General features: G+C 53.4%; 48 protein-coding genes and 1 pseudogene. 36 read left to right on the top strand and 13 right to left on the bottom strand.

What is annotated here, in order from left to right; translation table 11 throughout:
- Positions 1–145 precede the first annotated feature (145 nt).
- Complete coding sequence (gene rluF / locus CKO_RS16655) at positions 146–1,021, top strand: 23S rRNA pseudouridine(2604) synthase RluF (RefSeq protein ID WP_012134668.1); 876 nt, start codon at positions 146–148, stop codon at positions 1,019–1,021.
- Here the strand turns inward: rluF and CKO_RS16650 are convergent.
- From CKO_RS16650 to lysC, 3 genes are all read right to left on the bottom strand, one after another.
- A complete protein-coding gene (locus CKO_RS16650; RefSeq protein ID WP_012134667.1) occupies positions 1,018–1,290 on the bottom strand; it encodes a YjbD family protein in 273 nt (90 codons plus the stop codon). The genes rluF and CKO_RS16650 overlap by 4 nt on opposite strands.
- Positions 1,291–1,420: 130 nt before the next feature.
- The gene (panS, locus tag CKO_RS16645; RefSeq protein ID WP_012134665.1) at positions 1,421–2,359 is read right to left on the bottom strand and encodes a ketopantoate/pantoate/pantothenate transporter PanS; all 939 of its coding nucleotides are present in this window, start codon (positions 2,357–2,359) and stop codon (positions 1,421–1,423) included.
- Positions 2,360–2,451: 92 nt separating this feature from the next.
- The gene (lysC, locus tag CKO_RS16640) at positions 2,452–3,813 is read right to left on the bottom strand and encodes a lysine-sensitive aspartokinase 3 (RefSeq protein WP_012134664.1); all 1,362 of its coding nucleotides are present in this window, start codon (positions 3,811–3,813) and stop codon (positions 2,452–2,454) included.
- 430 nt (positions 3,814–4,243) lie between these two features.
- On the opposite strand from lysC, the gene pgi reads away from it, so the two are divergent.
- From pgi to CKO_RS23815, 6 genes and pseudogenes are all read left to right on the top strand, one after another.
- Positions 4,244–5,893: a glucose-6-phosphate isomerase gene (gene pgi, locus CKO_RS16635; protein ID WP_012134663.1), complete on the top strand. Its 1,650-nt coding sequence runs from the start codon at positions 4,244–4,246 to the stop codon at positions 5,891–5,893.
- Positions 5,894–6,352: 459 nt separating this feature from the next.
- Positions 6,353–6,595, top strand: a complete 243-nt coding sequence (gene yjbE / locus CKO_RS16630; RefSeq protein WP_012134661.1) for an exopolysaccharide production protein YjbE — start codon at positions 6,353–6,355, stop codon at positions 6,593–6,595.
- 107 nt (positions 6,596–6,702) lie between these two features.
- Complete coding sequence (locus CKO_RS16625) at positions 6,703–7,341, top strand: YjbF family lipoprotein (protein ID WP_024130840.1); 639 nt, start codon at positions 6,703–6,705, stop codon at positions 7,339–7,341.
- Positions 7,338–8,075, top strand: coding sequence for a capsule biosynthesis GfcC family protein (locus tag CKO_RS16620; RefSeq protein ID WP_012134659.1), 738 nt, complete (start codon positions 7,338–7,340; stop codon positions 8,073–8,075). Before CKO_RS16625 ends, CKO_RS16620 begins: the two co-directional genes overlap by 4 nt.
- On the top strand, positions 8,075–10,171 hold the full coding sequence (locus CKO_RS16615; RefSeq protein ID WP_012134657.1) for a YjbH domain-containing protein: 2,097 nt from the start codon (positions 8,075–8,077) through the stop codon (positions 10,169–10,171). Before CKO_RS16620 ends, CKO_RS16615 begins: the two co-directional genes overlap by 1 nt.
- A gap of 16 nt (positions 10,172–10,187) precedes the next feature.
- Positions 10,188–10,286 (top strand): annotated as a pseudogene (locus CKO_RS23815) (hypothetical protein); the annotation flags it as partial.
- On the opposite strand, the gene CKO_RS16610 reads toward CKO_RS23815, so the two are convergent.
- Positions 10,269–10,721 carry an acyltransferase gene (locus tag CKO_RS16610; RefSeq protein WP_024130839.1) on the bottom strand — a complete coding sequence of 151 codons (453 nt, stop codon included), beginning with the start codon at positions 10,719–10,721 and terminating at the stop codon, positions 10,269–10,271. The pseudogene CKO_RS23815 and the gene CKO_RS16610 overlap by 18 nt on opposite strands.
- 141 nt (positions 10,722–10,862) lie before the next feature.
- On the opposite strand from CKO_RS16610, the gene psiE reads away from it, so the two are divergent.
- Positions 10,863–11,273: a phosphate-starvation-inducible protein PsiE gene (gene psiE / locus CKO_RS16605; RefSeq protein ID WP_012907714.1), complete on the top strand. Its 411-nt coding sequence runs from the start codon at positions 10,863–10,865 to the stop codon at positions 11,271–11,273.
- A gap of 105 nt (positions 11,274–11,378) precedes the next feature.
- On the opposite strand, the gene malG is transcribed toward psiE, so the two are convergent.
- From malG to malE, 3 genes are all read right to left on the bottom strand, one after another.
- On the bottom strand, positions 11,379–12,269 hold the full coding sequence (gene malG, locus CKO_RS16600) for a maltose ABC transporter permease MalG (protein ID WP_012134654.1): 891 nt from the start codon (positions 12,267–12,269) through the stop codon (positions 11,379–11,381).
- A gap of 14 nt (positions 12,270–12,283) precedes the next feature.
- On the bottom strand, positions 12,284–13,828 hold the full coding sequence (gene malF, locus CKO_RS16595) for a maltose ABC transporter permease MalF (RefSeq protein WP_012134653.1): 1,545 nt from the start codon (positions 13,826–13,828) through the stop codon (positions 12,284–12,286).
- 128 nt (positions 13,829–13,956) lie between these two features.
- Positions 13,957–15,147, bottom strand: coding sequence for a maltose/maltodextrin ABC transporter substrate-binding protein MalE (malE, locus tag CKO_RS16590; protein WP_024130838.1), 1,191 nt, complete (start codon positions 15,145–15,147; stop codon positions 13,957–13,959).
- Between the two features lie 371 nt (positions 15,148–15,518).
- Between malE and malK the strand changes: the two genes are divergently transcribed.
- The 5 genes from malK (at position 15,519) to ubiA (ending at position 20,771) form a co-directional block, all read left to right on the top strand.
- The gene (gene malK, locus CKO_RS16585) at positions 15,519–16,628 is read left to right on the top strand and encodes a maltose/maltodextrin ABC transporter ATP-binding protein MalK (protein ID WP_012134650.1); all 1,110 of its coding nucleotides are present in this window, start codon (positions 15,519–15,521) and stop codon (positions 16,626–16,628) included.
- Positions 16,629–16,761: 133 nt separating this feature from the next.
- Positions 16,762–18,114, top strand: a complete 1,353-nt coding sequence (locus CKO_RS16580) for a maltoporin (protein ID WP_024130837.1) — start codon at positions 16,762–16,764, stop codon at positions 18,112–18,114.
- A gap of 154 nt (positions 18,115–18,268) precedes the next feature.
- Entirely contained in the window at positions 18,269–19,210 is a 942-nt protein-coding gene (gene malM, locus CKO_RS16575; RefSeq protein WP_012134648.1) for a maltose operon protein MalM, read from the top strand.
- Positions 19,211–19,391: 181 nt separating this feature from the next.
- Positions 19,392–19,889 carry a chorismate lyase gene (ubiC, locus tag CKO_RS16570; protein ID WP_012134646.1) on the top strand — a complete coding sequence of 166 codons (498 nt, stop codon included), beginning with the start codon at positions 19,392–19,394 and terminating at the stop codon, positions 19,887–19,889.
- A 12-nt stretch (positions 19,890–19,901) separates the two neighbouring features.
- Positions 19,902–20,771, top strand: a complete 870-nt coding sequence (ubiA, locus tag CKO_RS16565) for a 4-hydroxybenzoate octaprenyltransferase (RefSeq protein WP_012134645.1) — start codon at positions 19,902–19,904, stop codon at positions 20,769–20,771.
- A 91-nt stretch (positions 20,772–20,862) separates the two neighbouring features.
- Here the strand turns inward: ubiA and plsB are convergent, their stop codons facing one another.
- On the bottom strand, positions 20,863–23,283 hold the full coding sequence (gene plsB / locus CKO_RS16560; RefSeq protein WP_024130836.1) for a glycerol-3-phosphate 1-O-acyltransferase PlsB: 2,421 nt from the start codon (positions 23,281–23,283) through the stop codon (positions 20,863–20,865).
- Positions 23,284–23,453: 170 nt separating this feature from the next.
- Between plsB and CKO_RS16555 the strand changes: the two genes are divergently transcribed.
- From CKO_RS16555 to CKO_RS16540, 4 genes are all read left to right on the top strand, one after another.
- Complete coding sequence (locus CKO_RS16555) at positions 23,454–23,822, top strand: diacylglycerol kinase (RefSeq protein WP_012134643.1); 369 nt, start codon at positions 23,454–23,456, stop codon at positions 23,820–23,822.
- Between the two features lie 123 nt (positions 23,823–23,945).
- Positions 23,946–24,554: a transcriptional repressor LexA gene (gene lexA / locus CKO_RS16550; RefSeq protein ID WP_012134642.1), complete on the top strand. Its 609-nt coding sequence runs from the start codon at positions 23,946–23,948 to the stop codon at positions 24,552–24,554.
- Positions 24,555–24,849: 295 nt separating this feature from the next.
- Positions 24,850–26,169, top strand: a complete 1,320-nt coding sequence (gene dinF / locus CKO_RS16545) for an MATE family efflux transporter DinF (RefSeq protein ID WP_012134640.1) — start codon at positions 24,850–24,852, stop codon at positions 26,167–26,169.
- A 137-nt stretch (positions 26,170–26,306) separates the two neighbouring features.
- On the top strand, positions 26,307–26,516 hold the full coding sequence (locus CKO_RS16540) for a CsbD family protein (RefSeq protein WP_024130835.1): 210 nt from the start codon (positions 26,307–26,309) through the stop codon (positions 26,514–26,516).
- A gap of 93 nt (positions 26,517–26,609) precedes the next feature.
- Here CKO_RS16540 and zur read toward each other — a convergent pair whose 3' ends face one another.
- Positions 26,610–27,125, bottom strand: coding sequence for a zinc uptake transcriptional repressor Zur (gene zur, locus CKO_RS16535; RefSeq protein WP_012134638.1), 516 nt, complete (start codon positions 27,123–27,125; stop codon positions 26,610–26,612).
- Between the two features lie 516 nt (positions 27,126–27,641).
- Between zur and CKO_RS16530 the strand changes: the two genes are divergently transcribed.
- The 5 genes from CKO_RS16530 to pspG all read left to right on the top strand — a co-directional run bounded on the left by CKO_RS16530 (position 27,642) and on the right by pspG (position 32,673).
- A complete protein-coding gene (locus tag CKO_RS16530) occupies positions 27,642–29,624 on the top strand; it encodes an Hcp family type VI secretion system effector (RefSeq protein ID WP_012134636.1) in 1,983 nt (660 codons plus the stop codon).
- Positions 29,621–30,307, top strand: a complete 687-nt coding sequence (locus CKO_RS16525; RefSeq protein WP_012134635.1) for a DUF2931 family protein — start codon at positions 29,621–29,623, stop codon at positions 30,305–30,307. Before CKO_RS16530 ends, CKO_RS16525 begins: the two co-directional genes overlap by 4 nt.
- Before the next feature lie 18 nt (positions 30,308–30,325).
- Positions 30,326–31,015 carry a DUF2931 family protein gene (locus tag CKO_RS16520; protein ID WP_012134634.1) on the top strand — a complete coding sequence of 230 codons (690 nt, stop codon included), beginning with the start codon at positions 30,326–30,328 and terminating at the stop codon, positions 31,013–31,015.
- Between the two features lie 215 nt (positions 31,016–31,230).
- Entirely contained in the window at positions 31,231–32,268 is a 1,038-nt protein-coding gene (dusA, locus tag CKO_RS16515) for a tRNA dihydrouridine(20/20a) synthase DusA (RefSeq protein ID WP_012134633.1), read from the top strand.
- Between the two features lie 162 nt (positions 32,269–32,430).
- Positions 32,431–32,673 (top strand): envelope stress response protein PspG, encoded by a 243-nt coding sequence (gene pspG / locus CKO_RS16510; RefSeq protein WP_012134631.1) that lies wholly within the window; start codon positions 32,431–32,433, stop codon positions 32,671–32,673.
- Between the two features lie 176 nt (positions 32,674–32,849).
- Here the strand turns inward: pspG and CKO_RS16505 are convergent, their stop codons facing one another.
- Positions 32,850–33,833 carry a quinone oxidoreductase gene (locus tag CKO_RS16505; protein WP_012134630.1) on the bottom strand — a complete coding sequence of 328 codons (984 nt, stop codon included), beginning with the start codon at positions 33,831–33,833 and terminating at the stop codon, positions 32,850–32,852.
- A gap of 81 nt (positions 33,834–33,914) precedes the next feature.
- Between CKO_RS16505 and dnaB the strand changes: the two genes are divergently transcribed.
- The 10 genes from dnaB (at position 33,915) to CKO_RS16455 (ending at position 48,353) form a co-directional block, all read left to right on the top strand.
- Positions 33,915–35,330: a replicative DNA helicase gene (gene dnaB, locus CKO_RS16500; protein WP_012134629.1), complete on the top strand. Its 1,416-nt coding sequence runs from the start codon at positions 33,915–33,917 to the stop codon at positions 35,328–35,330.
- Between the two features lie 144 nt (positions 35,331–35,474).
- On the top strand, positions 35,475–36,554 hold the full coding sequence (gene alr / locus CKO_RS16495) for an alanine racemase (protein ID WP_012134627.1): 1,080 nt from the start codon (positions 35,475–35,477) through the stop codon (positions 36,552–36,554).
- A gap of 148 nt (positions 36,555–36,702) precedes the next feature.
- A complete protein-coding gene (tyrB, locus tag CKO_RS16490) occupies positions 36,703–37,896 on the top strand; it encodes an aromatic amino acid transaminase (RefSeq protein ID WP_012134626.1) in 1,194 nt (397 codons plus the stop codon).
- 175 nt (positions 37,897–38,071) lie between these two features.
- Entirely contained in the window at positions 38,072–40,816 is a 2,745-nt protein-coding gene (locus CKO_RS16485; protein ID WP_012134625.1) for a 2-oxoglutarate dehydrogenase E1 component, read from the top strand.
- Positions 40,817–40,839: 23 nt separating this feature from the next.
- Positions 40,840–42,003, top strand: a complete 1,164-nt coding sequence (gene odhB, locus CKO_RS16480; protein WP_012134624.1) for a 2-oxoglutarate dehydrogenase complex dihydrolipoyllysine-residue succinyltransferase — start codon at positions 40,840–40,842, stop codon at positions 42,001–42,003.
- Between the two features lie 11 nt (positions 42,004–42,014).
- Positions 42,015–43,433 carry a dihydrolipoyl dehydrogenase gene (lpdA, locus tag CKO_RS16475; protein ID WP_012134623.1) on the top strand — a complete coding sequence of 473 codons (1,419 nt, stop codon included), beginning with the start codon at positions 42,015–42,017 and terminating at the stop codon, positions 43,431–43,433.
- A gap of 83 nt (positions 43,434–43,516) precedes the next feature.
- Positions 43,517–44,686 carry an ADP-forming succinate--CoA ligase subunit beta gene (gene sucC, locus CKO_RS16470; protein WP_012134622.1) on the top strand — a complete coding sequence of 390 codons (1,170 nt, stop codon included), beginning with the start codon at positions 43,517–43,519 and terminating at the stop codon, positions 44,684–44,686.
- Positions 44,687–44,698: 12 nt separating this feature from the next.
- Complete coding sequence (gene sucD, locus CKO_RS16465) at positions 44,699–45,571, top strand: succinate--CoA ligase subunit alpha (protein ID WP_012134621.1); 873 nt, start codon at positions 44,699–44,701, stop codon at positions 45,569–45,571.
- 197 nt (positions 45,572–45,768) lie between these two features.
- Positions 45,769–47,268, top strand: a complete 1,500-nt coding sequence (locus CKO_RS16460; protein WP_024130833.1) for a DASS family sodium-coupled anion symporter — start codon at positions 45,769–45,771, stop codon at positions 47,266–47,268.
- Positions 47,269–47,279: 11 nt separating this feature from the next.
- Entirely contained in the window at positions 47,280–48,353 is a 1,074-nt protein-coding gene (locus tag CKO_RS16455; RefSeq protein ID WP_012134619.1) for an Ldh family oxidoreductase, read from the top strand.
- A gap of 1 nt (position 48,354) precedes the next feature.
- Here the strand turns inward: CKO_RS16455 and CKO_RS16450 are convergent, their stop codons facing one another.
- Positions 48,355–49,698 (bottom strand): sigma-54-dependent transcriptional regulator, encoded by a 1,344-nt coding sequence (locus tag CKO_RS16450; protein ID WP_012134618.1) that lies wholly within the window; start codon positions 49,696–49,698, stop codon positions 48,355–48,357.
- The gene (locus CKO_RS16445) at positions 49,688–51,520 is read right to left on the bottom strand and encodes an ATP-binding protein (RefSeq protein WP_012134617.1); all 1,833 of its coding nucleotides are present in this window, start codon (positions 51,518–51,520) and stop codon (positions 49,688–49,690) included. The genes CKO_RS16450 and CKO_RS16445 overlap by 11 nt, the downstream gene beginning before the upstream one ends.
- Before the next feature lie 331 nt (positions 51,521–51,851).
- On the opposite strand from CKO_RS16445, the gene aphA reads away from it, so the two are divergent.
- Positions 51,852–52,565 (top strand): acid phosphatase AphA, encoded by a 714-nt coding sequence (gene aphA, locus CKO_RS16440; RefSeq protein ID WP_012134616.1) that lies wholly within the window; start codon positions 51,852–51,854, stop codon positions 52,563–52,565.
- A 202-nt stretch (positions 52,566–52,767) separates the two neighbouring features.
- Positions 52,768–53,124: an MmcQ/YjbR family DNA-binding protein gene (locus CKO_RS16435; protein WP_012134615.1), complete on the top strand. Its 357-nt coding sequence runs from the start codon at positions 52,768–52,770 to the stop codon at positions 53,122–53,124.
- A 95-nt stretch (positions 53,125–53,219) separates the two neighbouring features.
- Here the strand turns inward: CKO_RS16435 and uvrA are convergent, their stop codons facing one another.
- Positions 53,220–56,042 (bottom strand): excinuclease ABC subunit UvrA, encoded by a 2,823-nt coding sequence (uvrA, locus tag CKO_RS16430; protein ID WP_012134614.1) that lies wholly within the window; start codon positions 56,040–56,042, stop codon positions 53,220–53,222.
- A gap of 250 nt (positions 56,043–56,292) precedes the next feature.
- Here uvrA and ssb1 point away from each other — a divergent pair, with 250 nt between their 5' ends.
- Positions 56,293–56,829, top strand: coding sequence for a single-stranded DNA-binding protein SSB1 (ssb1, locus tag CKO_RS16420; protein WP_012134613.1), 537 nt, complete (start codon positions 56,293–56,295; stop codon positions 56,827–56,829).
- 260 nt (positions 56,830–57,089) lie between these two features.
- Entirely contained in the window at positions 57,090–57,521 is a 432-nt protein-coding gene (locus CKO_RS16415) for a universal stress protein (RefSeq protein ID WP_012134612.1), read from the top strand.
- Positions 57,522–57,671 lie beyond the last annotated feature (150 nt).

Raw genomic sequence — 57,671 nt, 5'->3', positions numbered from 1 at the left:
TGGTTATCGATATTCTGGAACGCGTCTCGCAGGGGGATTTCGTGATGTCATCGACTTTATGAGCAGCGGTGAGCCGCACTCCTGTCATTCGACGCTTTTTCCCTGACCGCAAGGTGCGGTATATTTCGCTTTTACAGGAGAATTTATGCTGCCCGACTCATCTGTCCGATTAAATAAATACATCAGTGAAAGCGGAATTTGCTCGCGTCGCGAGGCGGATCGCTACATTGAACAAGGGAATGTCTTCATTAATGGCAAACGCGCCACCATTGGCGATCAGGTGATGCCTGGCGACGTGGTGAAGGTGAATGGTCGGTTGATTGAGCCGCGCGAAGCGGAAGATCTGGTCTTTATCGCGCTGAACAAGCCAGTAGGGATTGTCAGTACCACGGAAGACAGCGAACGCGATAACATCGTGGATTTCGTGAACCACAGCAAACGTATTTTCCCGATTGGCCGCCTGGATAAAGACTCCCAGGGGCTTATCTTTCTTACCAATCACGGCGATCTGGTTAACAAAATCCTCCGTGCCGGTAACGATCACGAGAAAGAGTATCTGGTCACGGTTGATAAGCCGGTGACGGATGACTTTATTCGCGGTATGGGCGCGGGCGTCCCGATCCTCGGCACGGTGACCAAAAAGTGCAAGGTGAAGAAGGAAGCGCCGTTTGTTTTCCGTATTACCCTGATTCAGGGGCTGAACCGCCAGATCCGCCGCATGTGCGAGCACTTTGGCTATGAAGTGACGAAACTCGAACGCACGCGCATTATGAACGTGAGTTTATCCGGTCTGCCGCCCGGCGAGTGGCGGGATCTGACGGATGACGAACTCATCGCTCTGTTTAAGCTGATCGAAAACTCTTCATCAGAAGCCAAACCGACGTCGAAGGCGAAAGCGAAGCCGAAAACGGCGGGCATTAAGCGTCCGGTGGTGAAAATCGAAAAAACCAACGAGAAAGCGCGCCCGGCGTCAAACGGAAAACGCTTTACCTCGCCGGGGCGGAAGAAGAAAGGGCGTTAACGTCTGCCGCGCGTCGGCGTATTGGCCGACCAGGAAAACGACGCCTCAGTATCTGGTTTATAAGCCTGCTTTTTCTTCAACTGGCGGGCTTTTTTGGCCTCTGCTTCGCGCAGCGCCATTAACTTATCAATGTACTCCTTTTTCACGCTGTTGGTTTCCGCATTCGTGAGTGGGCGGCCATGTGCAATGCGCGCGCGGTCGAGCAGCGTTTTCAGTTCACGCTGCTCGCGCTCGGTCATCTCTTTTTGGGTGATGCGTGGGAGTGCCATAAATGTACCCTCGGTCAGTCAGATAACCCAGTGTACGGCAAAGTGCAGAGGCTGTGTAGGCCGGATAAGGCGTTAGCCACCATCCGGCGACGTGCACGGATTGCGCCTGATGGCGCTACGCTTATCAGGTCTACACCTTCACCCTATCACGCGGCTTCTCGGCAATCGGCTTGCCTGACCAGTAACCGGCCAGCAGTGAGCCGGAGAGGTTATGCCAGACCGAGAACAGCGCGCCGGGGAGCGCGGCCAGCGGAGAGAAGTAAATTTTACCGAGCGCCGCCGCAAGGCCGGAGTTCTGCATTCCAACTTCAATCGCCAGCGTGCGGCAGGTGGACTCATCAAAGCCAAACAGGCGACCGCCCCAGTAACCGCCGAGCAGACCAATGGTGTTGTGCAGGATCACCGCCACAATCACCACAAAACCAACGGATGCGATATGCGAGGCGGAACCGGCCACCACTGCGCTGATGATCGCCAGAATGCACACCATTGAGAACGCAGGCAGATAAGGCTCCACGGTTTTTACCACGCGAGGAAACAGGTGGTGAATGACCAGCCCAAGCGCGATTGGAACCACGACGATCTGTAAAATGCTGAGCAGCATCCCCACCACATCCACCTGAATATGCGCATCCACATACAGGCGCGTCAGTAGCGGTGTCGCGACCACGCCAACCAGCGTGGAAACCGATGAGATAGTAACCGAAAGCGCCACATCCCCTTTCGCCAGATAGATCATGACGTTAGATGCCGTTCCGCTGGCGACGCTGCCCACCAGTACCATCCCGGCTGAGAGGTCCGGCGGCATGTTAAACAGTATCGCCAGTAGCCAGGCGGCGAGCGGCATCACCAGATAATGCAGGAAAATACCGGCAGCGACAGGCGCCGGGCGGGAAAGCACGCGTTTAAAGTCGTCGAGCTTAAGGTGTACGCCCATGCCGAACATAATCAGCATCAGTAGCGTAGTCACCCACGAGCCAATGGGGGTGAAGGTCGATGGCGTGTAATACGCAATAACAGAGAGCAGCAGCGCCCACAACGGGAACAGCCGGGTGATAACGGATAACATAATAAATTCCTTGCAGTATTGTCGTGTTGTTTAGTTATAAAAAAGCCGGGTTCGAGCCCGGCTATAGGTATTATTTATCGCGTGAGGAAATTTTATTCAAACAAATTATGATGAAGCTTCTGCACGACCTGCTCCGCTTCGGTGCCAGGCACCAGGAAACAGAGGTTATGGCTGGATGCGCCATAGCAAATCATGCGGATGTTGAACGGCTCCAGTACGCCGAACACTTCTTTACCGACGCCGCAGGCTTTAGACAGATCGTTGCCAATCAGCGCGACCAGCGCGAGATTTTCTTCCACTTCTACCCGGCATAGCGCGGAAAGCTCCATCAGCAAAGACTGCGTCAGCAGCGTGTCGCCCGTTGAAGTGGAACCGGTGGTATCCAGCGTCAGCGCCACGCTCACTTCCGAGGTGGTGATTAAATCTACGGAGATATTGTGCCGCGCCAGAATGCCGAACACTTCCGCCAGGAAACCACGCGAATGCAGCATATTCAGGCTGTGCAGCGTTAACAGCGTCTGTTTGCGGCGTAGCGCCAGCGCACGGAAGAGCGGTGGGTTTTGGGTTTTATTGCATACCAGCGTCCCGCCCGCTTTTGGATCTTTACTGGAGCCGACGAAAACCGGGATATCGCTGCGTACGGCGGGCAGCAGCGTTGCAGGGTGCAGCACCTTCGCGCCAAAGGTCGCCATTTCCGCCGCTTCTTCAAAGGCGATTTCATCGATACGCTGCGCGGCAGGCACCACGCGCGGGTCGGTGGTGTAGATGCCCGGCACATCCGTCCAGATATCGACGCGCGCCGCGTGCAGCGCTTCTGCAAGCAGCGCCGCCGTGTAGTCGCTGCCGCCGCGTCCCAGCGTCGTTGTGCGGCCTTTGCTTTCGCTGCCGATAAAGCCCTGGGTGATGACCAGACCCTCTGCCAGGCGTGGGGCAAGCTGTAGCGTAGCCAGCTCCGACAGCGCTGCGATATCCGGTTCCGCGCGGCCAAAACGATCGCTGGTGCGCATCACCTTACGCACGTCAAACCACTGCGCCTGAATATTGCGCTCGCGCAGGATCTCCACAAACAGCAGGGTGGACATCAGCTCGCCGTGACTCACCAGCTCGTCGGTCAGGGCCATTGACGTCGCCAGTGAAGCCGCTTCGGCAAGCGTGGTAATGTTTTCCAGCAGACGCTCGATCTCTTCGCGGATAACGTTCGGGTAACGCAGACGCTCCAGAATATCGAACTGAATTTTACGGATGGCGTCGAGTTTTTCGAAGCGCTCTGGCGGTTCCAGCCCTTCTGCCAGCGCTACCAGCAGATTGGTGACGCCCGCAGAGGCGGAAAGCACCACTAAGCGTGCGTTAGCATCGGAAAGCACCACGTCGGCGCTACGGTTCATGGCGTCAAAATCGGCGACGCTGGTTCCGCCAAATTTGGCGACGACGAGCGGGGAAACAGCAGTTGTCATATCAACCTCGTGTCAGGGAATGAAAAAAGCGACCATGGCACAAGGGCAGAACAGAAACCGGTGCAGGCGCAAATACCGTATTTATAAATAAAATGTGTGGCTGGGACTGTCAACGCCGGGATTATGCGGATTTTTTATGCTGTCCTGGCCCTCAGTAACAGTGCTTATAACGACTATACCCGTCATACTTCAAGTTGCAGATGTGTTGGCTGCACTCAGAAACCCCAGTCACATAGTTATCTATGCTCCTGGGGATTTCTTCCCTTGCCGCCTTCCTGCAACTCGAATTATTTAGGGTATATACTTTTCGCTGCTTTTTATCCGCGTTTGATTCGCGTTCGGGCTAACGGCACTAAAACAATCACACTTTTTTGTGACTGGCGTTACAATCGATCTCAGTCACAATTCTCAAATCAGAAGAGTATTGCTAATGAAAAACATCAATCCGACGCAGACTTCTGCCTGGCAGGCACTACAAAAACACTACGACGACATGAAGGACGTTACTATCGCGGATCTTTTCGCGAAAGATAGCGACCGTTTTACCCGATTTTCCGCGACGTTTGACGATTTGATGCTGGTGGATTTCTCCAAAAACCGCATCACCGAAGAGACGCTGGCGAAATTGCAGGATCTGGCGAAAGAGACCGATCTGGCCGGTGCGATTAAGTCCATGTTCTCTGGCGAAAAAATCAACCGTACTGAAGACCGTGCCGTGCTGCACGTTGCGCTGCGTAACCGTAGCAATACCCCGATTATCGTTGACGGCAAAGATGTGATGCCGGAAGTGAATGCGGTGCTGGAGAAGATGAAAGCCTTCTCTGAAGCGATTATTTCAGGTCAATGGAAAGGTTACACTGGTAAAGCGATCACTGACGTGGTCAACATCGGTATCGGTGGTTCCGACCTGGGGCCGTTCATGGTGACTGAAGCGCTGCGCCCGTACAAAAACCATCTGAATATGCACTTTGTGTCTAACGTCGATGGCACCCACATCGCCGAAGTGCTGAAGAAAGTAAACCCGGAAACCACCCTGTTCCTGGTGGCGTCTAAAACCTTCACAACGCAGGAAACCATGACCAACGCCCACAGCGCGCGCGACTGGTTCCTGAGCACCGCGAATGATGAAAAACACGTCGCGAAACACTTTGCGGCGCTTTCCACTAATGCAAAAGCGGTGGGTGAGTTTGGTATCGACACCGCTAACATGTTCGAGTTCTGGGACTGGGTCGGCGGTCGTTACTCTCTGTGGTCGGCGATTGGCTTGTCTATCATCCTGTCCGTCGGCTTTGACAACTTCGTTGAACTGCTGTCCGGCGCGCATGCGATGGATAAACACTTCTCCACAACACCGGCTGAGAAAAACCTGCCGGTGCTGCTGGCGCTGATCGGTATCTGGTACAACAACTTCTTTGGCGCAGAAACCGAAGCGATTCTGCCGTACGACCAGTATATGCACCGTTTTGCGGCCTACTTCCAGCAGGGCAATATGGAGTCCAACGGCAAGTATGTTGACCGTAACGGCAATGCCGTAGACTACCAGACTGGCCCAATCATCTGGGGTGAGCCGGGCACCAACGGCCAGCACGCGTTCTACCAGCTGATTCACCAGGGGACGAAGATGGTGCCTTGCGACTTTATCGCCCCGGCGATAACCCATAACCCGTTGTCCGATCACCATCAGAAACTGCTGTCTAACTTCTTCGCTCAGACCGAAGCGCTGGCGTTCGGCAAATCCCGTGAGGTGGTTGAGCAGGAATATCGCGATCAGGGGAAAGATCCGTCTCAGCTTGAGCATGTGGTGCCGTTCAAAGTGTTCGAAGGCAATCGCCCGACGAACTCCATCCTGCTGCGTGAAATCACGCCGTTTAGCCTGGGGGCGTTGATTGCGCTGTATGAGCACAAAATCTTCACTCAGGGCGCGATCCTGAACATCTTCACCTTCGACCAGTGGGGCGTTGAGCTGGGCAAACAGCTGGCTAACCGTATCCTGCCGGAACTGGGTGATGATAAAGCGATTTCCAGCCATGACAGTTCAACTAACGGTCTGATTAACCGTTATAAAGCATGGCGTGCCTGATGGCGTAACGCCCGGTGGCGCTACGCTTACCGGGCCTACAAATGGTGCGTCCTGTAGGCCGGATAAGGCGTTCCGCCGCCATCCGGCAGAAAAGTGATATATCTGTAATTAGAGCCGATATTATTATCGGCTTTTTTTATAAGATAATTCCGGTTGTCTGTGCTATTCCGCAAAAATTTATATTGAGCTTAATCCTAAAATAATGAATAACCCGTAAGTTACTCGGTGTTATTTTCAGAGTATACGGATAATGAATGTTGAATGATTTTATTTTAACTTGATGTTTTTAAAAGGCATTTAATTATAATGTAAATATCATTCCAGCCAAAAGTTTAATTATCCTAAAACCGTCTCGCTATTTAGACCTGTCGCAATCCACATGCTTTAGTTGTGTATACTCGATCCCGCCTGAAACGTTTTTCGGGTAAATCTCCATTCATTCAATGAAGGGATATTGTGATGAAAAAAGCTCTGTATGGCATTTTTGCCATATCTGCGCTTGCGGCGACTTCTGTCTGGGCCGCCCCCGTTCAGGTGGGTGAAGCAGCAGGGTCGGCGGCGACGTCGGTATCAGCGGGAAGTTCCTCCGCAACCAGCGTCAGCACCGTAAGCTCGGCGGTGGGCGTCGCTCTGGCGGCGACCGGCGGTGGCGATGGTTCTAATACCGGAACCACTACCACCACAACCACCAGTACCCAGTAACACCGGTACGTTTAATCATAACCACACTTCGGTGTGGTTATTTTAGCTTGCCTGAGCCTGTGGGACTTCCTGGCCGGGGCCTCCCGGCAATAATGCGGAGAAGAGTCGTGAAGCGACCTGGAATTATCATCATTTGCCTGCTGTTACAGGCTTGCTCAGCCACCACTAAAGGTCTGGGTAATTCGCTGTGGGACAGTCTGTTCGGTACGCCGGGCGTACAACTGACGGACGATGACATTCAAAACATGCCTTATGCCAGCCAGTACATGCAGCTCAATGGCGGGCCGCAGCTGTTTGTGGTGCTCGCTTTCGCAGAGAACGGGCAGCAGAAATGGGTGACGCAGGATCAGGCCACCATCGTGACCCAGCATGGCCGCCTGATTAAAACCCTGCTCGGCGGCGACAATCTGATCGGTGTGAATAATCTGGCGGCTGACCCATTGGCCAGACCGACACAAATCGTAGATGGTGCAACGTGGACGCGCACGATGGGCTGGACGGAACATAAACAGGTGCGTTACGCCACTGCCCGCTCGGTCTTCAAATGGGATGGCACTGACAGCATTAAGGTCGGTAGCGATGTAACCGCCGTTCGCGTACTGGATGAAGAGGTTACAACCGACCAGGCGCGCTGGCATAACCGCTACTGGATCGACAGCGAAGGGCAAATCCGCCAGTCGGAACAGTATCTGGGGGCGGACTACTTCCCGGTGAAAACCACGCTCATTAAGGCGGCAAAACAATGATGAAACAGACCATTGCAGCGCTGGCCCTGAGTTTGTGCGCTTCCTCATCTTTTGCCGCAGGCACCGTGAAGGTGTTTGCCGCAGGCAGCACTGAACCGAAGACGCTCACCGGCGCGGAACATCTGATCGATCTGGTCGGGCAGCCGAAACTGGCGAACAGCTGGTGGCCTGGCGCGGTTATCAGCGAAGAGCGGGCTACCGCCACGGCGCAGCGCCAGCAGCAGGAATTATTGGGCCGCCTGGCTGCGTTTGGCGCAGAGAAAAGCGGCGATGACGCCGCCGCAATCAATACGCTGCGCCAGCAGGTGCAGACATTAAAAGTGACTGGCAGACAGCTCGTTAACCTTGACCCGGATACCGTGCGCGTCAGCGAACGGGGCAATCCGCCGTTGCAGGGCCATTACACGCTGTGGGTCGGCGGGCAGCCGACGGATATTACGCTGTTTGGATTGGTTAGCCAGCCGGGTAAACGGCCCTTCAGCCCGGGGCGGGACGTAGCCAGCTACCTTGATGAGCAAAGCCTGCTCAGCGGGGCGGATCGCAGCTATGCGTGGGTTGTCTATCCCGACGGACGCACGCAGAAAGCGCCGGTCGCTTACTGGAACAAGCGTCACGTTGAGCCGATGCCAGGCAGCATCATTTTTGTCGGCCTTACGGATTCTCTATGGAGCAACACGCCGGATGCGCTTAACGCCGACATTCTTCGTACTCTGACGCAGCGGATACCCGAATAATGAAAAAAACACATCTGCTCAGCTTACTGGCGCTGGGCATCAGCGCAGCCTGCCATGCCGAAACATATCCGGCCCCCATTGGGCCGTCACAATCTGACTTCGGCGGCGTGGGGCTGCTGCAAACGCCAACGGCGCGAATGGCGCGGGAAGGGGAGATGAGCCTGAACTATCGTGATAACGATCAGTATCGCTACTACTCCGCGTCGATACAGTTGTTCCCGTGGCTGGAAACCACGCTGCGCTATACCGACGTGCGTACCAGACAATACAGCAGCGTGGAGTCGTTTTCCGGCAACCAGACCTACAAAGACAAAGCCTTCGACCTGAAACTGCGGTTATGGGAAGAGAGCTACTGGATGCCGCAGGTGGCGGTCGGCGCAAGGGATATTGGCGGGACGGGGCTGTTCGATGCGGAATACATTGTGGCGAACAAAGCCTGGGGGCCGTTTGATTTCTCGCTCGGTCTTGGCTGGGGTTATCTGGGCACCAGCGGCAACGTGAGCAATCCGTTTTGTTCATACAGCGATAAATTCTGTCACCGCGATAACAGTTATAAACAGGCCGGTTCCGTCAACGGCAGCGATATGTTCCACGGGCCAGCGTCGCTGTTTGGCGGGGTGGAGTATCAAACGCCCTGGCAGCCGCTGCGCCTGAAACTGGAGTATGAAGGCAACAATTATCAGCAGGATTTCGCGGGTAAGCTGGAGCAGAAGAGCAAGTTTAACGTCGGCGCCATTTACCGCGTCACCGATTGGGCCGACGTTAACCTCAGCTATGAACGCGGCAACACCTTCATGTTTGGCGTGACGCTGCGGACAAACTTCAACGATTTGCGCCCATCGTATAACGATAACGCGCGACCGAAATATCAGCCTGAGCCGCAGGACGCCATCCTGCAACACTCGGTCGTCGCTAACCAGTTGACGCTGCTAAAATACAACGCCGGACTGGCGGACCCTAAAATTCAGGTGAAAGGCGATACGCTGTACGTCACTGGCGAGCAAGTGAAATACCGTGACTCGCGGGAAGGGATCGAACGCGCGAATCGGATCGTCATGAACGATCTGCCAGAAGGGATTCGTACGATCCGCGTGACGGAAAACCGTCTCAATATGCCGCAGGTCACTACGGAAACCGATGTCGCCAGCCTGAAACGCCATCTGGAAGGCGAGCCATTAGGACACGAGACCCCACTGGCGCAAAAACGTGTGGAGCCGATCGTGCCGGAAACAACCGAGCAGGGTTGGTATATCGATAAATCGCGCTTTGATTTCCATATCGATCCGGTGTTGAACCAGTCTGTCGGCGGCCCGGAAAATTTCTATATGTACCAGCTTGGCGTGATGGGGACGGCGGATCTGTGGGTAACGGATCATCTGCTTACCACCGGCAGTTTGTTTGCCAATATCGCCAACAACTACGACAAATTTAACTACACCAATCCACCGAACGATTCGCATCTTCCGCGTGTGCGTACCCATGTGCGTGAATATGTGCAGAACGATATCTATGTGAATAACCTGCAAGCCAACTACTTCCAGTACCTCGGCAACGGTTTCTACGGCCAGGTTTACGGCGGTTATCTGGAGACCATGTACGGCGGCGCAGGGGCGGAAGTGCTGTATCGCCCGGTCGACAGCAACTGGGCGTTTGGTCTTGACGCTAACTACGTGAAACAGCGTGACTGGCGTAGCGCGCAGGATATGATGAAATTCACCGATTACAGCGTGAAAACCGGTCACTTGACCGCCTACTGGACGCCGTCGTTCGCGCAGGATGTGCTGGTGAAAGCGAGCGTCGGTCAATATCTGGCTGGCGACAAGGGCGGTACGCTGGAAATCGCGAAACGCTTTGACAGCGGCGTGGTGGTTGGCGGCTATGCCACGATCACCGATGTGTCGCCGGACGAGTACGGGGAAGGGGATTTCACCAAAGGCGTGTACGTGTCGGTGCCGTTGGATCTCTTCTCGTCCAGCCCAACCCGCAGCCGCGCAGCGATTGGCTGGACGCCGCTGACGCGTGACGGCGGTCAGCAGCTTGGCCGGAAGTTTGGTCTGTACGATATGACCAGCGACCGCAACGTGAATTTCCGCTGATCGAGCCGTTTGCCAGCCGGATGGCGCTACGCTTATCCGGCCTACAAACCGCATCCATTGTAGGCCGGATAAGGCGTTTACGCCGCCATCCGGCAATTTACAGGCGACGCAATAATTTTGCCGGGTTTCCGGCATATACGCCTTTCTCGGTGATCGATTTAGTGACCACGCTTCCCGCGCCGATCACTGTGCCGTCGCAAATGCTGACGGCCAGGATGGTCGCGCCGCTGCCGATGGAAACATTGCTGCCGATCTCAATTCGCCCCCAGTTCTGCCTGTTCGGGTCAGGCTTTCCTTCACGAAACATGTCGTTAGCGAACATTACGCCGTGGCCGATAAAGCAATCGCGTCCAATCGTGACATATTCGCAAACAAACGTATGGGACTGAATTTTTGTGTTTGCGCCAATCTGTGTATTGCCCTGTATTTCGACAAAAGGTCCGATGAAAACATTGTCGCCAAGCTGGCAGTCGTACAGGTTTGCGGGCTCATAAATCACCACATTTTCACCGCAGGTGACGTTGCGGACGGTAGCGTGTTTTAACTGCATTTTCCCTTCTCTTTGAAACATGCCATGACAGAGATAATTCTCCGCTGAACTTTACTGCACAAAACATAAACAAAAAATATAGATCTCCGTCACATTTTTGCGTTATACAGGAACCTTGCTACTGAGAAAGAGGGTGCTGCTATGACGTCACTATCTCGTCCACGCGTGGAGTTTATCTCCACGATCCTACAGACCGTGCTGAATCTTGGGCTGTTAAGTCTGGGCCTGATCCTGGTCGTTTTCCTCGGTAAAGAGACCTTACATCTGGCGGATGTGCTGTTCGCGCCGGAGCAAACCAGCAAATACGAGCTGGTGGAAGGGTTGGTGGTCTACTTTCTCTACTTTGAGTTTATTGCGTTGATTGTGAAGTATTTCCAGTCAGGTTTTCATTTCCCGCTGCGCTACTTTGTCTATATCGGGATCACCGCGATTGTGCGGCTGATCATCGTCGATCATAAATCGCCGATGGATGTGCTGATCTACTCTGCGGCGATCCTGTTATTGGTGATCACCCTGTGGTTATGTAATTCGAAACGGTTAAAACGGGAATAAAAAAAGGCGCTCCGAGGAGCGCCGAAGAACAGTCACAAGTTGGGATAATATAAGTTGAGGGTTGCAGTGGCATTGCCCGTTTCCGGGCAGGTACATCAATGAAACTTAGCCTTTCACACCGCCTGCCGTCAGGCCGTTGACCAGCCAACGCTGGGCCAGCAGGAACACCAGCGTGATCGGGATGGCGGACAACACGGCTGCGGCGGCAAAATCGCCCCACAGATAGTTTTGCGGGTTGAGGTACTGCTGCATACCTACCGCCAGGGTATAGCTGTTTACATCACGCAGTAACAGTGAGGCGACAGGAACTTCAGTGATGGCGGCAATGAACGACAGAATAAAGACCACCGCCAGAATCGGCACCGAGAGCGGCAGCAGCACTAGGCGGAAAGCCTGCCACGGCGTCGCGCCATCCAGCGCCGCCGCTTCTTCCAGCGAACCGTCGATGGTTTCGAAATAGCCTTTAATCGTCCAGACGTGCAGCGCAATCCCGCCCAGGTAAGCGAAAATCACCCCGCCGTGGGTATTCAGACCGATAAACGGAATGTACTGGCCGAGACGGTCGAACAACGCGTACAACGCCACCAGTGACAGCACCGCCGGGAACATCTGGAAAATCAGCATCCCTTTGAGCAACGTCGCTTTGCCGGGAAAGCGCATACGGGCAAACGCGTAAGCGCAGGTCGTAGAGAGCGCCACGATGCCAATGGCGGTGATCGCCGCGACTTTGATCGAGTTCCATAGCCATAACAGAACCGGGAAGGGGGGCGGCGTGACACGGCCATCAGCGTGTTCCACGCTGAAGCCCAATGCCAGCCGCCAGTGCTCCCAGGAGATGCGTTCCGGGATCAGACTCCCGGTTGCGAAGTTGCCTTCACGCAGCGAAATGGCGACGACCATCAGCAGCGGGAACATGATTGCCGCGATAAAAATCAGCAGCCCTAAGTGCGTGATGAAGAGACGCAGCTTTTGAGATTTGGGTTGAACCATTGCCATTGTTGTTATCTCCCTTAATCAAACTTCATACGCGTGGCTTTCAGGTTCACGATGGCCAGCGCGCCAACCAGCAGGAAGATCAGCGTGGCGATCGCGGCCGCCAGACCGAAGTCCTGGCCCCCGCCGCCTTCAAAGGCGATGCGGTAGGTATAGCTCACGAGCAGGTCGGTATAACCGGCTGGCGTAGTGGTGCCGAGGCGGTCCGGGCCGCCGTTGGTCAGAAGCTGAATCAGTACGAAGTTGTTAAAGTTAAAGGCAAAGCTGGCGATCATCAGCGGCGTCAGCGGCTTAATCAGCAGCGGGAATGTAATCTTAAAGAAGTTCTGGAACGGACCCGCGCCGTCCATTGCCGACGCTTCGTACAGATCGTCTGGAATCGCTTTCAGCAGGCCCATGCAGAGGATCATCATGTACGGATAGCCCAGCCAGGTGTTGACGATAATGACCATCGTGCGGGCGGTGTTCGGGTCGCTGAACCAGGCCGGTTTGAGGCCAAACAGCGCGCTCAGCATCATGTTGATCTCACCAAAGCTCTGGTTGAACAAACCTTTGAAGATCAGAATCGAGATGAACGACGGCACCGCATACGGCAGAATCAGCAGCACGCGGTAAATCGCTTTACCTTTCAGCGCTTCCCACTGTACGAGGCAGGCCAGCACCATCCCAACCGCCACGGTCAGCAGCACGGTGAGAACGGAGAACACCACGGTCCAGACGAAGATCGCGAAGAACGGTTTCTGGATGCCCTCGTCAGTAAAGACGCGGGAGAAATTGTCCCAGCCGATGGTCACGGTGTAGCCTGGGCTCAGTTTTTCGTCGCCCCAGTTGCCGTCCGCGTTGATGGCTTGATAGTAGCCAATATCATTGTTTGGCCGGTACGCCACGCCGCTCTGGTTATTTGTCAGCGTGCCGTCGCTGGCAAGGGTATAGAGCGGCTGGGTACCGGAAAACTGGCGCAGCGAGCTCATGATGACCTTGCTTTCATCGGGCAAAACGGCGGTAAGCTGGTTCAGCGCCTGACGATTTTGGGTGATGATGCGCAGGTTGGCGCGTTCACCGGTCGGCAGCGCGTCAGCCTCTTTCAGTTGCAGTTTTTGTTCGCCGCCGAATTTAAAGGCGTCGGAGAGATAATTCTTGCCGGTTTCGCCGTCGGTGAGGGCCAGTTGCCACTCGTCACCCGCCGGATACAGGCCAAAGTTATAGGTTTTGCCCGCCTGATAAGAACGATCCATCAGCACCTGCTGGGCGCGTTCAAAGGTGAGCTGGTTGGTGCTGCTGTAGTTGGTAAAGGCGATGGCGATAGTGCAGACCAGCGGGAACAGGACAAACAGCCCCATACCGGCCATGCCCGGATAAACATAGCGCCAGGCATAGGTTTTACGATTCGCGAAAATATACAGGCCAGCAGAGCTTAAAATCAGCGTCATGATGGCAAACAGGTACTCCCCTTGTGCGTACATTAAAACTACAAGGTAACCCACCAGCAGGCCCAGCAGACCAATCGCTGACCACTTCAGCGCGTCGCTTTGCCACCAATGTTTCTTTTTAATGACATCCATGGGGATCTTCCTCTACAACTTTGAAATCCTGTAGGTCAGCGTGCCTGATGGCGCTGCGCTTCTCCGGCCTACCTGTTCTGTAGGCCGGAGAAGGCATTGATGCCGCCATTCGGCACACGACCTGAACATTACTTGGTGATACGGCCCTGCGCGTCTTTCAGCGCGGCGTCGACAGTCTGACGACCGCTGGCAGCGTTGATAACTGCCGTACGAACCGCATACCAGAAGGCTGACATCTGCGGAATGTTCGGCATGATTTCGCCTTTCTGGGCGTTATCCATCGTGGCGGCGATACGCGGATCTTTCGCTAACTGATCCTGGAAGGATTTCAGCGCAACCGCGCCCAGCGGTTTGTCCTTGTTCACGTCGTCCAGACCCTGATCGGTCAGCAGGTAGTTTTCGAGGAACTCTTTCGCCAGCTCTTTGTTCGGGCTGGCGGCGTTAATGCCCGCGCTCAGCACGCCAACGAACGGTTTAGACGGTTTGCCTTTGAATGTCGGCAGCAGTGTCACGCCGTAATTGATTTTGCTCTTGTCGATGTTTGACCACGCCCACGGACCGTTGATGGTCATCGCCGTTTCGCCTTTGTTAAAGGCGGCTTCCGCGATGGAGTAATCGGTATCGGCGTTCATGTGTTTGTTTTTGATCATATCGACCAGGAAGCCCAGACCGGCTTTCGCCCCTGCGCTGTCTACGCCGACATCTTTCACGTCATACTTACCGTTCTCAAACTTGAACGCGTAACCGCCATCGGCAGCAATCAGCGGCCAGGTGAAGTACGGTTCTTGCAGGTTGAACATCAGCGCGCTCTTACCTTTCGCCTTCAGCTCTTTATCCAGCGCCGGGATCTCTTCCCAGGTTTTCGGCGGGTTCGGAACGAGGTCTTTGTTGTAAATCAGGGACAGCGCTTCAACCGCGATCGGGTAGGCGATCAGCTTGCCGTTGTAACGCACCGCATCCCAGGTGAACGGATAGAGCTTGTCCTGGAACGCCTGGTCCGGGGTGATCTCAGCCAGCAGGCCAGACTGTGCGTAGCCGCCAAAACGGTCATGCGCCCAGAAGATGATGTCCGGGCCGTCACCGGTGGCCGCAACCTGAGGGAATTTCTCTTCCAGCTTGTCCGGGTGCTCAACGGTGACTTTAATGCCGGTGTCTTGTTCGAATTTTTTGCCCACTTCAGCGAGGCCGTTGTAGCCTTTGTCGCCGTTAATCCAGATAACCAGCTTACCTTCTTCAATCTTGGCGAGAGCCGAGGCGGAAAACATCATCGTCGTCAGTGCGGACAATGCGAGGATGCGTGCGCCAGTTTTGATTTTCATATCTCCCATCCTTTTTGGTGATGTGCTCGTGGATACACAGAGGTGGCTTAACGGTATCTAGTTTCTTTATACGACAACCTCTTTCCATCCTCCTTACCCCTACGCCCCACCCCTTCTTTATGTGATCTGTGTTGCATAAATGTGAGTAATGCGTGTTGGCGCACATAAAAACACCGCGATTTTTGCAGGTGACATCACGAAATTCCTCGGCGGGGCGCGGCCCGGGTCTCAGACGCTGCTCCCTCATCCTCCCGCCTCCTCCCCCATAAAAAAGCCGGGGGGTGGAGGATTTACGCAATCAAGGGATCACGCATAGTCAGGCCATCATGAATGTTGCTGTCGATGACAGGTTGTAACGAAGGGAGAAGGGCATGGCGAGCGTACAGCTGCGAAATGTAACGAAAGCCTGGGGTGACGTGGTGGTATCGAAAGATATCAATCTCGACATTCACGAAGGGGAATTCGTGGTGTTTGTCGGACCGTCAGGCTGCGGGAAATCGACCTTGCTGCGTATGATCGCCGGACTTGAAACCATCACCAGCGGAGATCTGTTCATTGGGGAAGCCCGTATGAACGACATCCCGCCCGCCGAACGCGGCGTGGGGATGGTTTTCCAGTCCTATGCGCTCTACCCCCACCTGTCCGTGGCAGAAAACATGTCTTTTGGTTTGAAGCTGGCGGGGGCCAAAAAAGAGGTGATGAATCAGCGTGTGAATCAGGTAGCGGAAGTGCTGCAACTGGCGCACCTGCTGGAGCGCAAGCCGAAAGCGCTCTCCGGCGGCCAGCGCCAGCGCGTGGCGATAGGCCGCACGCTGGTGGCGGAACCGCGCGTGTTCCTGCTTGATGAGCCGCTGTCTAACCTTGATGCCGCTCTGCGCGTGCAGATGCGTATCGAAATCTCCCGCCTGCATAAGCGTCTGGGCCGCACGATGATTTACGTCACCCACGATCAGGTCGAAGCGATGACGCTGGCCGACAAAATCGTGGTACTGGATGCCGGCCGCGTGGCGCAGGTCGGTAAGCCGCTGGAGCTGTACCACTATCCGGCGGATCGCTTCGTCGCGGGCTTTATCGGTTCCCCGAAAATGAACTTCCTGCCGGTGAAAGTCACCGCGACCGCTATCGAGCAGGTGCAGGTTGAGCTGCCGAACCGCCAGAACGTCTGGCTGCCGGTAGAAAGCAACGGCGTTCAGGTCGGGGCAAATATGTCGTTAGGTATTCGTCCAGAGCATCTGCTGCCCAGCGACATCGCCGATGTCACCCTGGAAGGCGAGGTTCAGGTCGTCGAACAACTTGGTCACGAAACACAAATTCATATCCAGATCCCCGCCATTCGTCAAAACCTGGTTTACCGCCAGAACGACGTGGTGTTGGTAGAAGAGGGTGCCACATTCGCTATCGGTCTGCCGCCAGAGCGTTGCCATCTGTTCCGTGAAGATGGTTCCGCATGCCGTCGGCTGCATAAGGAGCCGGGCGTTTAAGGTCCCCATTAAAAAAACAAAACGCAAAACCATTCGAGGATGCATCAAGGCGGCAAGTGAAAAAACACCGCCAACAAAGAGGCAGTCCGAAAGGGGACGCGTTTAAAGAAAAGCAATGATCTCAGGAGATAGAATAATGATTACTCTGCGCAAACTTCCTCTGGCGGTTGCCGTCGCAGCAGGCGTTATGTCTGCTCAGGCAATGGCAGTGGATTTTCATGGTTATGCTCGTTCCGGTATCGGCTGGACGGGTAGTGGCGGCGAACAACAATGTTTCCAGGCAACTGGCGCTCAAAGTAAATACCGTCTTGGTAACGAATGTGAAACCTATGCGGAATTGAAACTGGGTCAGGAAGTGTGGAAAGAAGGCGACAAGAGCTTCTATTTCGACACTAACGTGGCCTACTCCGTAGCGCAACAGAATGACTGGGAAGCAACCGATCCGGCGTTCCGTGAAGCCAACGTGCAGGGTAAAAACCTGATTGACTGGCTGCCAGGCTCCACCATCTGGGCGGGTAAGCGCTTCTATCAGCGTCATGACGTTCACATGATCGACTTCTACTACTGGGATATTTCTGGTCCTGGTGCGGGTATCGAAAACATCGACCTGGGCTTCGGTAAACTGTCTCTGGCAGCGACCCGCTCTCAGGAAGCCGGTGGTTCCTACACCTTCAGCAGCCAGGATATTTACAACTCTTCTAAAGACACCGCCAACGACGTCTTCGACGTGCGTTTAGCCGGTCTGGAAACGAACCCGGACGGCGTGCTGGAACTGGGTGTCGACTATGGTCGTGCAAACACCACTGACGATTATCGTCTGGCTGACGGCGCATCTAAAGACGGCTGGATGTTCACTGCTGAACATACCCAGAGCATGCTGAAGGGCTACAACAAGTTTGTGGTTCAGTACGCCACTGACGCGATGACCACGCAGGGTAAAGGTATTCCTCAGGGTTCTTACGGCTCGACTTTTGATATCGGCGAAGGCGACGATCAGCTCCATTATGTCGATCGTTACGTCAATAACAACGGTAAGCTGTGGCGTATTCTGGACCACGGGGCGATCTCTCTGGGCGACCGTTGGGACCTGATGTACGTCGGTATGTTCCAGAAACAGGACCTGGATAACGATCTGGGTACTGACTGGTGGACCGTAGGCGTTCGTCCGATGTTCAAATGGACGCCGATCATGAGCACCCTGCTGGAAGTCGGTTACGACAACGTCAAATCTCAGCAGACTGGCGATCGCAACAACCAGTACAAAATCACCCTGGCGCAACAATGGCAGGCTGGCGACAGCATCTGGTCCCGCCCGGCCATCCGTCTCTTCGCAACCTACGCGAAGTGGGATGAGAAATGGGGCTATATCAAAGATGGCGATAACACATTGCGTTATGCCGCATCGAATAACTCCGGCTTCAACACAACCAGCCGTGGCGACAACGATGAGTGGTCCTTCGGCGCCCAGATGGAAATCTGGTGGTAATACGTGACATAACGAGGGGGGCGCAAGTCCCCCGGTAACGAGATGCAGGCCGGATAAGGCGTAGCCGCTATCCGGCATTATCTGCACCGTTTCTCGCGGTTTAGCGCGCTATTGCCTGGCCACCGCTGAACCCGTGCTATCTGAGGTGATAACAATGAAAATGAAGAAAAGTCTCGTCGCCCTTTGTTTATCGGCGGGGTTGCTGGCAAGCGCACCAGGCATCAGCCTGGCGGATGTAAACTATGTTCCGCAAAACACCAGCGCAGCGCCTGCGATTCCGACCGCCGCACTACAACAACTCACCTGGACGCCTGTCGACCAGTCCAGTACGCAGTCCACACAGCTTTCTACCGGTGGTCAGCGGCTTGACGTCGCCGGTATTACAGGCCCGGTTGCCGCGTATAGCGTACCGGCGAACATCGGTGAGCTCACGCTGACATTGAGCAGCGAAGTTAACAAACAAACCAGCGTATTTGCACCGAACGTGCTGATTCTCGACCAGAACCTGACGCCTTCAGCGTTTTTCCCCAGCAGCTACTTTACCTACCAGGCCCCCGGCGTGATGAGCGCGGATCGTCTGGAAGGGGTGATGCGTCTGACGCCTGCGCTGGGCCAGCAGAAGCTGTACGTTCTGGTGTTTACCACCAATAACGATCTCCAGCAGACCACCACGCTGCTTGACCCGGCAAAAGCGTATGCGAAAGGCGTGGGTAATGCCGTCCCGGATATTCCCGATCCGATCGCGCGCCACACGACTGATGGCCTGCTGAAACTGAAAGTGAAAACCAACAGCAGCTCCAGCGTACTGGTTGGCCCGCTGTTTGGTTCTTCCGGTCCGGGACCGGTCACCGTCGGCAATACTGCGGCACCGGCGACCGCCTATACCGCACCAGCCGTTGCCGCGCCAGCGCCTGCCCCGGCGAAGAAAAGCGAGCCAATGCTGAACGACACGGAAAGCTACTTCAACAATGCGATTAAGGACGCGGTAGCGAAAGGTGACGTTGATAAAGCTCTGAAACTGCTTGATGAAGCCGAACGCCTGGGATCGACATCTGCCCGTTCCACGTTTATCAGCAGTGTAAAAGGCAAGGGGTAAGCGTCTCCCCACATTGCTGATTTTGCAACAACTGGTGCGTCTCCTGGCGCACCTTTTTTTTAGCATTCCATGCGAGTTGTTACACTTCTGTTGCGCAACCGATCACTTAATTATGTTTACGCCTCCCGTAATCTCTTTTCTGCGATACAATGCCTTTACGTTATGAAACGGAGAGTACGGCATGTCACACCCTGCGTTAACGCAACTGCGTGCGCTGCGCTATTTTAAAGAGATTCCTGCGCTGGATTCCCGGTTGCTCGACTGGTTACTTCTGGAAGATTCCATGACCAAACGTTTTGAGCAAGAAGGGAAACGGGTAAGCGTGACATTGCTTCGGGAAGCGTTTGTTGGTCCACATGAAGTGGCTGAAGAGGTGGCGCTGCTACCGGTCGAATCCCGCTACTGGTTACGTGAAATTTTGTTATGTGCAGACGGCGAACCCTGGCTTGCCGGGCGTACCGTCGTGCCTGAATCAACGTTGTGCGGCCCTGAGCTGGCCTTACAAAATCTGGGAAAAACGCCGTTAGGGCGCTACCTGTTTACATCATCAACGTTGACCCGAGATTTTATTGAGATTGGTCGTGATGCCGCACTGTGGGGGCGTCGTTCCCGCCTGCGTCTGAGCGGTAAGCCGCTGATGCTTACCGAGCTGTTTTTGCCCGCATCACCGTTGTATTAAGAGGAAAACAAAATGGAGTGGAGTCTGACGCAGAATAAGCTGTTGGCGTTTCACCGCCTGATGCGTACGGATAAGCCAATCGGCGCCTTACTGCTGCTCTGGCCGACATTATGGGCGCTGTGGGTAGCGACGCCGGGAGTACCGCAACTGTGGATTCTGGCGGTGTTTGTCGCCGGGGTCTGGTTAATGCGCGCCGCCGGTTGCGTGGTCAACGATTATGCCGATCGTAAGTTTGATGGACATGTGAAACGCACGGCCAACCGACCGTTGCCCAGCGGGGCGGTCACGGAGAAAGAGGCGCGCACGCTGTTTGTCGTACTGGTAGCGCTCTCCTTCCTGCTGGTGTTAACGCTGAATACGATGACCATTCTGCTGTCGATTGCGGCGCTGGCGCTGGCGTGGGTCTATCCCTTCATGAAGCGTTACACCCATTTGCCGCAGGTTGTGCTGGGCGCGGCGTTTGGCTGGTCTATTCCTATGGCGTTTGCGGCGGTGAGTGAGTCCGTGCCGCTGAGCTGCTGGCTGATGTTCCTGGCCAATATCCTCTGGGCGGTAGCCTACGACACGCAGTACGCGATGGTTGACCGGGACGACGATCTGAAAATCGGCATTAAATCGACGGCCATTCTGTTCGGGCGACATGACAAACTTATTATCGGGATTTTGCAGATTGCGGTGCTGGCGCTAATGGCGCTGATTGGCTGGCTGAACGGGCTGGGCTGGGGGTATTACTGGTCGGTGCTGGTGGCTGGCGCGCTGTTTGTGTATCAGCAGAAACTGATTGTCGGGCGCGAACGTGAAGCCTGTTTTAAAGCGTTTATGAACAATAACTACGTCGGCCTGGTGCTGTTTTTAGGGCTGGCGATGAGTTACGTTGGTTGAAAAAAAGCCCGGTAGCGCTTACCGGGCCTACATAACATATTGCGCAGAATGTAGGCCGGGTAGGGCGAAGCCGCCACCCGGCTTTTTATTGTCACTCGCCCTGCGTTGCGCTCTCAATGGTCAGACGCACATCCGACGTGATCAAATCGGCCAACATCTGATACACCTTCATCGTCTGCTCAGGCTCGGCGTCTCCGGTATCGCTGATGTATTTCTCATCACGCAGAGTCAGCACCAGAGAACTGAACACCGCTTTATCGAAGAACTCCGGCGCGTTAATGCCGTGCAGAACGGAAAGACGTTGCGCGACCGTGCGGCTCTCTTTTTCCAGCGTACCACGGTTGATCGACGGATTCGCGCTCAACAGCCAGAAGGTGATGGCATAGCGTTGCAGCGTTTCGCGCGCGCCAGCCGCCAGCAGTTGCAGCGTGCGAGAATGTGCCGGATTGATATGCAGCTCATCGTTCTGTACGGCGATCAGCCCCTGACGTTGCATCTCACTGCTCAGCGCGTCAATCACGCTGGCAAGCTCATCGTGTTCCCAACGCAGGAACAGTTCCGCTTTCAGCATCGGATAGAGCACGTCAACATGCTGCATCAGCGCGTCACGCGAGATGTGGCGGTGCTGGGTAATGATGGCCGCCATCAGGGAAGGCAGAACCAGCATATGCGCGATGTTGTTGCGATAGTAGGTCATCAACACGGCCTGCTCGCGCGGCAGAATGATGATATCGCCGATGGTGTCTTTCTCGACCTCAAACTTGTTCATCTGCAAGGCGTGGTCGATCAGTTCACTGGCGCTCTGCGCAGGAACCGTAGAATCCGCCGCGTACGGCACGTTGCGCAGCAGACTCAGATAGCAGTCGAGCTGTTCAGTCAGCTGCTCACGGGTCAGAGAGCGCTGGCGGGAAGCCAGTAGCGCGGTGCAGCACAGGTTCATGGCGTTGGCTGCACCGGCGTTGTTAATGCGCACCATCAGATCGGCGGCAATGTTATTCACCGTCGGTGTCAGCCAGGCCGGGCGGATAGACTCGATAGGATCGATGGATTCACGCCACTCCGGCACATGCTGGTTGAGGTAAGTCATCAATGGCATCGGTTCGCCAAAGTTGACGTAGCCCTGGCCCAGATTACGCAGTTTGCTTAAACCGCGCAGCATCTGCGGCAGGCTCTCTTTCTCTTTCGTCGCGCCACGCAACTCTTTGGCGTAAGTGCCCACTTCCATCACATGCTCATAGCCGATGTAGATCGGCACCAGCGTGATAGGACGCGTGCCGCCGCGCAACATCGCCTGAATGGTCATCGACAGCGTGCCGGTTTTCGGGTCGAGCAGACGACCGGTACGCGATCGACCGCCTTCGACGAAATATTCGACTGAGTAACCACGGCTGAACAGCTCGCCCAGGTATTCACGGAAAACGGTGGAGTAGAGCTTGTTGCCCTTGAAGGTACGACGAATAAAGAACGCGCCCAGACGGCGGAAAATCGGACCCGCCGGCCAGAAGTTCAGGTTGATGCCCGCAGCGATATGCGGCGGCACCAGCCCCTGGTGATACAGCACGTAGGAAAGCAGCATATAGTCCATATGGCTGCGGTGGCAGGGCACATAGACAATTTCATGCCCGTCGTGCGCCAACTGACGAACGCGCTCGGCGTTATGGACGTTAATCCCCTGATAAAGACGGTTCCAGGTAAAGCCCAGAATACGGTCGGTCAGACGGATCATCTCGTAGGAGAAGTTGGCGGCAATCTCTTCCATCAGCGCAATGGCGTTTTGCTGCGCCTTTTCATGGGAGATTTTTTTGCTGCGCGCTTCATCTTCCACGGCGCGAGCGATGGCTTTTGAAGCCAGCAGCTTGTTAAACAGATCCTGACGGGCTGGCAGACGCGGCCCGACCGCCGCCAGACGTTGACGGGCGAAGTGCATACGCGCCACGCGCGCCAGTTTCTGCGCGATTGTCTTGTCAGTGCCGTGTTCGTCAGCCATCCGGCGCAAAGACACGGACGGCGAGAAACGAACAAAGCTGTCGCGTCCCAGCCAGGAGACGGCAAAGAATTTCTGCACGCCGTTCAGCATACGTAAAGGCGGGTTATCTTCTCCTTTTTCGCGCCCCGGAGAGCGGCCAAACATCACCGATACCGGCACCATTTGCACATCCAGATCGGGATTGCTGCGGTGGAGATCGAGATAGTTGTGGAAAAGCTTAATGGACTCTTCTTTTGGCGTGTAATAGGTGAAGACACGCGGCCCGCCGTGAATAAAGACATAACGCGGCAGCAGCGTTCCGTCGATCTCCAGCGGCTCCAGCGGGTCGGGAAGATCGTGCGCCAGACACTGGGCGCGCAGCGTCAGCAGGTCTGCTTTGGAGTTGTACGGCAATACGTACATAATAGGGCGCGATGTATCAAGCCCCAACTCCGGGGCAGGATCTGCCGGAATAGACTTGCTTTTTACCAGCACGCTTAATGGTAAATTCAGTAATTTGTAGTAAATTCGTGGCCAGCCGGACATAAACGATGTAAAGCCTCTGGTTAATAATGCAAATGCGCTGCAAGGATATCAGAAAGTCTGGTGAATTTCTGGTGTATCCCGTCATACTTCGCGCTGCGTTGCCGTCGCCCGAATCATACGGGCCAACGATATAATTTCATTGACGCTAATAATGCAAAAAGGTTCTTTTAATGGCCAATAATACCACTGGATTCACCCGAATCATTAAAGCCGCAGGCTATTCCTGGAAAGGTTTTCGCGCCGCATGGGTCAACGAAGCGGCGTTTCGCCAGGAAAGCATCGCCGTGCTGGCAGGTGTGCTGATTGCCTGCTGGCTGGATGTGGATGCCATTACTCGCGTACTGCTGATTGGTTCTGTGATGCTGGTGATGATTGTTGAAATCCTTAACAGCGCCATTGAAGCTGTTGTTGACCGTATTGGCTCTGAATACCATGAACTCTCCGGTCGCGCGAAGGACATGGGGTCTGCGGCGGTGCTGCTGTCTATTTTCGTCGCGCTGATGACCTGGGGTCTCCTGCTATGGTCACATTTCCGCTAAGGTTTTTTCGATAAAGATTCCATAACGGTATAAAACTCCTGTTTTCTGCGCAGTTTATGGTTCCAAAATCACCTTTAGCTGTATATACTCACAGCATAACTGTATATACACCCAGGGGGCGGAATGAAAGCGTTAACGGCCAGGCAGCAAGAGGTGTTTGATCTCATTCGGGATCACATCAGCCAGACAGGTATGCCACCAACGCGTGCGGAGATCGCGCAGCGTTTGGGGTTCCGTTCCCCAAACGCCGCTGAAGAACACCTGAAAGCGCTGGCGCGTAAAGGGGTGATTGAAATTGTTTCCGGCGCATCGCGCGGTATTCGCCTGCTTCTGGACGAAGAAGAAGGGTTGCCGCTGGTCGGTCGCGTCGCCGCCGGTGAACCGCTGCTGGCGCAGCAGCATATCGAAGGCCATTATCAGGTCGATCCTTCGCTGTTTAAACCCAATGCTGATTTTCTGCTGCGTGTTAGCGGCATGTCGATGAAAGATATCGGAATTATGGACGGCGATCTGCTGGCAGTGCATAAAACCCAGGATGTCCGTAACGGCCAGGTGGTTGTGGCGCGTATTGACGATGAAGTCACGGTAAAACGCCTGAAAAAACAGGGCAATAAAGTTGAACTTTTGCCAGAAAATAGCGAATTTAAACCGATTGTGGTTGACCTGCGTGAGCAGAGCTTCACCATCGAAGGACTGGCGGTAGGCGTTATCCGTAACGGTGAATGGCTGTAATCAGGCGCTGGCACAACGCCTGATGGCGCTGCGCTTATCAGGCCTACAAATATCCCCGTAGGCCGGATAAGGCGTTTATGCCGCCATCTGGCAAATGTGCCCATAGTACCGTAGGCCGGATACGGCGTTTATGCCGCCATCCGGCAAATGTACCCGTAGTACCGTAGGCCGGATAAGGCGTTTACGCCGCCATCCAGCAAATGTACCCATAGTACCGTAGGCCGGATAAGGCATTTATGCCGCCATCCGGCGATTAATCGATTGGTTTATTTGACTTTTTCTCAGGCTCATCTGCATGCCTTTCTTCACATCCTCTGACAAAGCACTCTGGCACCTCGCCTTACCCATGATTTTTTCCAACATCACCGTTCCCTTACTGGGTCTGGTGGATACGGCTGTTATTGGTCATCTCGATAGCCCCGTCTATCTGGGTGGTGTTGCCATTGGCGCAACCGCAACCAGCTTCCTTTTCATGCTGTTGCTCTTCTTACGCATGAGCACTACCGGGTTAACGGCGCAGGCCTTTGGCGCGAAAAATCCGCAAGCGCTGGCGAGAGCGTTGGTGCAACCACTCATCCTGGCGCTGAGCGCGGGGGCGCTGATTGCGCTGCTGCGCACGCCGATTATCGATCTGGCATTGCATATCGTTGGCGGTAGCGAAGCGGTGCTGGAGCAGGCAAGACGCTTTCTGGCGATCCGCTGGCTGAGTGCCCCGGCATCTCTGGCGAATCTGGTTTTGCTTGGTTGGCTGCTTGGCGTTCAGTACGCCCGTGCGCCGGTTATCCTGCTGATTGTCGGGAATATCCTGAACATCGTTCTCGACCTGTGGCTGGTTATGGGGCTGCACATGAACGTGCAGGGGGCTGCGCTGGCGACGGTCATCGCTGAATATGCCACGCTGTTAATTGGTCTGCTGATGGTACGCAAAGTCCTTCGTTTGCGCGGTGTCTCTCCCGGTATGTTGAAACAGGCCTGGCGCGGGAACTTCCGTCGTTTGCTGGCGCTTAATCGCGACATCATGCTGCGTTCGCTGCTGCTGCAACTCTGTTTTGGCGCAATCACGGTACTGGGCGCCCGTATGGGAAGCGATATCATTGCGGTGAATGCCGTTCTTATGACGTTGCTGACCTTTACTGCCTATGCGCTGGACGGCTTTGCCTATGCGGTAGAAGCCCATTCGGGTCAGGCTTATGGCGCGCGGGACGGCAGCCAGCTACTGGACGTATGGCGGGCGGCGTGTCGCCAGTCGGGAATTGTGGCGCTGCTGTTTGCGCTGGTTTATGTGCTGGCGGGTGAGTACATCATCGCACTGCTGACTTCGCTGCCGCAGATTCAGCTTCTGGCCGATCGCTATCTTATCTGGCAGGTGATTCTGCCGTTGGTGGGCGTCTGGTGCTATTTGCTGGACGGTATGTTTATCGGGGCGACGCGGGCGGCTGAAATGCGTAACAGCATGGCTGTCGCCGCAGCCGGGTTTGCGCTCACCCTACTGACGATACCGCTGCTGGGGAACCACGGACTGTGGCTTGCGCTAACCGTTTTTCTGGCGCTTCGTGGGCTTTCTCTGGCATTTATCTGGCGGCGACACTGGCGAAAAGGGACCTGGTTTGCCTGAGTCCGGTGGTTAAAAACTCTGAATTAAAAAACGAAGGCCGAATCACTGACTACAATTAATCTCACGTTCAGCAGAAAACGTAATGCGTTTGAGCGACGTTCTCCCGCTATTCACAACCGAACGATGAGGACTTGATGATGAATAAAGACGAAATCGGCGGCAACTGGAAACAGTTTAAAGGTAAAGTGAAAGAGCAATGGGGCAAACTGACCGATGACGATATGACAGTCATCGAAGGTAAGCGTGATCAACTGGTGGGTAAAGTCCAGGAACGCTATGGTTACGCAAAAGATGAGGCGGAAAAAGAAGTGAAAGAATGGGAAAACCGTAACGACTACCGCTGGTAATCAACTTCTCCTGCCCGTGAGTACAAGGACGTACTCCCCTCTGTTCAACGTACTTGCTTTGGGCGGCGTCTGCGGATTAGCCGCCCGATTTATTTAACGTGGTTTCTTCTTCACCAAAATAGAATGGTCGTGCTGGCACTCGCCGGGGTGGCGACATGCTTCGACTTCCACACACGCCGGGCATAACCCGTGTGCTTCAATCACGTTATGGCGCAGAGCGAACCCCATTTTTGCCGCCAGCGTATGCATAATGTCTTCCACGCCTTCAGCACACTCCTCTTTTACCACACCACAACGGTCGCAGATAAACATGGCCGAGCTATGGGTCGGCTGATCGAACAGGTGACAGAGCACGTAGCTGTTGGTGGATTCGACCTTGTGAACAAAACCCTGCTCAAGCAGAAAATCGAGCGCACGATACACCGTCGGCGGTTTGGCCTGCGGCTCCGTTTCACGCAGCAGATCCAGCAGGTCATAGGCGCTGATCGCGCCTTCCTGCAGACTCATCAGACGCAACACTTCGAGGCGCTGGGGTGTCAGCCGCACATTGCGTTGCGCACAGAGTTTTTCAGCTTGCGCTAAAAGCTCTTGCGTGGTGGTCTTTTCCATGTGGCACCTCGGATTGCGTGAAAGGTCAATCTTCTACTTTACCATGTTCTGCGTAAAACGCCGAGAAGCAGCTCATAACACAGCCCTGGTTGCTACACATAACCGTTTTATGCAAAAAGCAATACCTGCACGGCGGCGCGTCTGTCACTGGTTTCTGTAAGTGGGTAAATTGAACCGGGAGGAATAGCCCATAAAGTCACTGGTTTCACCCGGTGGTATTATTTTCTATCATTGAACGGTTATCTATTAACGCTAATCGTATTATTAAAATCGCTCAGTAAAATTATCATGAAACTTAAGTGAGGGCCTGTTATAAGGGTTTAATGTGATGCTTATGAGAATTTTATGATATTCATGTTCAGTATGCTTTAAGGGTATTTATTGTTCTGCTTTTTATTTGCGACATTATTATTCTTAAATTGTGGTGGCAATACGTTATTTCTTGACGATGCACAAAATATCATTGTCCCCAGAGAATTACTCTCATAAAAGTGGTGTAATAAATCAGGGGCACAAATGGGTGATATTATTTATGTAACCATTGAGGGTGAGCATCAAGGGGATATTTCCTCTGGTTGTGGAACCACAACTTCAGTGGGGAATCGTTGGCAGCAGGGACATGAAGATGAAATTTTCGTTTTTAGCCTTACGCAGGGGATATCAAACACTGGAATGGGGGTGAAGCATCAGGGGCTGTCCTTTAGTAAAGTAATTGACAGGGCGTCACCGTTACTGACAAATGCGATCAATAATAATGAAAATCTTAAAATGCGCTTTGATATTTATCGGATCAATAGATTTGGCCGGTGGGAGAAGTATTATGTCATTAAACTGAGAGGGGCAAGATTAAATCGGCTGGTATCTGAATCACGGCAAAATAGTTTGGATTATGAATATATTTCGCTGGATTATGATTATATTCATTGTCAGCATCTTCTCGCTGGTACTGAGTTCGATTACCTTGTCACGCCTGAACGATATAATCAGCTTTTTCCAGTGGCGCAGGTTATATCTCCTCCCCCGGAGCCGGAGAAACGAAAGGTCACGCTGGTGCTGGGGATCTTCTTCGACGGCACGGGCAATAACGCGGTCAATACGCGAAATATGCTGGCGGCTTGTACCGCGCAGCATTTTGACATTGATAGCCCTGATGCGGAAATAATTCTCCAAAAGAGTGCTTCCGAAAAAATGGGGCTGAGTGGTACAGAGGCAACCAGCTACTACGGGTACTATACAAATATACACTGGCTAAATGAGCTATACCTGAAAAGGTATCCTCCCGATGGGCATTATATTCAGTATGCCGTATATATTGAGGGTATAGGTACGCAAGCTGGTGAAGCGGACAGCATGATCGGCTTAGGGCTTGGCACGTCTGATTACGGTGTAATCGCTAAAACTGACGATGCGGTAGCGCAACTGGCTGAAGCAATAAAGGCCACAATACGTATGTTGAAGGGCAAATTTATTATTGAGAACTTGCTGTTTGATATTTTCGGCTTCAGCCGCGGTGCGGCAGCGGCTCGTCATTTTGCTAATCGCGTACAGTCAGAAGACGGCGCAATTATAAATGCCATTAATGCTGGCATGGTAAAACAGGTCTACACGGGGAAACCTGCAGGAAAGACCCGCTTTATGGGTATTTTTGATACCGTCACGGCCGTTGGAACTCCCTTTAATGGTCTGAATCCACACAGCGCTGATACGGGCGACGTCAATATTCGTTTGCGGCCCGGCGTGGCGCAAAAAGTTTTCCATATCACCGCTCAGCATGAATGTCGCTATAACTTTGCGCTTAACAGCGTGGCGCCTGCCTGGCCGGAGATAACCTTACCCGGAGTGCATTCCGACATCGGCGGCGGTTACCTGCCTAAAACGCGTGAGGATCTGTTTCTTACCCGCCCGCAGGTTGACACTTTACCATCAAATCAACCTGATGAACGTTCCGGTGCTTACCGGAAGACCATGGCACAACTACCGGTTCTGGAAGCCTCTCCTGCTATCGCACCGATTATGCGTACTAATGAAATCACCCCTGAAGTTTGGTCAGACGACTACGCCGCTACCGACCGTTATGGTCAGATGCAAAAGCGCAGCTTTGCCGCACTGACGATGCGCCAGCGCATTGTCCGAAATGACTGGTCGAAGGTAATTCTGCGGGTGATGGTCGATGCGGCGAAGGAGGCGGGGGTGATGTTTAATGAGAACCTGGAAGTGGATGAACTTAAAATTCCTGCTGATCTTTCTCTCTTCCTGGAACGTGCAATTTCAATGGGAAAATCTGCACGCTTGAGACGGCCAACTATCGGGTTCACTAAGCAGGACATTGAAATTATTGCCAAAACCTATATCCACTGTTCAGCAAACTGGAATGCCGTCGCCGTAAGTAAAACGGGTAAACCACAAGGCGGGGCTTCTGCTTCTGAAACGATCGGTTTCGTTAACCGGCCTGATGCGGGATGGCTCAGAACAATTTACAACATGGACGGGAAACAATGATGAATGCACGACGGTTACATATCCTGGCAGTCCTGCTGGCGCTGGCGGGGTGCAGTCACCCGCAGACGTATCCCTTACAGTCGAAGCAGGCTGCCAGCGGCGACTGGACATTGCCCTACGGGAAAGGGAGTTTTTCTTTTATCACCCCTTGGGCATTACCCGCGCGGGTAAGACATGCACGGGTAATTGATACCGACGGGTATCTTTATACCTTTTACACGCTGGACTCAACATCCCGTGACCCAGTTTCCATTGATAAATGGGGCGATATTTTGTATGGCGGAAGCGTTAACTTCAATAAAATCAACAAGCCTCCGCAGTTTATTGTGTTCTGCTGGGATTCATTCATCGATCGCCGGACTTATGAAACCCGCGTGATATTTTCACCCGCAATGTGGCAGCGTATGAAGACACCTGCCGATCATCTGTTTGGTGGGGAGCCTCTGTGGTACAACAATATCCTGTTCGGCCTTGCGCCTGGCGGCAAGGTCAGGATCTGGTTCCCTGATGCAGGAGATTATCCTGCCATTCCTGTAACACCCCGGAAAATCCATACCCTGTCGGGTAATGAACTGACGATCTGTAAGGAGGGGGCAAACAGCGACTTTCTGCGCGAATACCGTTATTCCAGCGACACAGAAGCGTTTATCAAAGGAAAAACCTACCCCTACGGGGAGTGGTAATAACAGGGACAGGAAACAATGATGAACACACGACGGTTATATATTCTGGCAGTCCTGCTGGTGCTGGCGGGGTGCAGTCACCCGCAGATGTATCCCTTACAGTCGAAACAGGCCGCCAGCGGCGACTGGTCTTTACCCTACGGTAAATGGAGTTTTTCTTTTATCACCCCCTGGCAGTTACCTGCAGATGTAACACAAGCGCGGATAATTGATACTGACGGGTATCTCTATACTTTTAACACGGTTGACCATACGGACAGAGATCCGGATTCAGTTAACAAATGGAAGACAAATCTCCATAGGGGAGGGGTGACTTTTAACAAAGTTAATAAACCGCCACAGTATATGATCTTCTGTTGGGATTCGCTCATTGACCATCAGACCTACGAAACCCGCGTGATGTTTTCTCCTGCCATATGGCAGAGGATGAAGACCCCAGCAGACCATACTGATCGTTCAGGAGATCCTTTCTGGTACAACAATATTCTGTTCGGCCTTGCGCCTGGTGGCAAGGTCAGGATCTGGTTCCCTGATGTGGGCGATTATCCTGCCATCCCCGTAACGCCCCGGAAAATCCACACCCTGTCGGGTAATGAACTGACGATCTGTAAGGAGGGGGCAAACAGCGGCTTTCTGCGCGAATACCGTTATTCCAGCGATACAGAAGCGTTTATCAAAGGAAAAACCTACCCCTACGGGGAGTGGTAATAACATGGATGGGAAACAATGATGAACGCACGAACAGTTATGATTCAGGCATTATTTCTCATGGCATCTTTTTAACCTCAATGTGCCATCTGCGTGCGGGTGTTTCTCTATGCTATAGTAGGCCATATCTCATTCCATTCTCCTCTGTAGGCTCCCATTTTTAGGGGGCCTGTCAGGGGTACCGAGAATGCAAAAATACGTTAAAAAGTTTAAAAATGCATCAAAATAAAGAGTCACAAAACACGTTGCAAACCAACGTGATGCCAGAGAAATTAGCCCTGTACCCTGCTCATCGTTTTTCTATCGCGCCGATGCTCGACTGGACGGACAGACATTGCCGCTACTTCCTGCGTCTGCTGTCTCGCCAGACGTTGCTCTATACCGAGATGGTAACAACCGGGGCGATCATTCATGGCAAAGGCGACTATCTGGCATACAGCGAGGAAGAGCATCCGGTGGCGTTGCAGCTTGGCGGCAGCGATCCGGCTGCGCTGGCGCAATGTGCGAAACTGGCGCAGGCGCGAGGATATGACGAAATTAACCTTAACGTAGGCTGCCCGTCTGACCGTGTACAAAACGGCATGTTTGGCGCCTGTCTGATGGGAAATGCGCAACTGGTGGCGGATTGCGTGAAGGCGATGCGGGATGTAGTGTCGATCCCGGTAACGGTCAAAACCCGTATCGGTATTGACGATCAGGATAGCTACGAATTTCTCTGTGACTTCATCAATACGGTCGCCGGTAAAGGCGAATGCGAGATGTTTATTATCCACGCGCGCAAGGCCTGGCTCTCCGGGCTTAGCCCGAAGGAAAACCGCGAGATCCCGCCGCTGGATTACCCGCGCGTTTACCAGTTAAAGCGTGACTTCCCGCATCTGACCATGTCCATCAACGGCGGTATTACGTCGCTGGAAGAGGCGAAAGCGCATCTGGAGCATATGGATGGCGTGATGATCGGGCGCGAAGCCTATCAAAACCCGGGTATTCTGGCCTCCGTTGACCGTGAGATCTTTGGCGCGACCACGGCGGATGCCGATCCTGTGGCTGTCGTTCGCGCCATGTATCCGTACATTGAGCGTGAACTGAGCCAGGGGACATACCTCGGGCATATTACCCGTCATATGCTGGGGCTGTTTCAGGGGATTCCTGGCGCGCGCCAGTGGCGCCGTTATCTGAGCGAAAATGCCCATAAAGCAGGCGCCGACATTGACGTGCTGGAACATGCGCTGAAACGGGTGGCGGATAAGCGTTAAGTTCTCACTAAAAGTTAGTCAATTTCACCACGCCCTGCGCACAGTCGCGGGGCGTTTTGTTTGCAAATCAATAGATTAATTTTGGCATGTTTATTGTAATGGTCTGAATATGTCGGCCCGCAAAGCGCTACGCCACCGGGCATTCCATATTCAGGGGGAATCATGCTGGAACTACTTTTTGTGATGGGCTTTTTTATCATGCTGATGGCCACCGGCGTGTCATTGTTGGGAATTCTGGCCGCGCTGATGGTGGCGACCGCCGTGATGTTCCTGGGCGGGATGTTTGCGTTGGTGATCAAACTGCTGCCGTGGTTGCTGTTGGCTGTTGCCGTGGTGTGGGTCATCAAAGCGGTAAAAACGCCAAAAATCCCACAGTATCAGCGCAATAACCGTCGGTTTTACTAAGGTATTGTGCAGAGGATCACAACCTGTAACTTTCTTCTTAGAAGCAAATAGGAATTGATTATCAAATCTGTCACTATTGCGCGGCTAATGAATTCATCGAGCTGTACCCTACATACAGCCGAACTAAAAAAGAAAGGGCTTCCCATGTGGAAGCCCTAATTCTTTTCCCCGTCATACTACGGAATGAGCAGGCTCGATCCCTGCGTTGCCCGGCTTTCCAGCACCTCATGCGCGCGCTGCGCATCTTTCAACGCGTATTTCTGATTCTCCGCGACCTCGACTTTTATCACGCCGCTGGCAATCAGTGAAAACAGCTCGTTGCTGGCTTCGGTCAATTCATCGCGACTGGTGATATAACCCTGAAGAGAAGGGCGAGTGACGTACAGCGAGCCTTTTTGGTTCAGGATGCCTAAGTTAACGCCGGTCACCGGGCCGGAAGCGTTACCAAAACTCACCATCAGCCCCCGGCGTTGCAGGCAATCCAGCGACGCTTCCCAGGTATCTTTCCCGACTGAATCGTAAACCACCCGTACTTTTTTACCGCCGGTAATCTCTTTCACCCGTTCAGCGATATTTTCTTCACGATAGTTAATCACTTTCCATGCGCCAGCCTGTAAGGCAATTTGCGCTTTCTGCGCGCTGCCTACCGTGCCGATAAGTTTCGCGCCCAGCGCTTTGGCCCACTGGCAGGCTATAAGGCCCACGCCCCCGGCGGCGGCATGGAACAAAAACGGTTCGTCGGGTTTAACCTCATAGGTTTTGCGCAGCAGATAAAAGACCGTTAATCCTTTCAGAAAAGAGGCGGCAGCCTGCTCGAAAGAGATCGCTTTAGGGAGAATGGCGGCCTTATCGGCGGGAACATTGTGTACCGAACTGTAAGCCCCGAGCGCAGACTGGGCATAAACGACGCGGTCGCCCGCTTTAATATGTTTAACGTTGCTGCCGACTTTACTCACCACGCCAGCCGCTTCAGTGCCCAACCCGCTGGGCAGGGATGGCGGTGGATAGAGCCCGCTGCGAATATAGGTATCAATGTAGTTGATGCCAATCGCTTTATTTTCGACCTGGATTTCGTTTTCCGCCGGGTCTACAGGGGTAAAGTCCACTGCTTTCAGGACGTCAGGGCCACCGTGCTTGTGAAATTCAATTCGTGTTGCCATGCTTCCTCCAGAACGTATCGTAAGGGTCCACTTATATGGTAAAGTTTCGACCCATTCTTTATCTCGGTAACTCCATTCACTATGGCAGGAAATAAACCCTTCAACAAACAACAGACTGATGCGCGTGACCGTGATTTGCAGGTTGACGGGCTGAAAGTGCCGCCGCACTCGATTGAAGCGGAACAGTCGGTGTTGGGCGGTTTAATGCTGGATAACGAACGCTGGGACGATGTCGCCGAACGCGTAGTGGCGGATGACTTTTATACCCGGCCGCACCGGCATATTTTTACCGAAATGCACCGTTTGCAGGAGATGGGGAAGCCCATTGACCTGATCACGCTGGCGGAGTCGCTGGAAATTCAGGGGCAACTGGACAGCGTTGGCGGTTTTGCTTACCTGGCGGAGTTATCCAAAAATACGCCAAGTGCGGCGAACATCAGCGCTTATGCGGATATTGTCCGCGAACGTGCCGTTGTTCGCGATATGATTTCCGTCGCCCATGAAATTGCCGATGCGGGTTACGATCCGCAGGGGCGCAACAGCGACGAGCTGCTGGATCTCGCGGAATCTCGCGTTTTCCAGATTGCGGAAAACCGCGCCAATAAAGACGAAGGCCCGAAAAGCATCGATCAAATCCTCGATGCGACCGTGGCGCGCATTGAAACCCTTTTCCAGCAGCCGCATGACGGTGTGACAGGGGTCGATACCGGTTATCAGGACTTAAACAAAAAAACCGCCGGTTTGCAGCGCTCGGATCTGATCATCGTAGCGGCGCGTCCGTCGATGGGTAAAACGACATTTGCGATGAACCTCTGCGAAAACGCCGCGATGTTGCAGGAGAAACCGGTACTGATCTTCAGTCTGGAGATGCCCGGCGAACAGATTATGATGCGTATGCTGGCGTCGCTGTCGCGCGTGGACCAGACGCGCATTCGTACGGGTCAACTGGATGACGAAGACTGGGCGCGTATTTCCGGTACGATGGGCATCCTGCTGGAGAAGCGCAATATGTATATTGACGATTCATCCGGCCTGACGCCGACGGAAGTTCGCTCGCGCGCCCGTCGTATCTACCGTGAACATGGCGGATTAAGTCTGATCATGATCGACTACCTGCAACTGATGCGCGTACCGTCGCTCTCCGATAACCGTACACTGGAAATCGCGGAAATCTCCCGCTCGCTGAAAGCGCTGGCAAAAGAGCTACAGGTGCCGGTGGTGGCGCTGTCGCAGCTTAACCGCTCTCTGGAACAACGCGCCGATAAACGCCCGGTCAACTCGGATCTGCGTGAATCCGGCTCCATCGAGCAGGATGCCGACTTGATCATGTTTATCTATCGTGACGAGGTTTATCACGAAAACAGCGACTTAAAAGGCATCGCAGAAATTATTATTGGTAAACAACGTAACGGCCCAATCGGTACGGTACGTCTGACGTTTAACGGGCAATGGTCGCGTTTCGATAACTATGCGGGACCGCAATACGACGACGAGTAAATCTCCTTCATCATTCACGCCGCAGATGCGTTGACTGCGCCCGCTTATCCCTTCGGGAACAGCGCCGGCGCTGTTCAAAAACGCCAGAGCGTTTTTGTCCTGCAACGCGAATGATTTTGGCGATTCTTTTTATAAGGAATTCAAATGCAAGCGGCAACTGTAGTCATTAACCGCCGCGCTCTGCGACACAATCTGCAACGTCTGCGTGAACTGGCGCCTGCCAGCAAGCTGGTTGCGGTCGTGAAAGCGAACGCTTACGGACACGGTCTTCTGGAGACCGCGCGAACGCTCCCTGATGCCGACGCTTTCGGCGTCGCCCGCCTTGAAGAAGCCCTGCGCCTGCGGGCGGGCGGGATCACGCAGCCCATTCTGTTGCTGGAAGGTTTTTTTGAAGCCACCGATCTGCCAGTCATCTCTGCGCAGCATCTGCATACCGCCGTGCATAACGAAGAACAGCTTGCCGCGCTGGAAGCCGCCGGGCTGGATGAGCCGGTAACGGTGTGGATGAAACTGGATACGGGAATGCATCGTCTGGGCGTGCGTCCTGAAAAAGCCGAAGCGTTTTATCAACGGCTTACGCAGTGTAAAAACGTGCGCCAGCCGGTAAATATCGTCAGCCATTTTGCCCGCGCCGATGAGCCGGAATGCGGCGCGACCGAGCAGCAACTCGATATTTTTAATACCTTCTGCGAAGGTAAACCGGGGCAACGCTCCATCGCCGCTTCCGGCGGCATCCTGCTGTGGCCGCAGTCTCATTTTGACTGGGCGCGACCGGGCATCATCCTCTATGGCGTCTCGCCGCTGGAAAATCAGTCCACTGGCGAAGATTTTGGCTGCCAGCCGGTCATGTCGCTAATCTCCAGCCTCATTGCCGTTCGCGAGCATAAAGCGGGCGAACCGGTGGGTTACGGCGGCACATGGATCAGCGAGCGCGATACGTGTCTGGGCGTGGTTGCTATGGGCTATGGCGACGGTTATCCGCGCGCGGCGCCGTCCGGTACGCCGGTGCTGGTTAATGGTCGGGAAGTGACGATTGTTGGTCGCGTGGCGATGGACATGATCTGCGTCGATTTAGGCCCTCAGGCGCAGGACAAAGCAGGCGATCCGGTCATTTTGTGGGGTGAAGGTCTGCCCGTTGAGCGCATTGCGGAAATGACAAAAGTGAGTGCTTACGAACTTATCACACGCCTGACATCAAGGGTTGCGATGAAGTACATCGATTAAATGCGTGCCGGGTGGCGCATTGATCCCAGGCCGGATAAGGCGGATACCCCGCCATCCGGCGATATTCACATCAACATCCTCTCGATCTTCTCTCGCTTCCGGTTTATTGTGTTTTAACCCCCTGCCTGTAAACCTGGAGAACCACAGCGTGTTTCAAAAAGTTGACGCCTACGCTGGCGACCCGATTCTTTCGCTTATGGAGCGTTTCAAAGAGGATTCGCGTAGCGACAAAGTGAATCTCAGCATCGGTCTGTATTACAACGAAGAGGGCATCATTCCTCAGCTTAAAGCCGTTGCCGAAGCGGAAGCCCGGATTAATGCACAGCCGCACGGAGCGTCGCTGTACCTGCCAATGGAAGGTCTCAATACCTATCGCCATACCATTGCGCCGTTGCTGTTTGGCGCCGATCATCCGGTTCTTCAGCAGCAACGCGTGGCGACAATTCAGACGCTGGGCGGTTCCGGCGCGCTGAAGGTAGGGGCGGATTTCCTGAAGCGTTATTTTCCTGAATCCGCCGTGTGGGTCAGTGACCCGACCTGGGAAAACCACATCGCAATTTTTGAAGGCGCTGGTTTCGAAGTAAGTACTTACCCCTGGTATGACAACGCCACTAACGGCGTGCGTTTCAACGACTTGCTGGCGACCCTCAACACCTTGCCTGCTCGCAGCATTGTGCTGCTGCATCCGTGCTGCCATAACCCGACCGGTGCTGATTTAACCCATTCGCAGTGGGACGCGGTTATTGAGATCCTGAAAGCGCGCGAGTTGATTCCGTTCCTCGACATTGCCTATCAGGGATTTGGCGCCGGTATGGAAGATGATGCCTACGCGATTCGCGCCATTGCCAGCGCCGGATTACCCGCGCTGGTCAGTAACTCTTTCTCGAAGATCTTCTCGCTGTATGGCGAACGTGTGGGCGGGCTTTCGGTGGTCTGTGAAGACGCTGAGGCCGCAGGCCGCGTGTTGGGTCAGCTCAAAGCCACCGTGCGCCGTAACTACTCCAGCCCGCCGAATTTTGGCGCGCAGGTGGTTGCCGCCGTACTGAACGATGAGGCGCTAAAAGCCAGCTGGCTGGCGGAAGTGGAAGCAATGCGTACGCGTATCCTGGCGATGCGTCAGGAACTGGTGAATGTCCTGAACGCCGAGATACCGGGCCGTAACTTTGATTATCTGCTGCAACAGCGCGGCATGTTCAGCTATACCGGCCTGAGCGTTGCACAGGTGGACCGTCTGCGTGATGAGTTCGGCGTCTACCTGATCGCCAGCGGACGCATGTGCGTGGCGGGTCTGAATTCCGGCAATGTCCAGCGCGTGGCGAAGGCGTTTGCTGCGGTGATGTAACACTTCTTATCCTGGATCCGGGTGTGCTTATTGCCAGACATCCGGCTTAAACCTGTCCCTGTTTCCGCTCACCTTTTTTCTTCTGATCTTAGTTAATTAAATTAATATCAATAACTTATGTTGTTGGTATGGATGCTGCATAACATCGACAGGTTATGACCATCAGGAGAATAACATGGAGAACACAACCTCGCCCGATGCATTGCTAAACGCTGACAATGCCAGCTGGCTTGAAGAACACTACCGGACCTGGCTGCGTTCGCCAGAGATGGTTCCTGAAGACTGGCGGCGCTTTTTTCTTACAGAAGAGTTCCTCTCTGACGACAGTGCCGCCACGAGCAACGTGACAGGCACAACGATCAAAAAACAGGCAGCGGTAACGCAGTTGATCCAGGCCTGGCGAAATCTCGGACATTTGCGTGCGAAACTCGATCCGCTGGACATGATGCAACCCCCTGATGTGCCTCAACTGACGCCTGCGTTCTGGGGGTTAACGGCGGAGGATTTAAATCAGGAATTTAGTGCTGCTTTTGGCGGACGCCATACCCAAATGCCGCTCAAACAAATCATCGCCATGCTGGAACAAGCGTGGGCTGGCAGTTGCGCATATGAACTGGCGCATCTGGATAATAGTGACGAGATTGCCTGGTTACTGGAGCGTATTGAGCGCGGCAACGTCCCCGCGCCGGATGCGCAAACTTGCATGCTCCGCTTTGAAAAACTGGTGGCGGCGGAAACTCTGGAACGTTATCTGCACACTCGTTACGTCGGTCAAAAACGTTTCTCGCTTGAAGGCGGCGAAAGTGCGATCTCCGCGCTGAATACGCTGGCGCTGCACGTGCGTGAACAGGGCGTGGACGAACTGGTCATTGGTATGGCGCATCGTGGGCGGCTAAATGTGCTGGTCAATTTACTGGGTAAAGATCCGGCCCAGCTCTTTGCCGAATTTGAAGGTAAACAGGCCATTGGCGAAGGTTCCGGTGACGTAAAGTATCACATGGGCTATTCCTGCAATATGCAAACGCCTGTGGGAGCGCTGCATATCGCGCTGGCCTATAACCCATCTCACCTGGAAATCGTCAACCCGGTGGTGCTTGGGCAGGTTAGGGCGCGACAGAACCGGCGTGGCGAAAAGGGGCAGACAAAGGTGATGGGCGTGCTGATCCACGGTGATTCGGCGCTGGGCGGTCTTGGCGTTAATCAGGCCACCTTTAATCTGTCGCAGACGCGCGGCTATGGCACTGGCGGGACAATTCATCTGGTCATTAATAATCAGGTCGGATTTACCACTTCTCATTTACAGGATATGCGTTCATCCCGTTATTGCACCGACATCGCCAAAATGGCGGCGGCACCGGTAATTCATGTGAACGGTGACGATGTGGACGCCGTCTGCGAGGCGATAACGCTGGCCTGCGACTGGCGCAATATTTTCCACCGCGACATCATTGTTGATCTGGTTTGCTTCCGTAAGCTAGGTCATAACGAAAGCGATGAACCCCGTCTGACCCAACCGCAAATGTATCAGGCAGTGGACTCCCACCCGGGTATGCGTACCCGCTACGGCGACGCGTTGATCCAGCGTGGCGTACTGACCCCCGCGCAGCAGGAGCAAAAAATCAACGAATACCGTGACTGGCTGGATGCCTGCCAGAAACGCGATCCGCTGCCGACACCGGATTCCACACATCCGTTTAGCGCTAATTGGGATGGTTTAACCAATCCGCAGTGGAGCGTACAGCCAGAAACCGGGCTGTCATGTGAAGAATTGTCTTATTACGGCAACATCATTACCACGCTGCCGGACGAGGTGACCGCCCATCCTACGCTCAAACGTCAGCTTGCCTTGCGCAAAGAGATGACCGCAGGCGTACAGCCAGTCGATTGGGGGATGGCGGAGATGCTGGCCTATGCCTCGCTGGTGGATAATGGATTTGGCGTGCGTTTGTCCGGTGAAGATTCGGGGCGCGGCACGTTCAGTCATCGTCATGCCGTTGTGCATAATCAGGCGCAAGCCGGTTGTTGGCTGCCATTGCAACATATCCGCGAGGGGCAAGCGCCTTTCGAGGTCTTTGATTCGGTACTGAATGAAGAGGCGATGCTGGCCTGGGAGTATGGCTATTCCACCTCTGCACCACAGCAACTGGTTATCTGGGAAGCGCAGTTTGGTGATTTTGCCAACGGCGCGCAGGTGGCTATCGACCAGTTTATCTCTTCAGGCGAAACCAAGTGGGGACGCTATAGCGGCTTAACCATTCTGCTGCCTCACGGCTACGATGGACAGGGGCCGGAGCATTCCTCCGCCCGCCCTGAACGTTGGCTACAGCTTTGCGCGGAACACAACATGCACGTTGTTGTACCAGGTGAATCCGCACAAATGTTCCACCTGTTACGCGGGCAGGTTTTACGTTCTGCGCGCAAGCCATTGGTGGTGTTTGTGAGTAAGCGCTTGCTGCGTTTTAAAGGCGCGATGAGCGAACTCTCGCAATTTAGCGCAGGGATGTTCAGGCCTGTGATTACCGATGCTTATCCACACGATCCGGCACTGGTCAAACAGGTCATTCTGTGTAGCGGCCAGGTCTATTACGACGCATTAGACGCCCGCAAGCAGCGTGGCCTCGAAGACAGTGTGGCAATTGTGCGTGTGGAACAACTTTATCCATTCCCGACTGACGAGCTGAACGCAGCGCTGGCGCAGTGGCGGCACTGCCCGCACTGGGTCTGGCTGCAGGAGGAACCTGAAAATCAGGGCGCATGGCGGCAAATTCGTCACGAACTGGCGTCGCTGACGCTGGAGAACCCGGACTGGCGTTACGCGGGGCGTCCGGCGGCTGCCGCGCCAGCGACAGGCTATGGGCGCGTGCATAAACAACAAATTGACGATTTTCTTGCGGATGCGTTCGCTCCCGTCCAGCCATAAAAAAATAACAAGGAAAAGATCTGATGATTGAAATTACTGTCCCTCAACTACCGGAATCAGTGACGGAAGGCACGCTGACGGCATGGTGTAAAAACGAAGGTGATTTCGTGCGTCGCGACGAGGTGGTGGCGGAACTGGAAACCGATAAAGTGATCCTCGAAATCCCCGCGCCGCAGGACGGCTTGCTGGCAAAGATTATGGTCAGCGAAGGCAGTTCCGTAGTTTCCGCGCAGCGACTGGCGCAACTGACGCCGCAGGCGGCGGGTACGGAATCAGCCGCTACATCTGTCGAACCGCCCGCCGCCATGCCTGCCGCTCGGCTTGAAGCGCAACGCAGCGATGTGGATCTTGCTGCTGTGACCGGAAGCGGACGTCAGGGACGTATTCTGAAAGAGGATGTATTGCAACATGCGCAATCTGTTGCCCCGGCAACCGCGCCAGTGGTTCCAGCCCCGGTGATGCCACGTCGGCCCACGTCAATGGGGGCTCGCGAGGAGCGCCGTGAGCCGATGTCTCGTTTACGCTTGCGTATCGCTGAGCGTTTGCTGGCTTCACAGCGGGATAATGCCATTCTGACGACCTTCAACGAAGTCAACATGCAGAATGTGATGGATCTGCGTGCTCGCTGGAAGGATCGTTTTGCGGAAAAACATGGCGTGAAGCTGGGCTTTATGTCGTTCTTTGTCAAAGCTGTCACCCGCGCGCTTGAGCGTTTCCCGATAGTCAATGCCAGCGTAGACGGCAACGATATTCTCTGGCACGACTACTGCGATATTGGCATTGCGGTGAGCAGCAATCGCGGCCTGGTTGTGCCGGTACTGCGCGATGCGCAAACTTTATCACTGGTTGAAATCGAACGGCAAATCGCTGATTACGCCGCGCTGGCGCGTGCCGGAAAACTGCCGCTGGAAGCGTTACAGGGCGGTACGTTTTCTGTCACCAACGGCGGTACGTTTGGCTCAATGATGTCCACGCCCATCATCAACCCACCGCAGTCCGCCATTCTCGGTATGCACGCCATTACACCGCGTCCGGTAGTGGAAAAGGGTCAGGTGGTGATCCGCCCAATGATGTATCTCGCGCTGAGTTACGACCATCGCATTATTGATGGCCAAGAAGCGGTACAGACGCTGGTTGCAATCCGCGAACTGCTGGAAGCACCGGAACAGCTGTTGCTGGACCTGTAAGGAGAATGCCAATGAAAACTCTTTTTGACGTCGCGGTAATGGGCGGCGGTCCTGGCGGATATGTGGCGGCGCTACGGGCGGCTCAGCGTGGGCTGACGGTGGTCTGTATTGATGATGGCGTTAATGCCCTGGGCGAGCCATCGCCGGGCGGCACCTGCCTGAACGTCGGCTGTATTCCATCAAAGTCGCTGCTGCAATCATCAGAACTGTTTGTGCAAATTCAGCATGAGGCAGGGATTCACGGCGTGAAAGTCGCGGATGTTTCGTTTGATGCTGCGGCGATGATCCAGCGTAAGGACGCTATCGTACGCCGTTTGACACAGGGGATTCGTCTGCTGTTTGACAAAAATAAGGTAATGCATGTTTCCGGTCTGGCGACGTTACAGGGACAGCAGGACGATTGCTGGCAGTTAACGGTCAACGAGCAGACGATTAGCGCGAAAAACGTGGTGATCGCCACCGGTTCACAGCCGCGCCAGCTTGCGGGCGTGACGGTAGACAACACGCACATTCTGGATAATGGCGGGGCGCTGGCGTTAACCGATTGTCCGGTGCGTCTGGGGGTGATTGGCGCAGGTGTGATTGGTCTTGAACTCGGTTCCGTCTGGAACCGGGTCGGCGCACAAGTTACGCTGCTGGAGATGGCGGAAACCTTCCTGCCAGCGCTGGAGCCGAGGTTGGCTGGCGATGTGCGTAAAGCACTGGCGGCCAGCGGTCTGGAGATGCGATTCGGCGTCAGTATTGATGCTATCGAACGGCAGAATGATGAGGTTGTGATTCGCTGGCGGCAGGGCGATAACGCCCAGGAGACGCGCGTCGATAAACTGATTGTCGCAATTGGCCGTGAACCGCGCCTGTCAGGCGTCGATCTGGCTGCACTCGGGCTTGTGCCGGATACGCGTGGCGGCATTGACGTTGATGCGCTATGCCGCACCGGAAAACCAGGTTTGTGGGCGATTGGCGATGTTGTGCGTGGACCTATGCTGGCGCACAAAGCGATGGAAGAAGGGCTGGTTGTCGCTGACCAAATTGCGGGTCTGCCCGTCGAACCGGTCAACTTCTTGCTGATTCCATCCGTGATTTATACCCAGCCGGAAGTGGCGTGGATCGGCGAGAACGAAGTGACGCTGAAAGCCATCGGTATACCGTTCACTAAAGGTCATTCACTGTTTGCGGGCAATGGGCGCGCGCTGGCGCTAGGGCAGGACGGAGGACGTTGCACACTGTACGCGGACAAACGTACTGACCGTGTGCTGGGCGGAGCGATTGTCGGCCCGCAGGCTTCTGAATTAATTAATGAAATTGCGCTGGCGATGGCGTTTAGCGCTTCAGGAGAGGATATCGCCTGTACGGTACATGCGCATCCGACGCTCAGCGAAGTCATACATGAAGCGGCAATGGCGCTGAATAAGCAGGCGCTCCACGGATAACGTTCTATCCCCGTCATACTTCGAGTGATGTACATGTTGACTGTGACTCGAATTATTCAGGGAACATATCACTGAGGGACATTATGAATTTACATGAGTATCAGGCTAAATCATTACTGGCCGGTATGGGTATGCCATGCCCGAAAGAGATAGCGATTCAACATATTACTGAGTTGCCGGAAGCCTGGCGCACTATTTCCAGTGAAAACAAAGGCGCGGTGCTGAAAGCCCAGGTACATGCTGGTGGACGTGGGAAAGCTGGCGGCGTGAAGGTGCTCACGCAGTTTTCGCAGGCGGAAACGTTCGCCGTACAGATGCTGGGTTCGCAACTGGTGACCTACCAGACCGGGTCGGAAGGTCAGTATGTCAGCCGCATTCTGGTGTGCGAAAACATCTATCCGGTACGTCAGGAACTCTATTTTGGCGTAGTGGTTGATCGCGAAAGCCAGCGCGTCACGTTTATTGTCAGTTCTGAAGGCGGTGTGGAGATTGAAAAGGTCGCACATGACACGCCGGAAAAGATCGATAAAGTGAGCGTCGATCCGCTTACTGGCATTCAGCCTTGCCATGTGCGTGAGTTGTTTGCGGTGCTGGGACTGGAGAAAACGTTGTATTCCGGGTTCAGCCAATTGGTGAATCAGGCATGGAAGGCGTTTAACGAACTCGATTTTGCGCTGCTGGAGATTAATCCGCTGGTGATCTGTGAAAATGGCGAGTTTATGTGCGCCGACGCAAAAGTTACCCTGGATGATAACGCATTGTATCGTCACCCTGAATTACAGGCGTTACGCGATGAAACGCAGGAAGATGAGCGGGAAAACCAGGCGGCGAAACTCGACCTTAACTATGTTGCGTTGGATGGCGCTATCGGCTGTATGGTTAATGGTGCCGGGCTGGCGATGGCGACAATGGACATTATAAAACTCTATGGCGCGCAACCCGCCAACTTTCTTGACGTTGGTGGTGGTGCGACGCAGGAACGGGTCAGTGAAGCATTTCGCCTGATTGTCTCCGATAAAAAAGTACAGGGAATTCTGGTCAATATTTTCGGCGGCATCGTGCGTTGCGACATGATTGCTCGCGCCATTATCCACGCGCTGCATGAAGAACAAATTACCCTGCCGGTAGTGGTGCGTCTGTCCGGCAACCATGCGACTGAAGGGCAGCGTTTGTTGGCGGAAAGTGGTCTCGCGGTAGAAGCCGTTGATTCTCTCGATGATGCCGCGAAGCGCATCATCGCATTGCTGAAATGACAGGAGGTTAACGTGAGCGTTTTAATCGACAAATATACCCGCGTGTTGGTACAAGGTATCACCGGCAAGAATGGCACCTTTCATACTGAGCAGGCGATTGCCTACGGCACGCAAATTGTCGGCGGTATTACGCCAGGCAAGGGAGGGCAGCGGCATTTGGACCGACCGGTATTTAATTCAATGAAAGAGGCCATGCGCCAGACGCAGGCCGATGCCAGCGTGATTTATGTCCCGGCGCCGTTCGTCCTGGACTCCGTTGTGGAAGCCGTTGAAGCGGGCGTTAAATTGATTGTGGTGATCACCGAAGGCGTACCGACACTGGACATGGTTAAGGTGCGCCGCCTGCTGGATTGCCATCCGGAGGTGCGTTTAATTGGGCCTAATTGTCCGGGAATTATCACTCCCGGAGCCTGCAAAATCGGCATTATGCCGGGTGATATTCATCGTCCGGGACGCATTGGCATTATTTCCCGTTCCGGCACATTAACGTATGAAGCGGTTGCGCAAACTACCGCGCTGGGTCTCGGTCAATCGACCTGTATCGGTATCGGCGGAGATCCTATTCCCGGAACGAATTTTATTGATGCGCTGCGTTTATTTGCTGACGATCCGCAAACCGATGCGGTCATTATGATCGGTGAAATTGGCGGCAATGCGGAGGAACATGCTGCAGAGTTTATTCGCCATGAAATGAATAAACCGGTAATTGGCTATATTGCTGGCGTTACCGCACCGAAGGGAAAACGTATGGGGCATGCCGGAGCCATTATTTCCGGCAGCAGCGGTAGCGCAGAAGATAAATTCCGCGCTTTCGATAAAGCGGGGATGACCTGGACACGAAACCCGGCACAAATTGGTGAAACGTTGTGGAATGCGATTAAGTAAGTAACGGGGGCAATAAGCCCCCGTTTTTTATGTGTGGTTTTATATTCATATTTTTACCCCTGTGTGGAATTTCGCTCACCTGTTATTGAGCTAAAAACTAAAAATTCATTATATATCATAGTATTAATTTGTTTTTGGTACTGGCATGACACCTGCATTAGAGAGACAGGTCTTTTATCTTTCACAGTGAGGTGATTATGTCATCAGTTCCTAATGGTGCTATGCAAAAGCGTAGCATTATTCCTAATTCTGGTTTATGTCTGGCCGTTCTTGCCGGTCTTATTATTATGTTTCTGCCGCTGGGCGACACTCTGCCGGTCGCCGGACAAAATATGATTGCCGTATTAGTATTTGCGATTATCGTCTGGATCAGTGAAGCGATGGATTACACCGCCAGCGCAATCGTGATATCCGCGTTAATCATCTTTATGGTCGGTTTCGCGCCGGATATGAATAATCCAGATACGATTCTCGGCACGACAAAAGCGCTGAAGTTAACGTTATCGGGATTTTCCAACTCTGCACTGGCGCTGGTGGCGGCGGCGATGTTTATTGCGGCGGCAATGACTATCACCGGACTGGATAAGCGCATTGCGCTATTTACGATGTCGAAAATCGGGGCCAGCAGTCGCAGTATTTTGATTGGCGCGATTGTGGTCACCATTGTTCTGAGCTTGGTTGTTCCCAGTGCTACCGCACGTACTGCCTGCGTCGTGCCGATTATGATGGGGGTTATTGCGGCGTTTAAAGTCGATAAACATTCCCGCCTGGCAGCCTCAATGATGATTGTTATCGCCCAGGCGACCAGTATCTGGAATGTCGGTATCCAGACGTCTGCTGCGCAAAACCTGCTTTCTCTGGGCTTCATTAATAAAACGTTTGGCGCAGGCCACAACGTCAGTTGGCTAGACTGGCTGCTGGCTGGCGCGCCGTGGAGTCTGGCGATGTCGGTTATTCTCTATTTTCTCGTGCGCAAACTCTTGCCGCCAGAGACGGAAACCGTGGAAGGCGGTAGCAGCGCTATCAAAAAAGCGCTGGTAGAGCTGGGGCCGACGACGGGCAAAGAAAAACGCCTGATTGTTATCTCTCTGTTGCTGCTGGTGTTCTGGTCAACGGGGGGGAAACTGCACAGCATTGACACCACCTCTGTAACCTTAGCAGGACTGGCGATAATGCTGATGCCGGGCATTGGCGTGATGCACTGGAAAGAGGTAGAGAAACGCGTTCAGTGGGGCACATTGCTGATGTTTGGTATCGGGATCAGCCTCGGTTCGACGCTGCTTGATACCCAGGCCGCTTCCTGGATGGCGAACTATGTCGTGCAAGGTTTTGGTCTTGATGCGCTGCCGCCTCTGGCGATCTTCGCCATTCTCTCTGCGTTTTTAATTGTCATCCATCTCGGATTCGCCAGCGCCACTGCGTTAACCGCCGCATTGTTGCCTATTTTGATCAGCCTGTTAAGCAGCCTGCCGCCGGAACTGGGCGTTAATCCAATCGGTATGACTATCCTGTTGGCCTTTAGCGTCAGTTTCGGTTTTATTTTGCCTATTAACGCGCCGCAAAACATGGTTTGTCTGGGAACCGATACCTTCACGCCGCGCCAGTTCACTCGCGTAGGGATTTGGCTTTCTCTGGTTGGTTATGTGCTGTTGCTGGTGTTTGCCGCCACCTGGTGGAAAGTTCTGGGTCTGATGTAAGGAGATAGGCTATGTCATTGCAAATCGCACTGGAAAAGGCGCGTTGGTTAACTGCTGGATTGCTGGAGCTGAATGGTTGTGATGCAGATATCGCTCAGGATGTTGCTGAACACATGATTGAGGCCGAGCGTTATGGCTTTCCAAGTCATGGTGTCACGCTGTTGCCCAAATATCTGGAAAACATCGCCAGAGGTGATGTAACGGTTAATGCCCGACCGGAAGTGTTGGTCAGCGAAGATCATTTGTTGTGTTTTCACGCTCACAACGGTTTTGGACAGCATGCGGCGAAAGTCGCAATAAATGCGGCAATTGAGCGTGCGAAGGCGAAAGGATTTTGCCTGTTGACGCTGCGTCATGCACATCATTTAGGGCGTATGGGGCACTTTGGCCAAATGGCGAGCGATAAAGGCCTGGTGATGCTGGCGATGAGTAACGTCACTGGTCGCCCGGCGCTGGTTGCGCCATGGGGAGGAGCAGAGGCGCGTATGACTACCAACCCGTTCTGTTTTGCCTGGCCTTTCAAAGGTGGACGCCCGGCAATGCTGGTTGATTTTGCCACCAGTAGCATGGCGCTGAACAAAGCGCGCGTAATGTCGGTTGAAGGTAAACAAGCTGCACCGGGTCAACTGATTGATGCCGATGGCTACCCCAGTGTAGACCCGGGCGTACTGTTTACATCGCCTGCGGGGGCGTTACTGCCATTTGGCGAACACAAAGGCTTTGGTTTGTCGCTGATGATTGAGATGATGGCGGGGATTTTATCCGGCGGCGACACAATAGCGGAAGATCACCAGGCTGGCGGTTCTGCACACAATCATCTGTTTGCATTACTGATTGATCCCGATAAGTTTTCTGATCGCGCAGACGAGAAAGGACGCTTCTTCGCCGATTATCTGTTGGCGACGCGCCCGCAGTCAGGTGGACGGCCCGTGATCTATCCTGGAATACCGGAAGCGGCAACGGGGGCGCGTAATGAGAAAACCATCACCATCCCTGCATCGTTCTGGTCGTGGGTAGTGGAGCGCTACGCTGGAAAAGGAATTGATTTGGGGCTGAATAACCAGCTTTCAGCATTAGCCAGTTGATCTACTCCGTAAACCGGTAGGTCTGCGGCAGAATCTGGTGTTTATTCAGCTTGTCATATAACGTCTTGCGCGGTAATTGTAACAGCCGCGCAGTCAAACTGACCTGACCGCCGGTTTGCCGCAGCATATCTTCAATCAGTTTTTTTTCAAAGGCGTCGATACAGGCCGTCAGGCCACGTTCCTCTTGTTGCGTCATAGGAACGGGCTGGTGCTGAATCATTAATCCCAGAACAAAACGCTCGGCGGTGTGTTTTAGTTCCCGCACGTTGCCGGGCCAGCTTTGTGATTGCAGCCAGGCGAGGAGCATAGGGGAGATATCCGGCAACGCCCGGTTATATTTTTGCGCCGCCTGACTGGCAAACCAGTAAAAAAGTTCGGGAATGTCTTCGCGTCGCTGGCGCAGTGGCGGAATGGCCAGATTAACAACGTTGAGACGGTAATAAAGATCGGAACGGAAGTGATTTTCCTCGCTATGGCGTAACAAATCCTCTTTTGTGGCGGCAATCACGCGGCAATTGACGGGAATCAACTGATTTGAACCCAGTCTTTCAATTATGCGCTCTTGTAAAACGCGAAGCAGTTTTACCTGCATTCCCAGAGGCATACCTTCAATTTCATCAAGAAATAGCGTACCGCCGCTGGCATGTTCGATTTTTCCAATCCGTCGTTTCATTGCGCCGGTGAACGCGCCGGGTTCATGGCCGAATATCTCGCTTTCAAACAGGGTTTCGGGCAAGCCTGCACAGTTAAGCGCCACGAACTGACCATTGCTACGAGTGCTACCGTGGTGCAGCATTCTGGCAACCACTTCCTTCCCGCTGCCGGTTTCACCACAAATTAAAACATCGGCATCAGTATCCGCCACGTTGATAACCATCTGGCGCAATTTCTGCATTTGCGGGCTACGACCAATCAACAGCGGCCCCTTTTCCTGTTGCAAACGGCTCAGAAGCTGTTTGTTTTCTACCACCAGACGACGTTTTTCTGCCGCGCGGGCGATAATCGAGAGTAGTTTTTCCGAGCTACAGGGTTTTTCGATAAAATCCCATGCGCCGTTACGCATAGCTTCCACTGCCATTTCAACATCGCCATGACCGGTAATTAAAATTACCGGAATTTCGGCATCGATCTTAATAATTTGATTGAGTAAATCCAGTCCAGATAATCCCGGCAGACGCAAATCAGTGAGAACAATAATATTGGTCTGATGCTGAATTGTTGGTAAACTTTGCTCCGCATCGGGGAACGAAATAACATGATATCCCGCCAGTATTAGCGTCTGTTCGCAGGCGAAACGTACGTCGTCGCTGTCCTCAATATAAATAATGGTGATGTTATTGCTCATTTTCGTTATGATCTCCTCGCCACTCTTTCCATGTTAATGTAATCATTGCGCCACCTTCCGGGTGGTTATCTGCACGGATTGTTCCATTGGAATTCCTGACAATTTCACTTACGATTGCCAGACCTAACCCCATTCCTCTGCGTTTAGTCGTGAAAAAGGGTTCAAATATACGGTCTATTGCTTGTGGAGAAAAACCGGGCCCCGTATCTTTAAGTGTGATAATAATCTGCTGATCCACGCGACACAGAGCAATGTCCAGTCGTTTATTCGCCCCGTTCTCCATTGCATCAAGCGCGTTAGAAATAAGATTGCTAAATATTTGTTCGAGACCCAGTTCATCACAACCAACAAAAAGCGGCGTCGAGGAGGCTTTGATTCGCCGCTCAACATGATTTTTTTCCATACTATGATTAAGCAGCTCAATCGCTCGGTACATAACTTTGATAACATCGGCTGATCCTTTTGGTACCCGATGACGGGAAGCAAATGCTTTAAGTTCGGAAATTAGCTGCGTCATTCTTTCAATTACAGAGATTGTATATTTAAGGTTCTGATCAACCTGGGAATACATTCCCTTGGTCAGCATAATACGCGCATTGTCAGTTAAGGCATGGAGTGCAGCCAGCGGTTGGTTCTGCTCATGAGCGATCTCAGTCGCCATTTGCCCCAGAGCGGCAAGTTTACTGGATTCTGCAAGTTCGCTACGGGTCAGCTGCAGAACTTGTTCCGCCTGACTGCGCTCTTTCATTTCCTGGACCAGTTTTTTGTTGATTGACTCTAATTCCAGGGTACGTTCTTTGACCTGTTTTTCCAGCGTTTCATTTGTTTGCGCCAGCAATTTCTGGGTTTTTAAACGCATACGCCAGTAATTTATAAATGTTAACACCAGCAAATAGATCACAATGGCGATTGTGAAGGTTACACTCAGCGTCCAGTAAATATTCTCTAGTGGCATAATAATTATCATTTCCCAGTTAAATTCAGGGATGGTGACGCTTTGAGAATAAAATCCAGGGATAAGACAAGACTGATGTGTGTCATTTATTAGAAAAATAAAACGGCCTAATTTAAAACAAGGATAGTAATCGGCGGGTTTAAGGTTATTGATACTGTATTGTCGTGTAGATTGTAATTTTTTCATTATGTCGATGGGAAGTGGTTGCAGTGACTTCATCTTCCATTGGGTTCTGGAACTTAAAAATATAATACTGTGTTCATCGGTTACAATAATATTTTCCGGTCCTTCCGACCAGGCTTTTTCAATCTCATTCAGACTGATTTTTACAACCACAACGCCGATAATTTTATTGTTTTCCTTTATCCCGGTAGAGAGAAAAAATCCAGGTGTGTTAGTCGTGCTACCGATGCCATAGAATTTTCCATTCTGTCCTGCCATAGCTTGTTTAAAATAAGGACGATAACTGTAATTTTGCCCGACGTAACTGCCGACCTCTTTCCAGTTGCTTGATGCAATCGCTTTACCCTGGGCATCAAGAATGAATATGGCCGCAGTTTTTAGATTGCGGTTAAGATGTTCTATTTTTTCATTAATAGAATATTTTTGCGCGCCATTTTCATCAATTAAGGAGCGTCTTATTATGTTATCTGTCGATAGCATATAAGGTAAAATATTATATTGTTCGATGGTTGAATTAAGTGTTGACTTATACATATCAAGACGCATTTTATCAGTGCCTGATAATCCGATAAATCGTTCATGCAAAAAGAAGCCAGAAACAGTTAATAAGAAAACTAACAGAAAAATATTCGCAATTCTGTAACGCCACCTACCCTCAATGCAATATATGTTTGAAATTACCATTCTACACCCAATTGGCTGCAAAAATTAACAGTAGTATATTATCAACACTGAAAGTACGGAAAGCGGTAGACTACAATATTGTGAATGCGTGTACAGAACAGACTCCGGTGTGTGTGGTTTATCACACATTCACCAGACAGGTGTAATATGACAAAATGTAAAATAATAGTTATTAGGGACTGAATAATCCGAACTCTAAATGTGATCATGGTTCTTTTATTTGATAAATTTTCAAGAAAAGATTTGTTCAACGTTCTGTGCGGAGTACAGTCTGTGTTGCATTTGATTTTCTGCCTAATTGATTACAAAAACTGACTATTTAGGGAAAAATATGCGCAAGATAACCCTGGCCTTGAGCGCCTTTTGTTTACTTTTCACGTTAAATAATTCAGCAATCGCCCTGGCGTCCTCGCCGTCGCCGCTAAATCCTGGCACCAATGTTGCGAAACTCGCCGAGCAGTCTCCCATCCACTGGGTTTCTGTCGCGCAGATCGAAAATAGCCTGGCGGGTCGTCCTCCCATTGCTGTCGGGTTTGATATTGATGACACCGTGCTGTTTTCCAGCCCTGGCTTCTGGCGCGGCAAAAAAGTCTATTCGCCAGAAAGCGAGGATTATCTGAAAAATCCGGCATTCTGGGAGAAGATGAACAACGGCTGGGATGAGTTCAGCATTCCGAAAGAGGTGGCGCGCCTGCTCATCGATATGCACGTCCGGCGTGGCGACAGCATCTTTTTTGTCACGGGGCGGAGCCAGACGAAAACCGAAACCGTCTCGAAAACGCTGGCTGATGATTTCCACATTCCCGCAGCCAATATGAATCCTGTGATTTTTGCAGGCGACAAGCCGGGCCAGAACACCAAAACGCAGTGGCTACAGGAGAAAAATATCCGCATCTTCTACGGCGACTCCGACAATGACATTACGGCAGCCCGTGACGCGGGCATTCGTGGCATCCGCATCCTGCGCGCCTCCAACTCTACCTATAAACCGTTGCCGCAGGCCGGCGCGTTTGGGGAAGAGGTGATTGTGAACTCGGAATATTAAAACCGGCAGAACCTTTTGCCCCAGGACTGATAAAACGCATTAGCGTCGCCATCCGGCCTACAGTGGCATCATCCGGCAAGATTCTCAATCGCTGTTTTTTTGAACAAAATTGAGCTGCTGGCTTTTACCTTTGGCGGACTTGCTGCAAACTGAGTAAGAGATGTTCTCAGTGGGGCAATATGCTTAAAAGGGGAATAAGAAGATGACCAATTCGGAGTTACTGCAATATTGCATGGCAAAAACAGGCGCGGAACAGAGCGTTCACAGTGACTGGAAAGCCACACAAATCAAGGTTGAAGATGTGCTTTTTGCCATGGTGAAAGAAGTGGAAAATCGCCCGGCGGTATCTTTGAAAACCAGCCCTGAACTGGCGGAGTTGCTGCGCCAGCAACACAGCGATGTGCGACCAAGCCGACATCTTAATAAAGCGCACTGGAGCACCGTCTACCTGGACGGTTCGCTACCGGATTCGCAAATCTATTATCTGGTGGATGCCTCTTATCAACTGGCGGTAAGTACTCTGCCGGAGGACAAGCGTAAGCTGTTGGTGCAGCCGTGAGCCGTTTTGCCGGATGTGGCGCAAGCGCCTTATCGAGCCTACAAACTATTACGCATATTCTGTAGGCCCGATAAGCGCAGCGCCATCGGGCATTATTACAGCATTGGCTTGAGGAAACGGGCAGTATGTGACGCTTCACACTCTGCGACCGTCTCCGGCGTCCCGGAAACAAGAATTTCGCCGCCGCCGCTGCCGCCTTCCGGGCCGAGATCGACAATCCAGTCCGCCGTCTTAATGACGTCCAGGTTGTGCTCAATCACCACAATGGTGTTGCCTTGGTCGCGCAACTGGTGCAGCACGTCCAGCAGTTGCTGAATATCGGCAAAATGCAGACCAGTGGTCGGTTCATCCAGAATGTACAGCGTCTGCCCGGTGCCGCGTTTCGACAATTCACGCGCCAGCTTCACGCGCTGTGCTTCACCGCCGGAGAGCGTGGTGGCGGACTGACCGAGACGGATGTAGGTCAGACCCACGTCCATCAACGTTTGCAGCTTACGCGCCAGCGCCGGAACGGCGTCAAAAAATTCGCGCGCTTCTTCGATGGTCATATCCAGCACTTCGTGGATAGTCTTGCCCTTGTACTTAATCTCCAGCGTTTCGCGGTTATAGCGCTTGCCTTTGCACTGGTCGCACGGTACGTAAATATCCGGCAGGAAGTGCATTTCAACCTTGATGACGCCGTCGCCCTGACAGGCTTCGCAACGCCCGCCGCGCACGTTAAAGCTGAAACGTCCCGGCGTATAGCCGCGTGAGCGTGATTCCGGCACGCCAGCGAACAGCTCACGTACGGGCGTAAACACGCCGGTATACGTTGCCGGGTTAGAGCGCGGCGTACGGCCAATCGGACTCTGGTCGATGTCGATGACTTTGTCGAAATGCTCCAGCCCCTGAATATCACGATACGGCGCAGGTTCCGCAATGGTCGCCCCGTTTAACTGGCGCTGGGCAATCGGGAACAGTGTGTCGTTGATAAGCGTAGACTTACCCGACCCGGATACGCCGGTGATACAGGTAAACAGGCCAACCGGCAGCGTCAGGGTGACGTCTTTCAGGTTGTTGCCGCGCGCGCCGGTCAGCTTCAGCACTTTCTCCGGGTTCGCGGGAACGCGCTGTTTCGGCACTTCAATCTTGCGTTTGCCGCTCATGTACTGGCCGGTGAGGGATTCCGGCACCGCCATAATCGCCTCCAGCGGCCCTTCGGCCACGACCTGACCGCCGTGTACGCCAGCGCCGGGGCCGATATCGATCACATGGTCGGCGGCGCGGATGGCGTCTTCGTCATGCTCCACCACAATCACGGTATTGCCGAGATTACGCAGGTGAATCAGCGTTCCCAGCAAACGTTCGTTATCGCGCTGATGGAGACCGATAGACGGCTCATCCAGCACATACATCACGCCTACCAGCCCCGCGCCAATCTGGCTGGCCAGACGGATACGCTGGGCTTCGCCGCCGGACAAGGTCTCTGCCGAACGGGACAGCGTCAGGTAGTTGAGGCCGACGTTTACCAGGAACTTGAGGCGGTCGCCAATCTCCTTGAGGATCTTCTCCGCAATCTTTGCACGCTGGCCTGCGAGCTTGAGATTGTTGAAGAAGTCCATCGCATGGCCGATGCTCATGTCGGAGATCGCAGGCAGCGGAGTATTCTCGACGAAGACATGACGTGCTTCACGGCGCAGACGCGTGCCTTCACAACTGGCGCACGGACGGTTGCTGATGAATTTAGCTAACTCTTCACGTACCGCGCTGGACTCCGTCTCTTTGTAACGGCGCTCCATGTTGTGCAGCACGCCTTCGAACGGATGGCGACGCACGGAGGTGTCGCCACGATCGTTGATGTATTTGAACTCGATGCTCTCTTTGCCGGAACCGTACAGAACGACTTTATGCACATTCTGACTCAGACTTCCCCACGGAGCTTCCACGTCGAACTTATAGTGTTCCGCCAGCGATTTCAGCATCTGGAAGTAATAGAAGTTACGGCGATCCCAGCCGCGAATCGCGCCGCCAGCCAGAGAAAGCTCCGGGTTCTGGATCACGCGATCGGGATCGAAATATTGCTGTACGCCGAGGCCGTCGCAGGTCGGGCAGGCTCCCGCCGGGTTGTTGAACGAGAACAGACGCGGTTCCAGCTCGCGCATACTGTAGCCGCAAATTGGGCAGGCGAAGTTGGCGGAGAAGAGCAGCTCTTCCGCTTTCGTATCGTCCATATCCGCGACGATCGCGGTGCCGCCGGAGAGTTCCAGCGCGGTTTCAAAAGATTCCGCCAGGCGCTGGGACAGATCGCTACGGACTTTGAAACGATCGATCACGACCTCAATGGTGTGTTTCTTTTGCAGCTCCAGCTTCGGCGGATCGGAGAGATCGCAGACCTCGCCATCAATACGGGCGCGGATGTAGCCTTGGCTGGCCAGGTTTTCCAGCGTTTTGGCGTGCTCGCCTTTGCGCTCTTTAATAATGGGCGCCAGCAGCATCAGGCGTTTGCCTTCCGGCTGAGACAGCACGTTATCCACCATCTGGCTGACGGTTTGCGCCGCCAGCGGGACGTCATGATCCGGGCAGCGCGGTTCACCCACGCGGGCGAACAGCAGACGCAGATAGTCATGTATTTCGGTAATTGTACCTACCGTAGAGCGCGGGTTATGGGATGTCGATTTCTGCTCAATTGAGATAGCGGGCGACAGCCCCTCAATATGGTCGACATCTGGTTTTTCCATCAAAGACAGAAACTGACGCGCATATGCGGAAAGGGATTCAACGTAACGACGCTGCCCTTCGGCATACAAGGTGTCAAAAGCGAGCGAGGATTTGCCAGAACCCGAAAGCCCGGTGACGACAATCAGTTTGTCGCGCGGGATGACGAGGTTGATGTTTTTGAGATTATGGGTGCGGGCGCCCCGAACTTCGATCTTATCCATTCACCTTTCCCGGATTAAAACGCTTTTTCCCGGCCGCATGGCGCTACCGGCGATCACAAACGGTTAATTATGACACAACTCAACCTGAATGGATATACAGTATTGGAATGCAAAACACAGGCTACTGTGTAACAATGTCCGCCCAAGGTTGTTTACTGGAATCAGCCTCGCATCGTAGTAAAAACGCTATTGGTAATGCTACAATCGCGCGTTTACACTTATTCAGAAACGTTTTTCAGGAGACTCGATCATGGCCAGCAGAGGCGTAAACAAGGTGATTCTCGTCGGTAATCTGGGCCAGGACCCGGAAGTACGCTACATGCCAAATGGTGGCGCAGTTGCCAACATTACGCTGGCTACTTCCGAATCCTGGCGTGATAAGCAGACCGGTGAGATGAAAGAGCAGACGGAATGGCACCGCGTTGTGCTGTTCGGCAAACTGGCGGAAGTGGCCAGCGAATATCTGCGTAAAGGTTCTCAGGTTTACATTGAAGGTCAGCTGCGTACCCGTAAATGGACCGATCAGTCCGGTCAGGACAAATACACCACTGAAGTGGTGGTTAACGTTGGCGGCACCATGCAGATGCTGGGTGGCCGTCAGGGCGGCGGCGTTCCGGCTGGCGGCAATATGGGCGGCGGTCAGCAGCAGGGCGGTTGGGGTCAGCCTCAGCAACCGCAGGGCGGCAACCAGTTCAGCGGCGGCGCGCAGTCCCGTCCGCAGCAACAATCCGCTCCGGCACCGTCTAACGAACCGCCAATGGATTTCGACGACGACATCCCGTTCTGATGAATTTAAAAAGCTCCCTTCACGGGAGCTTTTTTTTGGCTGAAATAGCGTGCAATTAAATAGCAGGCTTGTCAGTTTTGTCACCGGACGTAAATATATCTACAGACTTTATGGGTTATTTCCTTTCTTGCTTATGATCAAAAAAGACAGGGTATTATTGATTATTATTCCCCCGTTATTTTGGTCGAATGAATGCTGAATCTTGCCAGGTCTTTTCAGGGATATGTGATTGGCCTGTCAGCTAACTTAAGGAAATCATCATGAATAAAGTCATTTTAATGCCCGTTGATATTCTGGCGATGGATCTTTCTGACAAAGCCATTGCCTACGCTGATCATATGGTGGACAAAGAAAACGGCGTGATCCATCTGCTGCATGTGTTCCCTAAACTGGGTACCTCCCCAATGCGTGGTTTTGCCTCGGATATCAGAAAATACGAGGAATACATGACGAATGATGCGCAAGAGAAAATGCTTAACCTTGCGAGAAAATTCAAAACGCCGTTGGAGAATATTCGTTTTGAAGTCCGTCATGGCAATATTCGTGATGAAGTAAATAACGCGGTAGAAGCGCATAACGCCGAGATGATTATCATCGGTTCGCGCAAGCCGGGTATTGCAACGCATTTGCTCGGTTCGGCTGCGGCGAATATTTTGCGATACGCGAAAATTCCGGTGATGGTCATTCGTTAATCTGCCATGCCCGGTGGCGCTTTGCTTACCGGGCCGACAAAACCTCTCTCCCGTAGGCCGGATAAGGCGTTTGTGCCGCCATCCGGCGTCATGCCCGGTGGCGCTTTGCTTACCGGGCCTACAAAACCTCTCTCCCGTAGGCCGGATAAG

The sequence above is a fragment of the Citrobacter koseri ATCC BAA-895 genome (assembly GCF_000018045.1).
In the GTDB taxonomy this organism is placed as follows: Bacteria; Pseudomonadota; Gammaproteobacteria; order Enterobacterales; family Enterobacteriaceae; genus Citrobacter_B; species Citrobacter_B koseri.
This window is presented reverse-complemented; position numbering and strand designations above follow the sequence as displayed.

Bases quoted from the DNA above. Each gene is read 5' to 3' on its own strand.
- ssb1 (WP_012134613.1), top strand. From the start codon at position 56,293: ATGGCCAGCAGAGGCGTAAACAAGGTGATTCTCGTCGGTAATCTGGGC.
- malE (WP_024130838.1), bottom strand. From the start codon at position 15,147: ATGAAAATCAAAACTGGCGCACGCATCCTCGCATTGTCCGCACTGACG.
- odhB (WP_012134624.1), top strand. From the start codon at position 40,840: ATGATTGAAATTACTGTCCCTCAACTACCGGAATCAGTGACGGAAGGC.
- CKO_RS16530 (WP_012134636.1), top strand. From the start codon at position 27,642: ATGGGTGATATTATTTATGTAACCATTGAGGGTGAGCATCAAGGGGAT.
- malG (WP_012134654.1), bottom strand. From the start codon at position 12,269: ATGGCAATGGTTCAACCCAAATCTCAAAAGCTGCGTCTCTTCATCACG.
- CKO_RS16435 (WP_012134615.1), top strand. From the start codon at position 52,768: ATGACCAATTCGGAGTTACTGCAATATTGCATGGCAAAAACAGGCGCG.
- CKO_RS16455 (WP_012134619.1), top strand. From the start codon at position 47,280: ATGTCATTGCAAATCGCACTGGAAAAGGCGCGTTGGTTAACTGCTGGA.
- dusA (WP_012134633.1), top strand. From the start codon at position 31,231: ATGCATCAAAATAAAGAGTCACAAAACACGTTGCAAACCAACGTGATG.
- aphA (WP_012134616.1), top strand. From the start codon at position 51,852: ATGCGCAAGATAACCCTGGCCTTGAGCGCCTTTTGTTTACTTTTCACG.
- rluF (WP_012134668.1), top strand. From the start codon at position 146: ATGCTGCCCGACTCATCTGTCCGATTAAATAAATACATCAGTGAAAGC.
- yjbE (WP_012134661.1), top strand. From the start codon at position 6,353: ATGAAAAAAGCTCTGTATGGCATTTTTGCCATATCTGCGCTTGCGGCG.
- lysC (WP_012134664.1), bottom strand. From the start codon at position 3,813: ATGACAACTGCTGTTTCCCCGCTCGTCGTCGCCAAATTTGGCGGAACC.
- ubiA (WP_012134645.1), top strand. From the start codon at position 19,902: ATGGAGTGGAGTCTGACGCAGAATAAGCTGTTGGCGTTTCACCGCCTG.
- CKO_RS16485 (WP_012134625.1), top strand. From the start codon at position 38,072: ATGGAGAACACAACCTCGCCCGATGCATTGCTAAACGCTGACAATGCC.
- sucC (WP_012134622.1), top strand. From the start codon at position 43,517: ATGAATTTACATGAGTATCAGGCTAAATCATTACTGGCCGGTATGGGT.
- zur (WP_012134638.1), bottom strand. From the start codon at position 27,125: ATGGAAAAGACCACCACGCAAGAGCTTTTAGCGCAAGCTGAAAAACTC.
- CKO_RS16555 (WP_012134643.1), top strand. From the start codon at position 23,454: ATGGCCAATAATACCACTGGATTCACCCGAATCATTAAAGCCGCAGGC.
- malF (WP_012134653.1), bottom strand. From the start codon at position 13,828: ATGGATGTCATTAAAAAGAAACATTGGTGGCAAAGCGACGCGCTGAAG.
- CKO_RS16445 (WP_012134617.1), bottom strand. From the start codon at position 51,520: ATGGTAATTTCAAACATATATTGCATTGAGGGTAGGTGGCGTTACAGA.
- dinF (WP_012134640.1), top strand. From the start codon at position 24,850: ATGCCTTTCTTCACATCCTCTGACAAAGCACTCTGGCACCTCGCCTTA.
- uvrA (WP_012134614.1), bottom strand. From the start codon at position 56,042: ATGGATAAGATCGAAGTTCGGGGCGCCCGCACCCATAATCTCAAAAAC.
- pgi (WP_012134663.1), top strand. From the start codon at position 4,244: ATGAAAAACATCAATCCGACGCAGACTTCTGCCTGGCAGGCACTACAA.
- dnaB (WP_012134629.1), top strand. From the start codon at position 33,915: ATGGCAGGAAATAAACCCTTCAACAAACAACAGACTGATGCGCGTGAC.
- panS (WP_012134665.1), bottom strand. From the start codon at position 2,359: ATGTTATCCGTTATCACCCGGCTGTTCCCGTTGTGGGCGCTGCTGCTC.
- lpdA (WP_012134623.1), top strand. From the start codon at position 42,015: ATGAAAACTCTTTTTGACGTCGCGGTAATGGGCGGCGGTCCTGGCGGA.
- CKO_RS16450 (WP_012134618.1), bottom strand. From the start codon at position 49,698: ATGAGCAATAACATCACCATTATTTATATTGAGGACAGCGACGACGTA.
- pspG (WP_012134631.1), top strand. From the start codon at position 32,431: ATGCTGGAACTACTTTTTGTGATGGGCTTTTTTATCATGCTGATGGCC.
- CKO_RS16460 (WP_024130833.1), top strand. From the start codon at position 45,769: ATGTCATCAGTTCCTAATGGTGCTATGCAAAAGCGTAGCATTATTCCT.
- CKO_RS16540 (WP_024130835.1), top strand. From the start codon at position 26,307: ATGAATAAAGACGAAATCGGCGGCAACTGGAAACAGTTTAAAGGTAAA.
- CKO_RS16620 (WP_012134659.1), top strand. From the start codon at position 7,338: ATGATGAAACAGACCATTGCAGCGCTGGCCCTGAGTTTGTGCGCTTCC.
- malK (WP_012134650.1), top strand. From the start codon at position 15,519: ATGGCGAGCGTACAGCTGCGAAATGTAACGAAAGCCTGGGGTGACGTG.
- ubiC (WP_012134646.1), top strand. From the start codon at position 19,392: ATGTCACACCCTGCGTTAACGCAACTGCGTGCGCTGCGCTATTTTAAA.
- CKO_RS16505 (WP_012134630.1), bottom strand. From the start codon at position 33,833: ATGGCAACACGAATTGAATTTCACAAGCACGGTGGCCCTGACGTCCTG.
- CKO_RS16525 (WP_012134635.1), top strand. From the start codon at position 29,621: ATGATGAATGCACGACGGTTACATATCCTGGCAGTCCTGCTGGCGCTG.
- psiE (WP_012907714.1), top strand. From the start codon at position 10,863: ATGACGTCACTATCTCGTCCACGCGTGGAGTTTATCTCCACGATCCTA.
- CKO_RS16650 (WP_012134667.1), bottom strand. From the start codon at position 1,290: ATGGCACTCCCACGCATCACCCAAAAAGAGATGACCGAGCGCGAGCAG.
- lexA (WP_012134642.1), top strand. From the start codon at position 23,946: ATGAAAGCGTTAACGGCCAGGCAGCAAGAGGTGTTTGATCTCATTCGG.
- alr (WP_012134627.1), top strand. From the start codon at position 35,475: ATGCAAGCGGCAACTGTAGTCATTAACCGCCGCGCTCTGCGACACAAT.
- CKO_RS16610 (WP_024130839.1), bottom strand. From the start codon at position 10,721: ATGCAGTTAAAACACGCTACCGTCCGCAACGTCACCTGCGGTGAAAAT.
- CKO_RS16520 (WP_012134634.1), top strand. From the start codon at position 30,326: ATGATGAACACACGACGGTTATATATTCTGGCAGTCCTGCTGGTGCTG.
- malM (WP_012134648.1), top strand. From the start codon at position 18,269: ATGAAAATGAAGAAAAGTCTCGTCGCCCTTTGTTTATCGGCGGGGTTG.
- plsB (WP_024130836.1), bottom strand. From the start codon at position 23,283: ATGTCCGGCTGGCCACGAATTTACTACAAATTACTGAATTTACCATTA.
- CKO_RS16615 (WP_012134657.1), top strand. From the start codon at position 8,075: ATGAAAAAAACACATCTGCTCAGCTTACTGGCGCTGGGCATCAGCGCA.
- CKO_RS16415 (WP_012134612.1), top strand. From the start codon at position 57,090: ATGAATAAAGTCATTTTAATGCCCGTTGATATTCTGGCGATGGATCTT.